The sequence below is a fragment of the Thermomonospora echinospora genome (assembly GCF_900108175.1).
GTDB classification, from domain to species: domain Bacteria; phylum Actinomycetota; class Actinomycetes; order Streptosporangiales; family Streptosporangiaceae; genus Thermomonospora; species Thermomonospora echinospora.
Genome location: NZ_FNVO01000007.1, coordinates 99,866 through 156,630 on the forward strand (window position 1 = coordinate 99,866; position 56,765 = coordinate 156,630).

Annotated in this window: 55 protein-coding genes (1 of these 55 cut by a window edge); 19 read left to right on the plus strand and 36 right to left on the minus strand. The window is 72.3% G+C overall.

Annotation, left to right across the window (positions count from 1 at the left end; genetic code table 11):
* A partial coding sequence (locus C4U03_RS17985) for an LVIVD repeat-containing protein (RefSeq protein ID WP_103938949.1) occupies positions 1-1,097 on the plus strand: 1,097 nt, incomplete at its 5' end.
* Positions 1,098-1,289: 192 nt separating this feature from the next.
* Here C4U03_RS17985 and C4U03_RS17990 read toward each other — a convergent pair.
* The 7 genes from C4U03_RS17990 to ppdK all read right to left on the minus strand — a co-directional run bounded on the left by C4U03_RS17990 (position 1,290) and on the right by ppdK (position 10,202).
* Positions 1,290-1,757: a GtrA family protein gene (locus C4U03_RS17990; protein ID WP_103938950.1), complete on the minus strand. Its 468-nt coding sequence runs from the start codon at positions 1,755-1,757 to the stop codon at positions 1,290-1,292.
* Positions 1,758-1,814: 57 nt separating this feature from the next.
* Entirely contained in the window at positions 1,815-2,993 is a 1,179-nt protein-coding gene (locus C4U03_RS17995; RefSeq protein ID WP_103938951.1) for an MFS transporter, read from the minus strand.
* Positions 2,994-3,080: 87 nt separating this feature from the next.
* A complete protein-coding gene (locus C4U03_RS18000; protein WP_160147029.1) occupies positions 3,081-4,130 on the minus strand; it encodes an outer membrane protein assembly factor BamB family protein in 1,050 nt (349 codons plus the stop codon).
* An 89-nt stretch (positions 4,131-4,219) separates the two neighbouring features.
* A complete protein-coding gene (locus tag C4U03_RS18005) occupies positions 4,220-5,227 on the minus strand; it encodes a TolB family protein (RefSeq protein ID WP_103938953.1) in 1,008 nt (335 codons plus the stop codon).
* Positions 5,228-5,257: 30 nt separating this feature from the next.
* Positions 5,258-6,502 carry a deoxyguanosinetriphosphate triphosphohydrolase gene (locus C4U03_RS18010; protein ID WP_103938954.1) on the minus strand — a complete coding sequence of 415 codons (1,245 nt, stop codon included), beginning with the start codon at positions 6,500-6,502 and terminating at the stop codon, positions 5,258-5,260.
* A 110-nt stretch (positions 6,503-6,612) separates the two neighbouring features.
* Positions 6,613-7,389: a YdcF family protein gene (locus C4U03_RS18015; RefSeq protein ID WP_103938955.1), complete on the minus strand. Its 777-nt coding sequence runs from the start codon at positions 7,387-7,389 to the stop codon at positions 6,613-6,615.
* A 116-nt stretch (positions 7,390-7,505) separates the two neighbouring features.
* Entirely contained in the window at positions 7,506-10,202 is a 2,697-nt protein-coding gene (ppdK, locus tag C4U03_RS18020; RefSeq protein ID WP_103939149.1) for a pyruvate, phosphate dikinase, read from the minus strand.
* A gap of 243 nt (positions 10,203-10,445) precedes the next feature.
* Between ppdK and C4U03_RS18025 the strand changes: the two genes are divergently transcribed.
* The 3 genes from C4U03_RS18025 to C4U03_RS18035 all read left to right on the plus strand — a co-directional run bounded on the left by C4U03_RS18025 (position 10,446) and on the right by C4U03_RS18035 (position 13,863).
* Positions 10,446-12,323, plus strand: coding sequence for a glycoside hydrolase family 15 protein (locus C4U03_RS18025; protein ID WP_103938956.1), 1,878 nt, complete (start codon positions 10,446-10,448; stop codon positions 12,321-12,323).
* A gap of 194 nt (positions 12,324-12,517) precedes the next feature.
* Positions 12,518-13,513, plus strand: coding sequence for an SPFH domain-containing protein (locus C4U03_RS18030; protein WP_103938957.1), 996 nt, complete (start codon positions 12,518-12,520; stop codon positions 13,511-13,513).
* A 29-nt stretch (positions 13,514-13,542) separates the two neighbouring features.
* Positions 13,543-13,863, plus strand: coding sequence for a hypothetical protein (locus C4U03_RS18035; protein ID WP_103938958.1), 321 nt, complete (start codon positions 13,543-13,545; stop codon positions 13,861-13,863).
* A gap of 130 nt (positions 13,864-13,993) precedes the next feature.
* On the opposite strand, the gene secD is transcribed toward C4U03_RS18035, so the two are convergent.
* The 4 genes from secD to C4U03_RS18055 all read right to left on the minus strand — a co-directional run bounded on the left by secD (position 13,994) and on the right by C4U03_RS18055 (position 18,876).
* On the minus strand, positions 13,994-16,276 hold the full coding sequence (gene secD, locus C4U03_RS18040) for a protein translocase subunit SecD (protein WP_103938959.1): 2,283 nt from the start codon (positions 16,274-16,276) through the stop codon (positions 13,994-13,996).
* Positions 16,277-16,372: 96 nt separating this feature from the next.
* Entirely contained in the window at positions 16,373-16,822 is a 450-nt protein-coding gene (locus tag C4U03_RS18045) for a hypothetical protein (protein ID WP_103938960.1), read from the minus strand.
* Positions 16,823-16,957: 135 nt separating this feature from the next.
* On the minus strand, positions 16,958-18,346 hold the full coding sequence (locus C4U03_RS18050; protein WP_200827302.1) for a glycine--tRNA ligase: 1,389 nt from the start codon (positions 18,344-18,346) through the stop codon (positions 16,958-16,960).
* Between the two features lie 245 nt (positions 18,347-18,591).
* On the minus strand, positions 18,592-18,876 hold the full coding sequence (locus C4U03_RS18055; RefSeq protein ID WP_103938961.1) for an antibiotic biosynthesis monooxygenase family protein: 285 nt from the start codon (positions 18,874-18,876) through the stop codon (positions 18,592-18,594).
* Between the two features lie 64 nt (positions 18,877-18,940).
* Here C4U03_RS18055 and C4U03_RS18060 point away from each other — a divergent pair, with 64 nt between their 5' ends.
* Genes C4U03_RS18060 through C4U03_RS18080 form a run of 5 tightly spaced genes read left to right on the plus strand, consistent with a single transcriptional unit; the run spans position 18,941 to position 22,311 of the window.
* Positions 18,941-19,252 carry a DUF6703 family protein gene (locus C4U03_RS18060; RefSeq protein WP_146087430.1) on the plus strand — a complete coding sequence of 104 codons (312 nt, stop codon included), beginning with the start codon at positions 18,941-18,943 and terminating at the stop codon, positions 19,250-19,252.
* 32 nt (positions 19,253-19,284) lie between these two features.
* Entirely contained in the window at positions 19,285-20,232 is a 948-nt protein-coding gene (locus C4U03_RS18065) for a metal ABC transporter substrate-binding protein (protein WP_103938963.1), read from the plus strand.
* A gap of 35 nt (positions 20,233-20,267) precedes the next feature.
* Positions 20,268-21,023, plus strand: coding sequence for a metal ABC transporter ATP-binding protein (locus C4U03_RS18070; RefSeq protein ID WP_103939151.1), 756 nt, complete (start codon positions 20,268-20,270; stop codon positions 21,021-21,023).
* Positions 21,020-21,901, plus strand: a complete 882-nt coding sequence (locus tag C4U03_RS18075) for a metal ABC transporter permease (protein WP_103938964.1) — start codon at positions 21,020-21,022, stop codon at positions 21,899-21,901. Before C4U03_RS18070 ends, C4U03_RS18075 begins: the two co-directional genes overlap by 4 nt.
* Positions 21,898-22,311 (plus strand): Fur family transcriptional regulator, encoded by a 414-nt coding sequence (locus tag C4U03_RS18080; RefSeq protein ID WP_103938965.1) that lies wholly within the window; start codon positions 21,898-21,900, stop codon positions 22,309-22,311. Before C4U03_RS18075 ends, C4U03_RS18080 begins: the two co-directional genes overlap by 4 nt.
* A 122-nt stretch (positions 22,312-22,433) precedes the next feature.
* On the opposite strand, the gene C4U03_RS18085 is transcribed toward C4U03_RS18080, so the two are convergent.
* Together C4U03_RS18085 and recO are read right to left on the minus strand one after the other, a co-directional pair.
* A complete protein-coding gene (locus tag C4U03_RS18085) occupies positions 22,434-23,261 on the minus strand; it encodes an isoprenyl transferase (protein ID WP_103938966.1) in 828 nt (275 codons plus the stop codon).
* Positions 23,258-24,025: a DNA repair protein RecO gene (recO, locus tag C4U03_RS18090; protein WP_200827303.1), complete on the minus strand. Its 768-nt coding sequence runs from the start codon at positions 24,023-24,025 to the stop codon at positions 23,258-23,260. Before recO ends, C4U03_RS18085 begins: the two co-directional genes overlap by 4 nt.
* A gap of 154 nt (positions 24,026-24,179) precedes the next feature.
* Between recO and C4U03_RS18095 the strand changes: the two genes are divergently transcribed.
* Together C4U03_RS18095 and C4U03_RS18100 are read left to right on the plus strand one after the other, a co-directional pair.
* The gene (locus tag C4U03_RS18095) at positions 24,180-25,205 is read left to right on the plus strand and encodes a M4 family metallopeptidase (RefSeq protein WP_103939152.1); all 1,026 of its coding nucleotides are present in this window, start codon (positions 24,180-24,182) and stop codon (positions 25,203-25,205) included.
* Positions 25,202-25,456 carry a protealysin inhibitor emfourin gene (locus C4U03_RS18100; protein WP_235017945.1) on the plus strand — a complete coding sequence of 85 codons (255 nt, stop codon included), beginning with the start codon at positions 25,202-25,204 and terminating at the stop codon, positions 25,454-25,456. The genes C4U03_RS18095 and C4U03_RS18100 overlap by 4 nt, the downstream gene beginning before the upstream one ends.
* Positions 25,457-25,501: 45 nt before the next feature.
* Here C4U03_RS18100 and C4U03_RS18105 read toward each other — a convergent pair whose 3' ends face one another.
* Complete coding sequence (locus C4U03_RS18105; RefSeq protein WP_103938969.1) at positions 25,502-25,981, minus strand: WD40 repeat domain-containing protein; 480 nt, start codon at positions 25,979-25,981, stop codon at positions 25,502-25,504.
* Positions 25,863-28,256, minus strand: coding sequence for a WD40 repeat domain-containing protein (locus C4U03_RS18110; protein WP_103938970.1), 2,394 nt, complete (start codon positions 28,254-28,256; stop codon positions 25,863-25,865). Before C4U03_RS18110 ends, C4U03_RS18105 begins: the two co-directional genes overlap by 119 nt.
* A gap of 80 nt (positions 28,257-28,336) precedes the next feature.
* Between C4U03_RS18110 and C4U03_RS18115 the strand changes: the two genes are divergently transcribed.
* Complete coding sequence (locus C4U03_RS18115; RefSeq protein WP_146087431.1) at positions 28,337-29,788, plus strand: hypothetical protein; 1,452 nt, start codon at positions 28,337-28,339, stop codon at positions 29,786-29,788.
* 140 nt (positions 29,789-29,928) lie between these two features.
* Here the strand turns inward: C4U03_RS18115 and leuA are convergent, their stop codons facing one another.
* The 7 genes from leuA to ddaH all read right to left on the minus strand — a co-directional run bounded on the left by leuA (position 29,929) and on the right by ddaH (position 37,693).
* The gene (leuA, locus tag C4U03_RS18120) at positions 29,929-31,635 is read right to left on the minus strand and encodes a 2-isopropylmalate synthase (RefSeq protein WP_103938972.1); all 1,707 of its coding nucleotides are present in this window, start codon (positions 31,633-31,635) and stop codon (positions 29,929-29,931) included.
* 251 nt (positions 31,636-31,886) lie between these two features.
* On the minus strand, positions 31,887-32,582 hold the full coding sequence (urtE, locus tag C4U03_RS18125) for an urea ABC transporter ATP-binding subunit UrtE (protein WP_103938973.1): 696 nt from the start codon (positions 32,580-32,582) through the stop codon (positions 31,887-31,889).
* On the minus strand, positions 32,582-33,367 hold the full coding sequence (gene urtD, locus C4U03_RS18130; RefSeq protein ID WP_103939153.1) for an urea ABC transporter ATP-binding protein UrtD: 786 nt from the start codon (positions 33,365-33,367) through the stop codon (positions 32,582-32,584). Before urtD ends, urtE begins: the two co-directional genes overlap by 1 nt.
* Positions 33,368-33,420: 53 nt before the next feature.
* Positions 33,421-34,515: an urea ABC transporter permease subunit UrtC gene (gene urtC / locus C4U03_RS18135; protein ID WP_103938974.1), complete on the minus strand. Its 1,095-nt coding sequence runs from the start codon at positions 34,513-34,515 to the stop codon at positions 33,421-33,423.
* The gene (gene urtB / locus C4U03_RS18140; RefSeq protein ID WP_103938975.1) at positions 34,512-35,390 is read right to left on the minus strand and encodes an urea ABC transporter permease subunit UrtB; all 879 of its coding nucleotides are present in this window, start codon (positions 35,388-35,390) and stop codon (positions 34,512-34,514) included. The genes urtC and urtB overlap by 4 nt, the downstream gene beginning before the upstream one ends.
* A 152-nt stretch (positions 35,391-35,542) precedes the next feature.
* Positions 35,543-36,760 (minus strand): urea ABC transporter substrate-binding protein, encoded by a 1,218-nt coding sequence (gene urtA, locus C4U03_RS18145; protein WP_103938976.1) that lies wholly within the window; start codon positions 36,758-36,760, stop codon positions 35,543-35,545.
* 171 nt (positions 36,761-36,931) lie between these two features.
* Entirely contained in the window at positions 36,932-37,693 is a 762-nt protein-coding gene (ddaH, locus tag C4U03_RS18150; RefSeq protein WP_103938977.1) for a dimethylargininase, read from the minus strand.
* 281 nt (positions 37,694-37,974) lie between these two features.
* Between ddaH and C4U03_RS18155 the strand changes: the two genes are divergently transcribed.
* A complete protein-coding gene (locus tag C4U03_RS18155; protein WP_160147031.1) occupies positions 37,975-38,469 on the plus strand; it encodes a hypothetical protein in 495 nt (164 codons plus the stop codon).
* Positions 38,470-38,656: 187 nt separating this feature from the next.
* Here the strand turns inward: C4U03_RS18155 and era are convergent, their stop codons facing one another.
* From era to C4U03_RS18185, 6 genes are all read right to left on the minus strand, one after another.
* Positions 38,657-39,589: a GTPase Era gene (gene era / locus C4U03_RS18160; protein WP_103938979.1), complete on the minus strand. Its 933-nt coding sequence runs from the start codon at positions 39,587-39,589 to the stop codon at positions 38,657-38,659.
* Positions 39,590-39,699: 110 nt separating this feature from the next.
* Positions 39,700-40,038 (minus strand): cytidine deaminase, encoded by a 339-nt coding sequence (locus tag C4U03_RS18165; RefSeq protein ID WP_103938980.1) that lies wholly within the window; start codon positions 40,036-40,038, stop codon positions 39,700-39,702.
* Between the two features lie 41 nt (positions 40,039-40,079).
* A complete protein-coding gene (locus C4U03_RS18170) occupies positions 40,080-41,393 on the minus strand; it encodes a hemolysin family protein (protein WP_103938981.1) in 1,314 nt (437 codons plus the stop codon).
* A gap of 106 nt (positions 41,394-41,499) precedes the next feature.
* Positions 41,500-41,976 carry an rRNA maturation RNase YbeY gene (gene ybeY, locus C4U03_RS18175; protein ID WP_103938982.1) on the minus strand — a complete coding sequence of 159 codons (477 nt, stop codon included), beginning with the start codon at positions 41,974-41,976 and terminating at the stop codon, positions 41,500-41,502.
* A 4-nt stretch (positions 41,977-41,980) separates the two neighbouring features.
* Positions 41,981-43,027 (minus strand): PhoH family protein, encoded by a 1,047-nt coding sequence (locus C4U03_RS18180; RefSeq protein ID WP_103938983.1) that lies wholly within the window; start codon positions 43,025-43,027, stop codon positions 41,981-41,983.
* 128 nt (positions 43,028-43,155) lie between these two features.
* Entirely contained in the window at positions 43,156-43,506 is a 351-nt protein-coding gene (locus C4U03_RS18185; RefSeq protein WP_103938984.1) for a histidine triad nucleotide-binding protein, read from the minus strand.
* A 431-nt stretch (positions 43,507-43,937) separates the two neighbouring features.
* On the opposite strand from C4U03_RS18185, the gene C4U03_RS18190 reads away from it, so the two are divergent.
* On the plus strand, positions 43,938-44,480 hold the full coding sequence (locus C4U03_RS18190; RefSeq protein ID WP_103938985.1) for a SigE family RNA polymerase sigma factor: 543 nt from the start codon (positions 43,938-43,940) through the stop codon (positions 44,478-44,480).
* The gene (locus C4U03_RS18195) at positions 44,477-45,154 is read left to right on the plus strand and encodes a hypothetical protein (protein WP_103938986.1); all 678 of its coding nucleotides are present in this window, start codon (positions 44,477-44,479) and stop codon (positions 45,152-45,154) included. Before C4U03_RS18190 ends, C4U03_RS18195 begins: the two co-directional genes overlap by 4 nt.
* Positions 45,155-45,217: 63 nt before the next feature.
* Here the strand turns inward: C4U03_RS18195 and C4U03_RS18200 are convergent, their stop codons facing one another.
* The 3 genes from C4U03_RS18200 to hrcA all read right to left on the minus strand — a co-directional run bounded on the left by C4U03_RS18200 (position 45,218) and on the right by hrcA (position 48,201).
* On the minus strand, positions 45,218-45,952 hold the full coding sequence (locus tag C4U03_RS18200) for a 16S rRNA (uracil(1498)-N(3))-methyltransferase (protein WP_103938987.1): 735 nt from the start codon (positions 45,950-45,952) through the stop codon (positions 45,218-45,220).
* Between the two features lie 101 nt (positions 45,953-46,053).
* Positions 46,054-47,187, minus strand: a complete 1,134-nt coding sequence (dnaJ, locus tag C4U03_RS18205; RefSeq protein ID WP_103938988.1) for a molecular chaperone DnaJ — start codon at positions 47,185-47,187, stop codon at positions 46,054-46,056.
* Positions 47,188-48,201, minus strand: coding sequence for a heat-inducible transcriptional repressor HrcA (hrcA, locus tag C4U03_RS18210; protein WP_103938989.1), 1,014 nt, complete (start codon positions 48,199-48,201; stop codon positions 47,188-47,190).
* Between the two features lie 178 nt (positions 48,202-48,379).
* Here hrcA and C4U03_RS18215 point away from each other — a divergent pair, with 178 nt between their 5' ends.
* Positions 48,380-49,219 carry a DUF3097 domain-containing protein gene (locus tag C4U03_RS18215; RefSeq protein WP_103938990.1) on the plus strand — a complete coding sequence of 280 codons (840 nt, stop codon included), beginning with the start codon at positions 48,380-48,382 and terminating at the stop codon, positions 49,217-49,219.
* Positions 49,220-49,244: 25 nt separating this feature from the next.
* The gene (locus C4U03_RS42850) at positions 49,245-49,820 is read left to right on the plus strand and encodes a DUF4870 domain-containing protein (protein WP_103938991.1); all 576 of its coding nucleotides are present in this window, start codon (positions 49,245-49,247) and stop codon (positions 49,818-49,820) included.
* A 39-nt stretch (positions 49,821-49,859) separates the two neighbouring features.
* Here C4U03_RS42850 and hemW read toward each other — a convergent pair whose 3' ends face one another.
* Positions 49,860-51,068: a radical SAM family heme chaperone HemW gene (hemW, locus tag C4U03_RS18225; RefSeq protein ID WP_103938992.1), complete on the minus strand. Its 1,209-nt coding sequence runs from the start codon at positions 51,066-51,068 to the stop codon at positions 49,860-49,862.
* Positions 51,069-51,138: 70 nt separating this feature from the next.
* On the minus strand, positions 51,139-51,597 hold the full coding sequence (locus C4U03_RS18230; RefSeq protein ID WP_103938993.1) for a hypothetical protein: 459 nt from the start codon (positions 51,595-51,597) through the stop codon (positions 51,139-51,141).
* Positions 51,598-51,795: 198 nt separating this feature from the next.
* Between C4U03_RS18230 and C4U03_RS18235 the strand changes: the two genes are divergently transcribed.
* Together C4U03_RS18235 and C4U03_RS42525 are read left to right on the plus strand one after the other, a co-directional pair.
* The gene (locus C4U03_RS18235; RefSeq protein ID WP_103938994.1) at positions 51,796-52,680 is read left to right on the plus strand and encodes a hypothetical protein; all 885 of its coding nucleotides are present in this window, start codon (positions 51,796-51,798) and stop codon (positions 52,678-52,680) included.
* A 110-nt stretch (positions 52,681-52,790) separates the two neighbouring features.
* Complete coding sequence (locus C4U03_RS42525; protein ID WP_160147032.1) at positions 52,791-53,360, plus strand: DUF4870 domain-containing protein; 570 nt, start codon at positions 52,791-52,793, stop codon at positions 53,358-53,360.
* 56 nt (positions 53,361-53,416) lie between these two features.
* Here the strand turns inward: C4U03_RS42525 and C4U03_RS41175 are convergent, their stop codons facing one another.
* The 3 genes from C4U03_RS41175 to lepA form a co-directional block, all read right to left on the minus strand.
* A complete protein-coding gene (locus C4U03_RS41175) occupies positions 53,417-54,163 on the minus strand; it encodes a Uma2 family endonuclease (RefSeq protein ID WP_200827304.1) in 747 nt (248 codons plus the stop codon).
* A 222-nt stretch (positions 54,164-54,385) separates the two neighbouring features.
* Positions 54,386-56,140, minus strand: coding sequence for a hypothetical protein (locus C4U03_RS18250; protein WP_200827305.1), 1,755 nt, complete (start codon positions 56,138-56,140; stop codon positions 54,386-54,388).
* 144 nt (positions 56,141-56,284) lie between these two features.
* Positions 56,285-56,765 carry the final stretch of a translation elongation factor 4 gene (gene lepA / locus C4U03_RS18255; protein ID WP_103938997.1) on the minus strand. It continues 1,409 nt past the right edge of the window, so only the last 481 of its 1,890 coding nucleotides appear in the window; its start codon lies off the right edge, out of view; the stop codon is at positions 56,285-56,287.

The window sequence follows — 56,765 nt, forward strand, 5'->3', positions numbered from 1 at the left end:
CCGGGAACCTGCTGTTCCTGTCCACCGACTCCTCGCGCAGCGACGACTCCTGCCAGAGCACCTCCAAGCCGGTCACCGACCCGACCGCCTGGGAGGGCATCAAGATCTTCGACATCAGCGACGTGCGCAACCCCCGCTACGTCAAGGCCGTCGAGACCGAGTGCGGCTCGCACACCCACACGCTGATGCCCGGCAAGCGCGGCGAGACGTACGTCTACGTCTCCTCCTACCTGCCGACCCCGGCCTCCTCGGGCGTCGGTCCGGACTGCCAGGAGCCGCACGACAAGATCTCCATCATCAAGGTGCCGCTGAAGAACCCGACGGCCGCCGCGGTGGTGGCCGAGCCGGTGCTCTTCCCGGACGGCGGCAACCCCGGTGACGGCCGGCCCTACCCCGAGGGCACCCGCGCGACCAGCGGCTGCCACGACCTGACCACCTACCCGGACGAGGACCTCATGGCCGGGGCCTGCATGGGCGACGGCGTGCTGTTCGACGTCTCCAAGCCGGAAGCGCCGAAGATCATCGATATCGTCCGCGACGACGAGAACTTCGCGTTCTGGCACTCGGCCACCTTCAACAGCAAGGCCAAGAAGGTCGTCTTCACCGACGAACTGGGCGGTGGCGGCCTGGCGACCTGCACCGCGGCCTTCCGGCCCGAGCAGGGCGCCAACGCCATCTACGACATCGTCGGCCAGGGCGACAAGCGCAAGCTGCGCTTCCGCAGCTACTACAAGATCCCCCGGATCAACGCCGACACCGAGAACTGCGTGGCCCACAACGGCTCGCTGATCCCGGTCAAGGGCCGCGACATCATGGTCCAGGCCTGGTACCAGGGCGGCATCTCGGTGTGGGACTTCACCAACTCCCGCAAGCCCAAGGAGCTCGGCTTCTTCGAGCGCGGCCCGCTGTCCACCACCCGCTCGATCACCGGTGGCGCCTGGTCGACGTACTACTACAACGGCTACATCTACTCCAACGACATCCAGAAGGGCTTCGACGTCCTGAAGATCAACGACAAGGACCTCGACAAGGCCAAGAAGGTCAGGCTGGACGAGCTGAACGTCCAGACGCAGCCGGACTACTTCGACTTCGACTGACCCGTCCGCTCCGGGGACGGTCCCCGGACCCCGCGGCCGACTGACGACGCGCCCCGGCCATCGCCCGCGATGGCCGGGGCGTGGCGCGTCAACGCACCGGAGACCGCCCGCCCGCCGGCATCCCCGGCCGGTCGGACGCGCCGGCCAGAGCCACCGGGAAGACGGCGCCGCTCCCGCTCCGCCGCCGGCCGGTCAGGCGGGCGCGGACCGGGTGAAGATCCACTTCTTGTACGACCAGTAGCGCCACGCGGACGCCAGCGCCAGGCCCACCAGCAGCGCCAGGTTGTACGACAGCGCGTCGTGCAGGCCGAGGGTGTAGAAGGTGAAGGCGGTGCAGCACGCCTGGATCAGCATCCCGATGCCGTTGAGACCGAAGAACAGCGCCATCTCACGGCCCGAGCCGTCGCTGTCGTGGTGCCGAAACGTCCAGTGCCGGTTGGCCAGGTACGAGAACAGGGTCGCCAGCATCGTGGGCACCAGCACGGTGGTGACCGGGCTCTCCCAGAACCTGCCGCGCATCAGGTTGGCGCCGCCGATCGTGATCACGGTGCCGACGGTGCCAACGGTGCCGAAACGCAGCAGCTCGCGCACGAAGTGCAGGCGCGAGCGCGCGACCGGGGCCAGGGCCGCGGCGGCCCGGGAGCGCTGCAAGGTGCTCATCCCGCCAGACCATACCGGAGCAGGTGATATGTCCGGTCCCGAACCCCGGTGATCGGCTCATCGGCGGGCCGGGCGGGTGACCCCGGCCAGCGCCACGATCATCAGGGCCAGCGCCACCGGGATGGCCAGGGCCCAGGTCAGGCCGACGCCCTGGGCCACGAAGCCGATGACGGGAGGTCCGGCCAGGAAACCGCTGTAGCCGATGGAGGTCGCCCAGGAGATCCCAGTGGCCGCCGGCACGCCCGGCAGGTTGCCCGCCGCACCGAACGTGACCGGCGCCACGACGGCGACGCCCAGCCCGTACAGGGTGAATCCCATCACAGCGGCCACCGGCGTGCCCGCCAGCAGTCCGGCCGCCAGCGCGGCGGCGGCGACCAGACCACCGACGCGCAGCACCAGGACCGGGCCGAATGCGGTGATCACCCGGTCCCCGGCCAGTCGCGCCGCCGCCATCGCCACCGCGCAGCCGGCGTAGCCCAGCCCGGCGGTTCCGGCGCCGGTGCCGAGCGTCTCCCTGAGGTAGACGGCGCTCCAGTCGGCCGTGGCGCCCTCGCCGAGGAACGAGCACAGGCCAATCACGCCCAACAGGACGAGCGTCCACCGGGCCGACCGGGCCGGCGCGCCGTGCGCGTTCCCGTCGCCATCGTTCTCGACCGGCAGTTCGGCGGACGCTCCCAGCAGGCCGCGCGTGCCCACCAGCATCAGCACCGCCAGCAGGGCCGCGGCCGAGGCCAGATGGGCGCGCACCGGCACCTCCAGGTGGGCGGCCGTCGTTCCGACGAGCGCGCCGATGAGCGCACCGATGCTCCAGGCGCCGTGCAGGCCCGACATCAGCGGGCGCGCCCGCTCCCGCTCCACCGCGACGCCCTGGGCATTCATCGCCACGTCCGTCAGGCCGGTGGCGGCCCCCAGTAGGGCCAGCGCCACCATCAAGCTGCCCAGGTTCCAGGCCAGCCCCAACGGCACCAGCGCCAGGGCCATCGCCACCCCGGCCACCCGGGTCGCCGCCCGGCTCCCCCACCGCGCCACGATCCGTCCGGCGAACCGGACCGCGGCCACCACCCCGATCGGGCCGCCCAGCAGCGCCAGGCCCAGGGAGCCCTCGGTCAGCCCGAGTTCCTGCTTGATCTGCGGGATGCGGGCCAGCCAGACCGCGCCGACCAGGCCGTGCGCCAGGAAGGCCGTCGTCACAGCGGCACGGGCACTGTGCCGCCACGCGGCCGTTGCGCTCACCATTCGGCCGAATTTACGTGATCAAGCACCGGGCGGGACAGTCGTTTGTGGGAGCCCTCCCACCGGGCCGCCGACCCGGGTGGACGGCGGTCAGGCCGGGAACGTGGCGCCGGTGCGGGGATCGACGTGGTAGACGCGCCGGTGCCCGCCGACCAGCAGTCGGCCGCGGCACACCGCGACCGGGGGCGGCCCGGAGTTCTCCGGCCGCAGCACGTCCTTGACCACCCACTCGCGGCGGCCGGTGGCGGCGTCGAACGCCTCGATGAGCTGCCCGGCGGTGCCCGCGCAGACCAGCCCGGCGATCATCACTGGGGGTGAGCAGCGGGTCGGCTCGGTGAAGCGGTACCCGCGCGGCCGCCCGTCGGCCGCCGCCAGGTGGGTCACCAGCCCCGGCTCGCCGACGCACACCCCGCCGGGCGCCTCGGCCGCGGGCGGGTCGCCCTCGTCGGGCCGCCCCGCGCCCGGGTCGTAGCCGGCGGCGGTCTGCCACAACTCCTGCCCGGTGCGCGCGTCCACGGCCGCCACGAACCCCAGCGGCGGCGGGTCGTAGGGCAGCCCGGCCAGGTACAGCACGCCGTCCGTCAGGCCCAGCACCTCGATCCCGCCGCCGCGTTCGGGCCAGTCGGGGTGCCAGTGGTGGGGCTCGATCCGCCAGCGCTCGCGACCGTTGCGGCCGCGCAGCGCCAGCAGCGCCCCGTCGGCACAGCCTACGAAGATCAAGTCGCCGTCCGTGGCGGGCGCCGCCAGCTTCGGGTCGGCCTCCATCCGCCACTTCTCCGCGCCGTTGCGGGCGTTCAGCACGTGCAGGGTGCGGCCCCAGCGGGGGCTGTCGCCGATCACGCAGACCCGGCCGCCCGCCACCGCCGGGCGCATCGGGATCGCCCCGCGAAAGCGCCAGCGTTCGCCGCCGGTACGGACGTCGACCGCCCGCACATGGCCGCCGCCGGTGGCGTAGAGGACGCCCTCGGCCACCCGGAACGGGCCGGGGGTACCGGTGTCGATCCGCCACAGCTCCGCACCGGTCACCGCGTCGAACGCGTACACCTGCGGCCCGCATCCGGCGAACACCGTGTCGTTGACCACCGCCAACCGGATGACGGTGCCGTCGACTTCGGCCCGCCACGCCACCGGATCCGCCACCTGAGCCCCTCGCCGTCCGCCAGCCGCTGTGTGTGCACGCCCCCAAGGTGCGCCACAGAGTAAGGCCACCACGACGCTTTGGGTAGGTGTCAGAAACCCTTCGCCCGGCCGAGGGCGCTGGGCGAGGCGGCGTCCGGCACCAGCAGCCGGGGCGGGCCCGAACCGTCGGCGGGCACCGCCCACACGTCCGAGCCCCCGGACTCGCGCGGCCGCGCGTACATCACGGTCCGCGCGTCCAGCCAGGCCGCCTGGTCGTCGACGCTGTGCGGCTCGGCCAGCGGCGTCTCCCGTAGGGTGCGCAGGTCCAGCGCGTACAGCCGCCAGGGGTCGGCCGGATCGCGGGAGACCCGCTTCTTGAACACCAGCCGGCGGCCGTCGGGCGACAGCGAGGGGCACTCGGCGTTCTCCCGTAGCGTCCGGGCCGTCCACCGCGTGAAGCTGCCCTCGACGAGATACGTCCTGCCTCCGGTGGAGACCGTCGCGTAGAACAGGTCATCGTCGGCGGCGAACGTCACGCCCCAGAAGTTCACGTCCGGGGAGCGGTGACGGCGGCCGTCCAACGTGAGCGCGATGCCCTCCAGGCTGGTGACCGTCCGGCCGGTGCGGGTGTCCAGGACGCCGGTCCGGGTGGAGAAACTGCCATCGCTGTAGGAGTCGCCCTGGACGAAGACCGTCCAGGAGATCATCCGGCCGCTCGCCGAGACCCTGGCCCGGCTGGGCACGCCCGGCAGCGCCACCCGGCGGACCTCGCGCAGGTTCCGGTCCAGGACGGCGGCGTAGGTGCGCGGTACGGGCCCGGGCGCGGTGTTCAGGCAGACCCCGGTCCCGGCAGCGGCGTAGAACCTCACGCACCGCAGGTCCGCGCTCGTGCGCCCGTCCCGTGTCCGGGCGAGCGGGACGGCCGCGACGGCGTCCCGGCCGCGTCCCGGCCGCATGTCGCGGAACACCAGCCGTCCCGCGGTCAGGTCGAACGCTGCCCCGGTCGCCTTCCCGGGCGTCGGACGCCGCTCGTCGGCCGCCCGCACCGTGTAGGCCACGGCGATCCCGGTCAGGACCAGGGAGGCGGCCACGGCCACGGGCACCCGCCAGTTCGTCACGCCCTCACCCGTTCTCCCGTGCGCCGCCGGTCAGGCGGCGGCGCGCAGGCGGTCGTAGCGGGCGACGGCGGACGTGTCGGTCAGCGAGGCGATCTGGTCGACCACGACCCGCAACCGGGCGGCGTCGTCGGCCGCCTCCGCCCAGGCTGCTTGGAACGGCGCCTCCAGCGTGGCCGGGGCGCCGGCGGCCACCAGGTCGGCCAGCTCCAGGATCAGCTCGCGCTGGCGGGCCCGGTTGGCCTCGTGGCTGATCCACACGTAGTGCGCGGTGACACCCTTCAGCAGCCCGCACTCCAGCCGCTGCCGCCTGGGGACGATCAGGTCGGCGGCGTAGCGGGTCAGCGGGCCCGGGCCGTACCGCTCGCGGGTGGCGTCCTCGGCCGCCATGCAGAAGCGGCCGATCAGCGTGCTGGTGAGGTTCTTCAGCGCGGCGAGCGAGCCCGGGGTGCCGTCGTAGCGGTCGGGCCAGTACGGCGCGGTGAGCAGCTCGGTGAAGACCTCCTCCAGCTCGGCCGGCTCGGCGTCGCAGTAGAGTCTGGCGGCCGTCCTGGCGACCAGCCGCCGCTCGGCCGGGTCGGCCAGCCGGGCGAAGTCCACATGCCCGGCGACCAGGGCGTCCTCCAGGTCGTGCACGGAGTAGGCCACGTCGTCGGCCCAGTCCATGACCTGGGCCTCCAGGCACAGCCGGCCCTCGGGCGCCCCCTGGCGGGCCCAGGCCGCCACGTCGACGTCGTCGTCGTAGATGCCGTACGGGCCGTCCGAGCCCCCGCGCGGCCGGCCGGCGGGCTGCGAGCCCTTGCGCCACGGGTACTTCATCACCGCGTCGAGCGAGGCCCGCGTCAGGTTGAGGCCGACGCTGCGGCCGTCCGGGGCGAACGACTTGGGCTCCAGGCGGGTGAGGATGCGCAGGCTCTGTGCGTTGCCCTCGAACCCGCCGCAGCGCTCGGCGACCACGTTCAGCGCGGCCTCGCCGTTGTGGCCGAACGGCGGGTGCCCGATGTCGTGCGCCAGGCAGGCCGTCTCGACCAGGTCGGGGTCGCAGCCCAGGGACTTGCCGAGCTCCCGCCCCACCTGGGCGCACTCCAGCGAGTGCGTCAGCCGGGTGCGCAGGAAGTCGTCGGAGCCGGGATCGGCCACCTGGGTCTTGGCCGCCAGCCGGCGCAGCGCCGCGCTGTGCAGCACCCGCGCCCGGTCCCGCTCGAACGCCGTGCGGTCACGGCGCTTGGGCGGCTCGGGCGCCCACCGCGCCCGGTCGGAGTCCGAGTAGTTCCTCATCTGTCCTTTCTGACCGGGGAACGCCCTCGCACGCGGGGTGCGGGCGTCCCCGTCCGTACCGTGTCCTTCAGCGTACGCCGCGTCCGTGACATCCTGGATGACACGAGGTGTCACCGGGGTGTCACCGAGGGGCGCAGCTCGGACGGCGACCGCACGCTGCGGCCGAACAGCACGTACGACAGGTAGCCGCCGGTCTCCCGGACGATGTAGTTGAACTGGGTGTCACGGGTCTGCACACTGGGGCCGCTGCGGGTCGGCGAGGCGGCCGCCCTGATGCCGTTGTCCTCGGCCATCTTCTTGGAGCGCAGGCCGTGCCAGGGGTCGGTGACGATCACCGCGGAGTCCCACTCCAGCTGCTTGAACCGCCGGCCGACGGCCTGCATGCTCTCCAGGGTGTCGTTGCCGACGGGGACCGACACCACCCGGTCGGCGGGCACCCCGCGCTCCTTGATCAGCCAGTTCCGCCCGGTGTCGGCCTCGGTGTAGTTGTCGCCGGGCATCTTGCCGCCGACGGTCACGATCGCCGGGGCCACGCCCTTGCGGTACAGCGTGACGGCGTGCTCCAGCCGCCAGCGCAGGGTCGGCGACGGCACGCCGTTGTACTGCGCGGCCCCCAGCACCACGATGGCGTCCGACCTGGGGGTCTCGTCCTGGCGGGCCTGGTACCACACCCGCCAGCCCACGGTCAGCGGGGTCAGCACGGCGACCGCCAGCACGGCCAGCAGGACCATCACGGACCAGAACAGCCAGCGCCGCCGCTTCCTGGGCTTGCCGGGCCTGTCATCGTTCTTCGGCTCTTCGCCCTCGGGGGCCGGGACGGACAGATCGCGCTCTGCCGGCTCGTGTTCTCCGGACCCAAAATCGGGCACTTCAACTTCCAACGTCATCGCGCCAACCACGCTAGTTAGATGGCCCGCCGAACGCCGCGAGTTCGAGCCGTTTACCGGTGATTCACCTTACTTCGCGGGAGGGCGGGCCGTCCGCAGCGCCGCCCTCCCCACCGTCAGCGGCTGTCGGACCCCTCCCCCGCGATCGCGGCGCGACCGGCCTCCAGCCGGGCCACCGGGATCCGGAACGGCGAGCACGACACGTAGTCGAGGCCGACCTCGTGACAGAAGTGCACCGAGTCCGGGTCGCCGCCGTGCTCGCCGCAGATGCCCAGCTTGAGGTCCGGCCGGGTGCGGCGGCCCTCCTCGGCGGCGATGCGGATCAGCCGGCCGACGCCGTCGCGGTCCAGGGTCTCGAACGGCGAGGCGCCAAAGATGCCCAGCTCCAGGTAGCGGCCGAAGAACGCGGCCTCCACGTCGTCGCGGGAGAAGCCCCAGGTGGTCTGGGTCAGGTCGTTGGTGCCGAAGGAGAAGAACTCCGCCGCCTCGGCGATCTGCCCGGCGGTCAGCGCAGCCCGGGGCAGCTCGATCATGGTGCCGATCATGGCGGGCACGTCCACCCCGGTCTCCCGGCCGACCTGCGCCAGAATCTGCCGCGCCTCCTCGCGGACGGCCTCCAGTTCCTGCACCGCCCCGACGAGCGGGATCATGATCTCCGGACGGGGGTCGCCGCCGGCCCGGCGGCGCTCGGCGGCGGCCTCGGCGATCGCCCGCACCTGCATGGCGAAAAGTCCCGGAATCACCAAACCCAGCCGCACGCCGCGCAGCCCGAGCATAGGGTTCTGCTCGTGCAGCCGCCGCACGGCTTCCAGAAGCCGGCGGTCTTGCGGCGTGGCGTCGTTCCCAGCGACCGCGACCTGCACCGACAGCTCGGTCAGATCAGGAAGGAACTCGTGCAACGGCGGGTCGATCAGCCGGATGGTGACGGGGAGCCCGTCCATCGCCTCGAAGATCCCGGCGAAGTCCTGCCGCTGCAGGGGCTCCAGCGCGTCCAGCGCCCGCTGCCGCTCCTCCTCGGTCTCGGCCAGGACCAGGGCCTCCACCAGCCGGCGGCGGTCGCCCAGGAACATGTGCTCGGTGCGGCACAGCCCGATGCCCTCGGCGCCGAACCGGCGGGCCCGGGCGGCGTCCTCGGGGTTGTCGGCGTTGGCGCGTACCCGCAGCGCTCGTTTCTCGTCGGCGCAGGCCATGATCCGGTCCACCGCCTTGACCAGTTCGTCGCCGTCGGCGGCGGCCAGGGAGCCCTCGAAGTACTCCACCACCGGGGAGTTCACCACCGGCACCTCACCGAGGTAGACCGCTCCGGTGGAGCCGTCGATGGAGATGACGTCCCCCTCCTCGACGACCACGCCGCCGGGGGCGGTGAAGCGGCCCGCCCGCACGTCGACGTCCAGTTCCTCGGCCCCGCACACGCAGGTCTTGCCCATACCGCGGGCGACCACGGCGGCGTGCGAGGTCTTGCCGCCCCGCGAGGTGAGCACGCCCTGGGCGGCGACCATGCCGGCCAGGTCGTCGGGGTTGGTCTCGCGGCGTACGAGGATGACCGCCTCGCCCCGGCCGGCGGCCTCGACGGCCCGCTCGCTGGAGAAGACGGCCCTGCCGACGGCGGCGCCGGGCGAGGCGTTCATGCCCCTGGCGATCTGCCGGCGGTCGGCGGACTCGTCGAAGCGCGGGAACATCAGCTGGGCCAGCTGCGCGCCGGTGACCCGGGTCACCGCCTCGTCCTGCCCGATCAGGCCCTGGTCCACCAGCTGGGTGGCGATGCAGAACGCCGCGCCGGCGGTGCGCTTGCCGACCCGGGTCTGCAGCATCCACAGCTTGCCGCGCTCGATCGTGAACTCGATGTCGCACAGGTCCCGGTAGTGGTTCTCAAGCGTGGCCATGATGGCCAGCAGTTCGTCGTAGGACTTCTTGTCGATCCGCTCCAGCTCGGTCAACGGGACGGTGTTGCGGATGCCGGCCACGACGTCCTCGCCCTGGGCGTTCTGCAGGTAGTCGCCGTAGATGCCCTGCTGGCCGGTGGCCGGGTCACGGGTGAAGGCCACTCCGGTGCCGGAGTCCATGCCCAGGTTGCCGAAGACCATGGAGCACACGTTCACGGCCGTGCCGAGATCCGCGGGGATGCGCTCCTGGCGGCGGTACAGGATGGCCCGGTCGGCGTTCCAGGACTCGAACACGGCCTTGACGGCCAGCTCCATCTGCTCGCGTGGATCGGTGGGGAACTCCCGACCGGCGTGCTCGCGCACGATCTCCTTGTAGGCGCCGACCAGGGCGCGGAAGTCGCCGGCCTCCAGGGCCAGGTCGCTGTCGGTGCCCTTGGCCCGCTTGAGGTCGTCCAGGGCGTCCTCGAACAGCTCGCCGTCGATGCCCAGCACGGTCTTGCCGAACATCTGCACGAGCCGGCGGTAGGAGTCCCAGGCGAACCGCTCGCCGTCGGCGCCGCCGCCGGCGACCGTGGCCAGCCCGTGCACCGAATCGTCGTTCAGGCCGATGTTCAGGACGGTCTCCATCATGCCGGGCATGCTGAACTTGGCCCCCGACCGCACGCTGACCAGCAGCGGGTCGTCGGCCTGGCCGAGCCGCTTGCCCATCTGCTTCTCCAGCGCGGCCAGGTGCTCGTCGACCTGCTCCTGCAGTCCGTCCGGGACGGTTCCGTGCTCCAGGTAGTGCCGGCAGGCCTGGGTGGTGATCGTGAACCCCGGCGGCACCGGAAGGCCGAGGTTCGTCATCTCGGCCAGATTCGCGCCTTTGCCCCCCAACAGGTCCTTGAGGTCCTTGTTGCCTTCGTTGAAGTCATATACGTACTTCGGCACGAGGAGCTCCTTCACGCTCCGATTCCACGCTTGTGCCGGGACTGTACCCAGGTTGTCGAACTTCGTTCGGCACTGCCGCAAGCACTGCTCGTTTCCGCAGGTCAGACCGGCTTTAATGGTCTATTCCAATCGGGTATTAACCGATGACTGTCAGACGGGTCACAGGCGGGCCGCCGGCCGGAACGTCCCGGGCACCGCACGCCAGGAGGAATGATGGAAACAGGAGGTGAGGCTGTGAGGCCGATGGTCGCCGGAGGCAGGGCGGGAGAACCGTTCGCCCCCATCGCCGACTATGGGTTCCTCTCGGACTGCGAGACGACCGCCTTGGTCGCGCCGAGCGGAAACGTGGAGTGGATGTGCCTGCCGCGGATGGACTCGCCCAGCGTCTTCGGGTCGATCCTGGACCGTGACGCCGGGTACTTCCGGGTCGGCCCCGCCGGGGTCGAGGTTCCCGCGGCCCAGCGCTACATCCCGGGCACCATGGTGATGGAGACCACCTGGTGGACCCACGGAGGGTGGCTGGTGGTCACCGACGCGCTGCTCATGGGGCCCTGGCACCACGAGACGGAGCGTTCCAGGACCCACCGCCGGGCGCCCACCGACTACGACGCCGACCACGTGCTGCTGCGCATGGTCCGCTGCGTGAACGGCCAGGTCCAGGTGCGCCTGGACTGCATGCCGGTGTTCGACTACGGACGGCAGCCGGCCCAGTGGATGCACACCGGCGCCGGCTACCACGAGTCGGTCTGCCACGGCAACGGGCTGAACCTGCGGCTGACCACCGACATGAACGTGGGCTTCGAGGGCTCGCTGGCCACCGGCCGCACGCTGCTCAAGCAGGGCGAGTCCCGGTTCGTGGCGCTGTCGTGGAGCGAGCACGAGCCTCCGCAGACCTACGCCGACGCGCACGAGCGGCTGATCTGGACGGTGCACCACTGGCAGCACTGGCTGGAGCGCGGCCGGTTCCCCGACCACCCCTGGCGCAGCCACCTGCAGCGCAGCGCGCTCACCCTCAAGGGCCTGACGTTCGCGCCGACCGGGGCGGTGGCGGCGGCCCCCACCACCTCGCTGCCGGAGACCCCGCAGGGCGAGCGCAACTGGGACTACCGCTACACGTGGATCCGCGACTCCACGATGGCGCTGTGGGCGTTCTACACGCTCGGCTTCGACTGGGAAGCCAACGACTTCTTCTACTTCATCACCGACGTGGCCGAGGCCGCCGACGGACGGCTGCAGATCATGTACGGGGTGGACGGCCGGGAGGAGTTGCCGGAGTCGACGCTGGACCATCTGGGCGGCTACGACGGCGCCCGGCCGGTACGGATCGGCAACGACGCCTACACCCAGGCCCAGCACGACGTGTGGGGCGCCATCATCGGCTCGATCTACCTGTTCGTACGGCGCCGCGACCGGCTGGACGACCGGCTCTGGAAGATCATCGTCAAGCAGGTCGAGGAGGCGCTGGCCAACTGGCGCAACCCCGATTGCGGTATGTGGGAGGTGCGCGGCGACCCGCAGCACTTCACCTCCTCCAAGGTCTTCTGCTGGGTGGCCGCCGACCGGGGCGCCCGGCTGGCCCGCATCCGCGGCAACCACGAGCTGGCCCAGCGCTGGCAGGAGGCGGCCGACGAGATCCACGCCGACGTGCTGACCAACGCACTGGACGAGCGGGGGGTCTTCACCGCCCACTACGGGGCCAAGGCACTGGACGCCTCGGTGCTGCTGATCCCGCTGCTGGGCTTCCTGCCGGCCGACGACAAGCGGGTGCGCGAGACGGTGCTGGCCATCGCCGACGAGCTCACCGAGGACGACCTGGTGCTGCGCTACCGGGCCCACGAGACCGACGATGGCTTCTCCTCCGAGGAGGGCACGTTCACGATCTGCTCGTTCTGGCTGGTCAGCTCGCTGGTGATGATCGGTGAGCTGGAACGCGCCAAGCGGTTGTGCGAGAAGCTGCTGTCGTACGCCAGCCCGCTGCAGCTGTACGCCGAGGAGATCGACCCGCACACCGGCCGGCATCTGGGCAACTTCCCGCAGGCGTTCACCCATCTGGCCCTGATCAACGCGGTGATGCAGGTCATCCAGGCCGAGCGCCCCGAGGAGCCCGGCGCCTTCGCCTGATCCGCCCGTCCGGGACGCCGAGCCCTGGACCTCGTGAGCGCGGTCGCCCGGCCCGCACCGACACCGAGGCGACCGCTTCCGCACACCCATGTCACGGGCGCGGGGAGCCGTGCGCGCCCGTGTCGCATCTGATATGCGGAGATCCGATCATCCCCCCGCGGGCGGGCCGGCCCGCCCGGATTGGAGCGTTCGCAATGAGAGTCCTGCCCCGGATGGGCCGCGGCGGCGCGGTCCTGACGGCCCTGCTGTTGCTGGTCCTCGGCCTGCCCGCCCTCATCGGCCTGCTCGGCGGCTTCGAGCGCACCGACGGCGGCCAGATCGCCGTGGTGCGCAACGGCGGCTTCTTCGACAACACCCGGATCCGGCAGGTCATCGACCCCGGGTCCGGGCGGGTCTGGGTCGGCTGGTGGTCGAAGGTGCACAAGTACCCCGCCCAGCAGCGCTTCTACACCATCACCTCCAACCTCGGCGAGAGCACCCGCGGCGGCGGCGGCGTCGACGTGGTCACCGTGCCCAGCAGCGACGGCGTCAACATGGGCATCGAGGGCACCCTCTACTTCACCCTCAACCTCGACCACGAGGTGCTCAAGAAGTTCGACGACAAGTTCGGCACCCGCAAGTTCCGCTCCTCGAGCGGCCACTCGTACTACGCCTGGCAGGACGAGGGCGGCTGGTCGGCGTTCCTCAACCAGATCGTCCGGCCGGTGATCGACAACAACCTGCGCAGCCAGATCAACAGCTTCCGCTGCGCGGAACTGGTGTCCTCCTGCGCGCTGGTGCAGAACACCGGCAGCAACGGCCGGCGGCAGACCACGAGCATCCAGGCACAGAGCAACAACGGCAACATCGCCAAGGTGCAGAACGCCATCAACGTGCAGCTCGCCAACGACCTGCGCGCCACACTGGGCGGCGACTTCCTGACCAACATCCACTTCAACCTGGTGCGGGTCACCCTGCCGGCCCAGGTGCAGCAGGCCGTGGACCGGGCGCAGGCGGCCTTCGCCCAGGTCACCGAGGCACAGGCACGGGTTGACCAGGCCAAGCTGGAGGCCGCCGCCAACAAGGCCCGCCAGGACGGCTACAACCGGTGCCCGACCTGTGCTGAGATCGAGAAGCTGAAGGCACTGCCGCAGGGCATCACGGTCTACGCACCGGGCAACCCCAGCGGCGCGCTGTTCCCCAGGGACTGACGTCCCCCGTCGGCAGGCAGGAGGCGCCGATGAGGCTGCTGGTTCTGGTCGCGGCCGTGCTCCTGGTGGCACTGGCCGTCATGCTCGTGGTGAGCGCGTTCACCCGCGAACGCGGCGGCGGCGAGGCGCTGGAGGCCACCGCGCGCTGGGAGGCCCACACCGTCTCGGCGGACGGTGTCACCACGGTGGTCGTCCGGAAGGTCGCCCAGACTCCGCAGGGTCCGGTGGAGTTCGGACGCCAGTCGATCGCGTCCATCCCCGATGGCGACCCGGAGTGGGAGAGCAGGTACCACGAGGCGATGGCCCAGGCGCGCTCCCGGGTCGCCGCCCTGCAGATCGAGGCACAGTAGGCACGTCCGGCCAGTGACCCCATGGGCGGCGGGGCACCGTACCGTGACCTGCCGCTTCGCGGCGGTCGCCGATGCCCCGCAGCTCTCTCACCGCCCCGCCGGGGCGGGGCGGTGAGAGAGCGGGGAACGGTCAGACCACCGCGCCGGAGTCGCCCGGCTGGCGCTGGGCCGGACGGCGGACCGCCTTGGGCTTGGGCGCCTTGGTCTTGCTGCGGCCCTGGAAGACGATCGCCAGCGGAGTCGCGGTGAACACGCTGGACCAGGTGCCCACCAGGATCCCCAGCAACAGCGCGATGGCGAAGTCGGTCAGCGAGTCGCCGCCGAGCAGCGCCAGCGCGGCCAGGATGAACACCGCACCCATACCGGTGTTGACGGTACGCGGCACGGTCTGCAGCGCCCCCCGGTTGGCGATCTTGCTGAACCGCTCCTCCGGGCTGGCCCGCCACAGCTCCCGGATCCGGTCGAAGACCACCACCGAGTCGTTCACCGAGTAACCGATGATCGTCAGCATCGCGGCCAGGAACACCCCGTCGATGGGCTTGCCCAGCCAGGCGAACACCCCGGCGACGATGATCACGTCGTGGAACATCGCCAGCACCGCCCCGGCGCCGAAGGTGAGGCGGAACCGGAACGCCAGATAGGCCAGCTGCGCCAGCAGGGCCACCCCCAGCGCGATCAGCGCCTTCTGGCGCAGCTCACTGCCCAGGCTGGGGCCGATCAGCTCGTCGCGCTCCTTGGCGACCGTGCCGCCGCCCTTCTCCGACAGCGCCTTCTGGATCTTGTCGACGTCGGTGTTGCCGAGCTTCTCGGTACGGACCGAGATGTCGTCGCCCTCCTTGCCGGCGGTCTGCACGACCGCGCGCGGGAACCCGACGCCGGCCACCGCCTCCCGGGCGTCGTTGATGTCCATCTTCTGGCTGGTGTTGTAGACGACCTGGCGGCCGCCGGTGAACTCCACGCCGAAGTTGAACCCCTTGACGATGATCCCGGCGAATGCGGCGGCCACCATCACCCCGGAGATCGTCAGCCACAGGGTCTTGCGCCGCATCACGTCCGGCTGCCTGCGGTCCAGCCAGTCGCGGACCCGGCCGGTGCTGCCCAGCCCGGTCAGACCGGGCCGCTTGGCGATGGCCCGCCGGCCGACCGCCCACTCGGCCAGCACCCGGGTGATCACCAGCGCCGAGATCATCGAGGCCAGCACACCGACGGTCAGCGTGACGCCGAAGCCGCGCACCGGCCCGGCGGCCAGGAAGAACAGCAGCCCGGCCGCCAGCAGGGTGGTGATGTTGGAGTCGGCGATGGCCGACCACGCCTTCTGGAACCCGATGACCAGCGCCGGCCGCGTCCCCCGGCGCGGCACCGCGGCGTACTCCTCCTTGGCCCGTTCGAACACCAGCACGTTGGCGTCCACCGCCATGCCGATGGCCAGCACGAAACCGGCCAGGCCGGGCAACGTCAGCGTCGCTCCCATGGCCACCAGCGCGGCGTAGGAGATCACCCCGTAGGTGGCCAGCGCGACCGTGGCCAGGAAGCCGACCAGGCGGTACATCCAGATGATGAATAGGCCGGTGAGGGCGATGCCGAAGACGGCGGCCTGCCAGCTGGCCTCGATGGCCTCCTCGCCCAGGGTCGGGCCGACCACCCGCTGCTCGATGATGGACACCGGGACCGGCAGCGATCCGCCCTGGATGAGCGCGGCCAGTTCCTTGGCCTCCTCGGCGCTGAACTGGCCGGTGATCTGGGTGGAGCCGCCGCCGATGCCGACGTTGCAGGGCACGCTGTCCTGCACCGACGGCGAGGAGATCACCTTGCCGTCCAGCACGAACGCGATCCGCCGGTCGTCGCCCTGCTGGCAGGCGGCCTTGGCGGTGATCTGCTCCCAGACCTTGCCGCCGTTGCCGCGGAAGTCGACGGTCAGGTACCAGCCCTGCAGGTTCTGCTGGTCGAAGGAGGCGCTGGCGGAGCCGATCTGGGCGCCGCTCAGCGCGGCCGCCCGCAGCATGATCGGCCGGCCGTCCTCATCGGGCAGCAGCTGCTCGCCCTTGGCGGGCTTGTTGTCGGTGTTGGTGCGCACCGGGTGCGCGGTCAGCTGGGCGGTGCGGCCGATGGCGTCGGCGGCCTGCTTGGGGTCCTGGACGTCGGGCAGCTCGACGATGATGCGCCGGTCACCAGAACGGGTGATCGACGACTCGGCGACGCCCAGCGCGTCCACGCGCTTGCGCAGCACCTCCAAGGCGCGGTCGGTGGACTCGCGGTTGGCCTTGACACCCTGGCCGTCGCGAGTCTCCAGCACGATCTGCGTACCGCCGCGCAGGTCCAGCCCGAGCTTGGCGGGCTGGGTCAGCGCGACGTATATCGATCCGGCGATGATGGCGAGCGCGAGCAACGCTCGCCACGCCAAGGGGCGGGACAACGGAACCTCCACGGGAAACGGCGGACCACCGGACGGCGGGCCACGGGACACCGGCGGCGGACGGCTCGGCACCGCACCGCCGGTCGGACGGCAACCTCAGGAACCCGTGGAGGCCGGCGGGGCGCGGCCCCGCGACGGGAGGCTCCGCGGCCCGGTGGGCACCGCCGTCCGGGTGTCGGGCGGGACGGTGTGCGACCGGCGCGGCAGGGCGATCTCGGCGCCGCCCGCCGGCGTGACCGGGTCCGCCTCCTGCAGCGCCGTGTACGGCGGGGCGGCGGAGGTACTGGAGGCGACGGACCGTGTCTCCGCCGTGGAGGTCTGGCCCGTGGCGCCGCCGGCCGTGCCGGCCCGGCCCCTGCCGGGGGCCTGGTGCGCGGGTGGCGGCTGGGCGGCGCCGGTGCGCGGGCCGATCCCGGATCCGACGGGCGACGGCCCGGCGCCGGGGAAGACCACGAAGCCCAGCAGTCCCAGGGTGAGGATCACGAACCGGGTGATCCTGCCCGTCTCCCCCTCGGTCAGGGCATGGCCGCGACGGCGGTCGCCCATGCGCGTCCCTCCGTCGACGTCCAGCAGGTCCTCGCCACGCTACCGGAACGGTCGGCGGCGGAGCGAGAACCGGCCGATCGCCGAGCGTGAAAAGCCGGTCATGTCCCGGCAGCGGCCGGGCCATGACCGGGCGCGCTAGCCGCCCAGCAGCTGCGCGGCCAGGAAGGACTCCACCTGGGAGATGGCGATGCGCTCCTGGTTCATGGAGTCGCGCTCGCGGATGGTGACCGCGTCGTCGGTCAGGGTGTCGAAGTCGACGGTGATGCAGAACGGCGTGCCGATCTCGTCCTGGCGGCGGTAGCGGCGGCCGATCGCGCCCGCGTCGTCGAACTCCACGTTCCAGTTCCGGCGCAGCTGGGCGGCCAGGTCGCGGGCCTTCGGGGACAGGTCGGCGTTGCGCGACAGCGGCAGCACCGCGGCCTTGACCGGGGCCAGCCGGTGGTCGAGCCGCATCACCACGCGCTTTTCCAGCTTGCCCTTGGCGTTGGGCGCCTCGTCCTCGGCGTAGGCGTCCATCATGAAGGTCAGCACGCAGCGGTCCACGCCCGCCGCCGGCTCGATGACGTAGGGGACGTACCGCTCGCCCTTGTCCTGGTCGAAGTACGACAGGTCCTGGCCGCTGGCCTTGGCGTGGGTGGCCAGGTCGTAGTCGGTGCGGTTGGCGATGCCCTCCAGCTCGCCCCACTCGGTGCCGACGAAGTCGAAGCGGTACTCGATGTCGACGGTGCGCTTGGAGTAGTGCGACAGCTTCTCGGCCGGGTGCTCGTACAGCCGCAGGTTCTCCTTGCGGATGCCGAGGTCGACGTACCACTGCATGCGCTGGTCGATCCAGTACTGGTGCCATTCCTCGTCGGTGCCGGGCTCGACGAAGAACTCCATCTCCATCTGCTCGAACTCGCGGGTCCGGAAGATGAAGTTGCCCGGGGTGATCTCGTTGCGGAACGACTTGCCGACCTGGCCGATGCCGAACGGGATCTTGCGGCGGGCCGACTGCTGGACGTTGAGGTAGTTGATGAAGATGCCCTGCGCGGTCTCCGGCCGCAGGTAGGCCAGGCCGGAGGCGTCCTCGACCGGGCCGAGGTAGGTCTTGAGCAGGCCGTTGAACATCTTCGGCTCGGTGAAGGCGCCCCGGGTGCCGCAGTTGGGGCAGGTCAGGTCGGCCAGGCCGTTGGTCGGCGGGTGGCCGTGCTTGGCCTCGTAGGCCTCTTCGAGGTGGTCGGCGCGCCAGCGCTTGTGGCAGGACTGGCACTCGGTCAGCGGGTCCACGAAGGCCTGCACGTGGCCGCTGGCCTCCCAGACCTCGCGGGCCAGGATCACGCAGGAGTCCAGGCCGACGACGTCGTCGCGGCCCTGGACCATGGACTTCCACCACTGGCGCTTGACGTTGTTCTTCAGCTCGACGCCCAGCGGGCCGTAGTCCCAGGAGGCGCGCAGCCCGCCGTAGATCTCGCTCGACGGGTAGACCAGGCCGCGCCGCTTGGCGAGGCTGACGATGGTGTCCATCACGTCGGATCTGCGGGCCATGGGTTCGTCTCCATCCGGCTGGCGGTCGGCGGGATTGTCTCGTACGCCTGGCGATCGGGCCAAGGCGATTTCATCCCCGGTCCGGGCCCCGGGCCTTCCGCTCGCGCGGTCCCCGGCCCCGAGGTCCCTTCAAGGTCCCCAGCTTAGGGCACGGTCACCGGTCTCCCGACCGTGCCCCGCGGCGGTGGCCCGGCGAGCCCGCCACCGGCCCCGCGGCCCCAGGGGACGGGCGCGGTGGGGTCCGTTCAGCGGGCGGTGACGATCTCGTAGGCGCCCGGCTCGTCGATGGCCAGGGCCGACAGCGGGATGAGCCGCATGCGCACGTCGTAGGCGCCGATGCCGCGCCGGTAGTGGCCGGCGCCGTCCCACTCGGTGACCATCGCCCACAGCGTGGGGTCGTCGACCGTGCGGGCGATCCGGCCGCTGAGATATCCGGGCGCGGCGGCCAGCGACTCCAGGATCGAGCCGAGTTCGGCGGCGAACGCCGCGGCCTGCTCGCCGGGCACGCGGTACCGGGTTATCGCGATCACCCGGCCATCCTCTCAGTAGCCGCCGCGGCCCGGTCCGCAGGGGCGCCGGGGTTACCTTGGGCCGGTGAGCACACAACGTGATCCCCATTCCCCCGGACTGCGCGGGGCGATCGAGCGCCGCAGCGCGGTCCCGGTGGTGTTCCTGCACCGGCTGCCTCTGTGGGTGCCGCTACTGACGGTGTTCGCCCTGCTGGCAGTGGGCATGATGGCCACCGGGTGGCTCGCGGCGGCCGGGCTGGGGGTGCTGGCCCTGCTGCTGGCCTGGTTCGCCTATCTGAACTGGCCTGCCCTCGACACCGGCGGGCGGGTGCTGCGGATCGCCGCGCTGGCAGTGCTGGTGCTGCTGGCGGCGGGCCATGCGATTGGCCGGTTTTGACAACCATTTTCATCTTCGTCCACAATTGAGGCGTGTTGACCTGCCGTAGCCTGCGCCGTGCCCTTTCGCTGACCGCTTTGACCGCCACCGCCCTACTCACCGCCACCGCGTGCGGCGGCGGCGACGGGCCCGGCTCGGACGGCACCCGAGTGGCCGCCGCCTTCTACCCGATGGCCTGGCTGAGCGAACGGGTCGGCGGCTCGGAGGTGTCAGTCGACACCCTCACCAAACCCGGCGCCGAGCCGCACGACCTGGAGCTGACCCCTCGCCAGATCGCCGACCTCGGCGAGTCCGACCTCGTGGTCTACGTCAAGGGCCTGCAGCCCGCGGTGGACAAGGCCGTGCGGGAGCACGCCGGGGACCACGCCCTGGACGCCGCCGCCACCGTGCGGACCCTGCCGCCGCCCGCCGAGGGCGAGCACGCCCACGAAGAGGGCGACGGCCACGGGCACGAGGAGACCTCCTACGACCCGCACGTCTGGCTCGACCCCAGCCGGATGGCCACCATCGCCACCGCCCTGGGCGAGCGGCTCGCCAAGACCGACCCTGCGCACGCCGGCACCTACCGCGCCAACGCCAAGACGCTGGCCGGGCAGCTCACCGCCCTGGACGAGGAGTTCCGGACCGGGCTCGACGGCTGCAAGCGGCGGGCGATGGTCACCGCCCACGCCGCGTTCGGCTACCTGGCCGACCGGTACGGGCTCGAGCAGGTCTCCGTCGCCGGCATCGACCCGGCCGCCGAGCCGTCGCCGGGGCGGCTGGCCGAGCTGACCCACGAGATCAGGGAGAACGGGGCCACCACCGTGTTCACCGAGACCTTGGTGAGCCCCAAGGTCGCCCAGGCGCTGGCCCGCGAGGCCGGGGTCCGGACGGCGACGCTCGACCCGGTGGAGGGTTTGGCCGACGGCTCCCGCGGTGACTACCTTTCGATCATGCGCCAGAACCTGCGGACCCTGCGCACCGCCCTGGAGTGCTCGTGACCTCCACCGGAGCGAACGGCGCGCCGCCCTTCGAGATGACCGCCGGCCGGGTGCGGCTGGACGGGCGGGAAGTGCTGCACGGCATCGATCTGCGGGTCGAGCCCGGCGAGGTGCTCGCCGTGCTGGGCGCCAACGGCTCGGGCAAGTCCACGCTGATCCGGGCGCTGCTGGGCCTGGTGCCGCTGTCGGGGGGCCGCACGCATATCTACGGCAGTCCGCCCGCCCGGTTCCGCGACTGGAAGCGCGTCGGCTACGTGCCGCAGCGGCTCACCGTGGGCGGCGGGGTCCCCGCGACCGTGCGGGAGGTGGTGGCCTCCGGCCGGATCGCCCGCCAGTCGAGGCTGCGGCCGTTCTCCTCGGCCGCCGACCGGGCGGCGGTGCGGCGGGCGCTGGAGACGGTGGGCCTCGCCGACCGGGCCGGCCATCCGGCGCAGCGGCTGTCGGGCGGCCAGCAGCAGCGGGTGCTGATCGCCCGCGCGCTGGCCGGCGAGCCGGACGTCTTCGTCATGGACGAGCCCACCGCCGGGGTGGACGCCGCCAGCCAGGCCGCCCTCGCCCGGACCCTGCGCGAACTGGTCCGCCAGGGCCGCACGATCGTGCTGGTGGCCCACGAACTGGGCCCGCTGGAGCCGCTGATCACCCGGGCCGTGGTGGTGGAGGCCGGCCGCATCGCGCACACCGGCGCGCCGCCCGCGCCCGAGGGCGAGTGCGCCAGGCCGGGTCACCAGCACCTGCACCCGCACGCCCCCGGCACCGAGCCGGCGCCGCTGACCACCTGGAACCCTGCGTGATCGACCTACTGCGTTACGACTTCATGCGCATCGCCCTGGTGCTGGCGGTGCTCATCGGCCTGACCGCTCCGGCGGTCGGCACGTTCATCGTGCAGCGCCGGCTGGCGCTGCTCGGCGACGGGATCGGGCACATCGCGCTGACCGGCATCGGCCTCGGCCTGCTCACCAGCACCTCCCCGGTGCTGGGCGCGCTGGTGGTGTCGGTGCTGGGCGCGGTGGCCATCGAGGTCCTGCGCGCCCGCAGCCGCACCGGCGGGGACGTGGCGCTGGCCCTGCTGTTCTACGGCGGGCTGGCCGGCGGCGTGCTGCTGACCAACCTGCGGGGCGGCGGCTCGGGCCTGCAGTCCTACCTGTTCGGCTCCATCACCAGCGTCACCGTCGAGGACCTGTACGTGGTCGCCGCCCTGGCCGCCGCCGTGCTGGCGATCGTGGCGCTGTTCGGCCGGGAGCTGTTCCTGCTGTGCCAGGACGAGGAGGTGGCCCGGGCCAGCGGGCTGCCGGCCCGGGCGCTGAGCCTGCTGATCGCGGTCACCGCCGCGGTCACCGTGGTGATCGCCATGCGCGCCATCGGGCTGCTGCTGGTCAGCGCACTGATGGTGGTGCCGGTGGCGGCCGCCCAGCAGCTCACCCGGGGGTTCCGCGACACCATGCTGACGGCCATGGGGATCGGCGTGCTGTCGGCGGTGTCCGGCCTGGTCGGCTCGTTCGAGTACGACCTGCCGCCCGGCCCTTCCATCGTGCTGCTGGCGCTGGCGGTGTACCTACTGCTGGTGCTGTGGCGGACGATCGGGGATTCGGTGATCCGCCGCGATCGCCGGAGCCGTACACTGCCTTCCAGCCCGAAGGAGGCGACCGCCGACGCGGAGGTGCGACGATGATGGCCCGCCGGGACGGCACGGGCGCCAGGACGACGGCCCGCCGGGACGCGGTACGGGAGGTGCTGGCCCGCAGCGAGGGTTTCCGCAGCGCGCAGGACATCTACGCCGACCTGCGGGCGGACGGCTCCAAGATCGGCCTGACCACGGTCTACCGCGCGCTGCAGGCGATGAGCGAGGCCGGCCAGGTCGACGTGCTGCGCACCGACGAGGGCGAGGCGGTCTACCGGGCCTGCCACACCGACGAGCACCACCATCACCTGGTGTGCCGCCGGTGCGGCCGGACGGTGGAGGTCGCCGGCCCCGCCGTGGAGCGCTGGGCCGAGACCATCGGCGCCGAGCACGGCTTCACCGACGTCACCCACACCGTCGAGGTCTTCGGCACCTGTGCCGGCTGCGCCGCCGCCGGCTAGCCGCCGCCCCGCGCCCGCCCGGGCGAGGCGACGGCCCTCAGGTCCCGTCCGGCGCCGCGTCGTTCCCGGCGGTCAGGCCGCGGAACGGCCCGCCGGCGTCCCGGCCCATGCCTTGCCGAACGTCACGACGCCCCGTTCACGGCGTGGCCCGTCACGTCGTGCACGGCCGCCGGCACCGGGTTGGGCTCGGCGCCGCCGTAGCGGCGGTCGCGGGTGGCGTAGACCTCGCAGGCGTGCCACAGGTGGCGGCGGTCGAAGTCCGGCCACAGCACGTCCTGGAAGACGTACTCGGCATAGGCCGACTGCCAGATCAGGAAGTTGGACGAGCGCTGCTCCCCCGAGGGTCGCAGGAACAGGTCCACGTCCGGCACCTCGGGCCGGTACAGGTAGCGGGCGAACACCTTCTCGTTGACCTTGTCGGGGTCGAGCCGGCCGGCGGCGACGTCCCGGGCGAGCGCGGCGGCGGCGTCGGCGATCTCGGCCCGCCCGCCGTAGTTGACGCAGAACTGCAGCGTCAGCACGTCGTTGTCACGGGTCATCCGCTCGGCGTCCTCCAGCTCGGAGATCACGCTGCGCCACAGCCGGGGCCGCCGGCCCGCCCAGCGCACCCGCACCCCCATGGAGTGCAGCTGGTCGCGACGGCGCCGGATCACGTCCCGGTTGAAGCCCATCAGGAAGCGCACCTCCTCCGGGGAGCGCTTCCAGTTCTCGGTGGAGAACGCGTACGCCGACAAGTAGGGGATGCCGAGCTCGATCGCGCCCATGATCACGTCGAAGAGGGAGTGCTCCCCCATCTTGTGCCCCTCGGTGCGCGGCAGCCCGCGCTCCTTGGCCCAGCGCCCGTTGCCGTCCATCACGATGGCCACGTGCCTGGGCACGAACTGCTTGGGGATGGCCGGCGGGCGGACCCCGCTCGCATGCGGATAAGGCGGCTGGACGGCCCTGTTCAACCTGGCTCCTCGTCGATGGTCGTGATGGGTGCGGCCTCGCGCTCGACGTGCCGCAGCGAGCGGATCCCGTGCTCTAGATGCCACTGCAGGTAGGCGGCCACCAGGCCGCTGCACTCGGCCCGGTGCCGCGGCTGGCTGCCGTCGGCGTGCTCCCAGTCGCCCCGCAGCAGCGCCAGCATCAGCTCCAGCGTCGGCGGCGCCGGGGTGGCGGCGCCTGGCCGGCGGCAGTTGCCGCACATGGCCCCGCCAGCGGCGATGGCGAACGCCCGCAGCCGGTTGCGCGAGCCGCAAGCGACGCACTCGTCCAGGGCGGGCGCCCAGCCGGCCACCGACAGCGACCGCAACAGGTAGGCGTCCAGCACCAGCCTGGGGTCATGCGCACCGTCGGCCAGCGTGCGCAGCCCGCCCAGCAGCAGCAGGAACTGCCGCAGCGCCGGTTCCTTCTCCTCCGCGGTCAGCTTCTCGGCCGTCTCCAGCATCGCCGTCCCGGCCGTGTAGCGGGGGTAGTCGGTCACCAGCGGTTCCCCGTACGGCCGCAGCGTCTCGGCCTGGGTGATCAGGTCCAGCGAGCGCCGCTCGTAGAACTGCAGGTCCACATGGGTGAACGGCTCCAGCCGGGCGCCGAAGCGCGACTTGGTCTTGCGTACTCCCTTGGCGGCGGCGCGGATCCGGCCAGTGCGCCGGGTGAGCACCGTGACGATGCGGTCCGCCTCACCCAGCTTCTGGGTGCGTAGCACGATTCCCTCGTCGCGGTACAGGCTCACCCCGGCATTGTCCCGCATCCAGCGGCGCGGGCGGAAAACGACCACGGGTCAACGGACGGCCAGTAAGGGAACATTACGGTCAGTGACCGGATCCGGCCTGCCCAACCCGGTCAAGCGTGTGGCATGGATCACCGTCTCCTGTCAGCGTGACCTCATGAGATGCACCATCGTCCCTCCGCACATGCTGGAGCGCGTCGCCCGTACCGACGACCCCGCGCTGCGCGACATGGCCCGGCGCACCCTCGTGCTGTCCGCCACCCAGCGCGTGGAGCGGCGGACCCTCCCGGTCGCCACCGCCGACCCCAGCGAGGACTTCGCCCCCCGCCGCACCGTCCACGACGCGGCCACCCGCCAGGAACTGCCGGGCAAGGCCGTGCGCTCCGAGGGCGACGGCCCCACCGGCGACGGGGTCGTCGACCAGTCCTACGACTGGCTGGGGGTGACCTTCGACTACTTCGAGGCCGTCCACCGGCGCAACTCCATCGACGGCGCCGGGCTCTCCCTGGTCAGCACTGTCCACTACGGCGTCGACTACGCCAACGCCTTCTGGAACGGCGAGCAGATGGTGTACGGGGACGGCGACGGCACCCTGTTCACCGGGTTCACCGGACCGCTGGACGTCACCGGCCACGAACTGGTCCACGGCGTCACCCAGTACACCGCGAACCTGGAGTACTTCGGCCAGTCCGGAGCGCTCAACGAGTCGATGTCGGACGTGTTCGGGTCGCTGATCAAGCAGTGGCACCGCGGGCAGACCGCCGACGAGGCCGACTGGATCATCGGCGAGGGCCTGCTGGCGGAGGGGGTCTCGGGGGTCGGGCTGCGCTCACTGAAGGCGCCCGGCACCGCCTACGACGACCCGCGGCTGGGCAAGGACCCGCAGCCCGGGCACATGCGCGACTACGTGGAGACCTACCGCGACAACGGCGGCGTCCACATCAACTCCGGCATCCCCAACCGCGCCTTCCACCTGGTGGCGACGGCGCTGGGCGGCCACGCCTGGGAGAAGGCCGGCCGGATCTGGTACGAGACGCTGACCGGCCGGGCAATGAGCCCGAACACCGGATTCGCCGCGTTCGCCGCGGCTACGATCGAGGCCGCCGGGCGCCTGTACGGCGCCGCCAGCATCGAGACCGCAGCCGTGAAAGAGGCGTGGGACGGGGTAGGCGTGCAGAGGTGAGGGTGACCGTGGTCCGCAGTGGAGGCTTCGCCGGCATCGACCGGCGCGGCGAGTCCGACACCGCCTCCGATCCGGTGCTGCGCGGCCTGGTCGACCGGGTCGACCTGGGCCGGGTGCCGCCCCCAGGCCGCATCCCCGACCAGTTCGTCTACGAGATCGACATCGATGGCCGGGTGGCCACCGTCGGCGAGGCCCAGCTCACCGGCCCGCTGCGTGAGCTGGTCCACCACGTCCTCGACGGATCCGTCTGAGCCCGTACCGCAGCCGGCCGTGCGCGGGGCCGCGGGAGCGCCCGCTCACGGCCGGCACACCCGCAGGTCCCTGGCCTTCTCCGGCAGGTGGCGCACGCGTTCGGCCCGGGTGAGGTCCCGGCCGACCAGGGCGCACACGGCAGCGGCCGGATCGGCGGGACGCGCCACGTCCCACTCCTGGACCAGCCCCATGAAGTCGCCGGCCACCAGCCTCCCGCCCTTGCCGTACCTGACCCAGCGCAGAGCGCTGGCGATGCGGAACGGGCTCTCGTTCATGTTGGCGCCCACCGGCCCGCCGATCTGGCGGTGGGTGGCCAGGTCCCACAGCCGCACGGTCCCGTCGCCTCCGCCGGTGGCCAGGACGGCACCGCCCGGCTCGAAGGCGAGGGCGCCGACCCCGCCGCAGTCACCGGTGTCGAACCGGTCCCGCAGCCTGCGGGTGGCCAGGTCCCACAGCCCCACGGTTCCCTCCGTGTCGCCGGTGGCCAGCGTTCTGCCGTCCGCGCTGACCGCGACGGCGTACATCTTGCCGCCGGAGCCGGTCCAGGCGGGTCCGGCCGTCGGGGGTGAAGGTCAGGAACCACCGCCGTCTGGGCTCGGTCACCAGCGCGCCGCCCCGTGCCCGTCCCGTGCGCACGTCCCAGAGCCTGATGGATCCGCTGGCGTGGTCGGTCGTGGCCAGCAGACTGTCGTCGGGGCTGAAGAGCATGCCGTTGACCGTGCCGGGGTGGCCCGTCAGCCGTCCGCCGAGCGGCCGGCGGGTCTGGGCGTCCCACAGCCGGATCCGGCCCGCCAGGTCCGCGGTCGCCAGCAGGGTGCCGCGCGAGGCGAACTCCACGTCCCAGATCGACAGCCCTTCGGAGGGCAGCAGGCCCAGCAGCCGGTCGGTGGCGCGGTCCCAGATCCGGACCCGGTGGTCGGGACCGCCGGTGGCCAGCAGCCGGCCGTCCGCGCTGACCGCCGTGCTCGGCGCGGCGGCCAGACCGCCGAGCCAGTTGCGGCCGGGGTCAGGGACCATGTGCGACGGCCCGAGCTGGCGGTAGACGGTGGTGTCCCACAACCGCACCGTGCCGACACCGTCCACGCCGGCCAGCGACCGGCCGTCCGGCGCGAACACCAGGTCCCGGGCGTTGCCGGTGGAGACGACGAATGCCTCGCCGGTGCGCCGGGCCCAGGGCAGCCCGGGGATGCCGCTGGCCACCTCCCACAGGACCACCGAACCCATTTCGGCGTCGGTCGCCAGCGTCCTGCCGTCCGGGCTGAAGGCCAGGGCGTTGACGTCGACGCGGCTCATCAGCGGACCGCCGATCGGACGGCCCGTCGCCAGATCCCACAGCTGCACCGCGGCGTCCTCGGAGAGCAGCTCGCCGTCGCTGGAGTTCAGCGTGTCCTCCGCGCTCATCCGCCCGGTGACCGCCAGCCGGCCGTCACGGCTGACCGCCAGCTCATGGATGGGAACGGGACGGCCCCTCAGCGGGGGACCTGCCGGACGCCGGGTCACGGTGTCCCAGCGGCGCAGCGTGCCGTCGGTGTTGGCGGTCAGCAGCGTCCGGCCGTCCGGCAGATAGGCCAGTTCGTTGGCGTTTTCCTTGAGGACCGCCCGGCCGGGGCGGGCCAGCGCCGACAGCATGGCGTGGCGGGCATCGGGAGTGGGCGCCATCCGCCAGGACGCGACGCTCAGCAGCTGGGACAGCACCGGGTCGTTGTCGCCGACCGCCAGGCTCTGCCCGGCCAGCCTGCGGGAGGCGGACAGGTCCCGCTCGTGCCGGGTGGCGTCCACCTGGCCGAGGTACAGGCCGAGGGCGGCCACCGCCGACAGCGCCGTGAGACCCGCGACGACGGCCGCCAGCCTGGGCCTGCTGTAGCGGTAGAGCCTGCGGCGCGCCTGGCGGACGGTCGACACCCATACAAGGGTGTCGTCCTCGGCGGTCCGCGGGTCGGCGTGCCGGTTGGCGGCGGGCGCGATGACCAGCAGCCGCCTGCGGTGCGCAGCCTCCAGCTTGGCGGGCATGCCGGAGACCTCGCCGATGCAGCCGCCGGGGGTGAGCGTCCCAGTGACGGCGTGCCGTTCCCGGGGCAGACGCAGCCACCGGCTCAGCGATCGGCCCGCGCCGGCCACCGGGCCAAGCGGGCGGAGACGGCCCCGGGCGGGCGGGCCGAGCAGCTCGTCGAGCAGGACAGCGAACGCCGCGCCGAGTGAGCCGCCGACGACCCGCCGGTCCCACGGCTCATCCGTGCTTAGCCGCCACACCAGGCAGGGCATCGCACGGCGGGCACCGGCGTGGCGCTGCCAGGCCGCGGTCAGCGCGTCCTGGAAGGCGGGATCGGCGCCGAAGGCCACCATCACGCGCGGGTCGGGGAACAGCCCCGGCGGGCCGCCGCCGAGCACGCTCATCTCCAACCGCCCGGCCAGCCCGGCCCGCCGGCCGGGGGTGTCGAACAGCACGCCGACACCGCGGGTACGGCGGACACGGACCCGGTGACCGGTCAGCAGCCACGCCTGCAACGCCACCAGGGAACGGGCCGGTCCGCCGGGCAGCGGGTCGAGCAGCTGGGCGATCCGGCGCACCCGGGGCGGGCCCTCCACCCGGCCCAGGTCGCCGTTGAACGAACCGGTGGGCAGGACGTGTGCGTCCAGCCAGGCGTCCACCGTCGATCGCAGCACCTCGGCGGCCTGTTCGTCGGAGCCCGGTCCCGCGTCGGCGAGGAGTTCCGCCAGCCGCGCGACGCCCAGCACACGGCGGGCCTGGGCGCCCAGCCCCGTGTCGGTGTCGCCGGTGTCGGGCGCGAGGTCGTCCACGAGATCCGCGGCCCAGCAGGAGCCGTTCTCCGGGTCGGCCGTCGCCGTCCCGGACGGTGGCGGAGGCCGGCACGGACGAGGTGGAACCGCTCGCCACGGCCATGGAGGGGCCGGACGGCCGTTTCTCGGTCGAGTTGCAGGCGGCCTCACCCACCATCGCGGCCGAGGACTTCGCGGGCGTGGTGGTCGTGCTGTCGGCCGGTCCCGACGGCGTCCGCTATCTGGCCGTGTTCGACGAGACCGGCGGCGCGGGCTTCGCGGCCGTCCCGGCGGGCGCGTGGACCCTGGACGTCGTGGCCGGTGGCGCGGCCGGTGGCGGATCGGCCGCCGGCGCCGTGCCGCTGCCGGCCGTCCGTCCCGATCCCGGGGCCGTGGCCGCCTCGACGGACCGCTACCGCGTGATGAGCCCGGCCGGCGTGCTCTACGCCGTCGAGCAGCCCGGCCCGGAGTCCCCCTTCGTCCTGGAGGTGGTCGCGCCGCCCGAGCGCGCCGGGCTGCTGGCCGTCAGGTACACCGCGCACGACGGCACTCGGCGGCATCTGCTGGTGCCCGTCCTGCCGTCCCGCACCGGGGGCGCCCGGGCGCGCGTGCGCCTGGACGGCTTCGCCCCGCATCTGCCGTGGGAGGCGGCCGGCCGGATGGATCCGGCCGCGCTGACGGAGAACGACCAGGCCGCCGTCGCCGCCTCAAGGAGGCCGCCATGGACGCCGCCACCGCCCGCGCGTGACGGCGGCTGTTCCCCGCCGAGGACTGAACCGCAGGTCAGCGCGAGAATGTCGCGGATCGGCGCCATTTCGCCTCATAGGGGTGAAGGCTCGCCCGCACATCCCGGAGGCCACGGTGCTCGACGCTCTTCTCGGCTCACTGCCCGATCCGCTCACCGGCGCGCTCGCCCTGACGGCCTGGCTGTCCTGGTGGCGCTGCCCGGCGCCCGGGCCCGCCGGTCCCCCGGCGAGCCCGCCGCCCCGGTGGTCGGGCCCTGCTCCATCCTGCTCACCGACGTCGTGGGCTTCGGCGGGCCCGGCCGCACCGACGAGGACCGCCGGGTCATCCGCGCCGCGTTGTACCGGCTGCTGCGGGAGGCGTTCGAGGCGGCCGGGCTGACCTGGGAGGACTGTCACCACGAGGACCGGGGGGACGGGGTGCTCGTGGTCATTCCGCCCACCTTCCCCGCCGCCGCCTCCGTCGACCCACTGGTCCCGCTGCTGGCGGCGGGGCTGCGGCGGCACAACGCGCAGGCGGCGCCGGGCACCCGGTTCCGGCTGCGGGCCGCCCTGCACGTGGGGCCGGTGACGGCCGACGCGGAGGGGGTGTGCGGTGAGGCGATCATCCGGACGGCGCGGATGCTGGACGCGCCGGTGCTACGGCGGCGGCTGGCCGGCACCGGCGCCTGCCTGGGGTTCATCACCTCGGCGTTCGTGTACGACTCGGTGGTCAGGCACGCGTCCGGACTGGTGGATCCGGGCGGCTACCGGCGGGTGGAACTGCGGGTGAAGGAGTCGGCCCTCACCGCGTGGATGCACCTGCGGTGAGGTGCCGGAAGAGGACGAGGACCCCGGCCGGGAGATCGTCCCGGCCGGGGCCCGCGCGACGACCACGCGCGCTGTCGGCACCTCGTGATCGGGTCCTATCACCCGCGGCGCGTCCGGCCGCGGGGCGTCTCAAGGAAGGGTCACCTGGTGCGGGCGGCCCGGTTGACCGCCGACAGCACGCCCTTCAGGGAGGCGGTCACCGTGTTGGAGTCGACGCCGACCCCCCACAGGACCCGGCCGTCCACCTCGCACTCGACGTAGGCGGCGGCCCTGGCGTCGGTGCCCTCGCTCAGCGCGTGCTGGGTGTAGTCCAGCACCTTGGCGTGCACGCCGACCGTGGCCAGCGCGTCCACGAACGCCGAGATCGGGCCGTTGCCAATGCCCTCGATCTCGCGGATCTCCCCGTCTACCCGCACGTCGCAAGTGAGCCGGTCCTTCTCGTCCACCCGCGAGGAGTTGCGGTGCGCCAGCAGCCCCACCCGCGGCCCACCGGACAGATACTCGGCCTCGAAGATCTCCCACATCCGCTCGGGGGTAACCTCGCCGCCCTCGCTGTCGGTGTGCTCCTGCACCACCCGGGAGAACTCGATCTGCAGCCGGCGCGGCAGGTCCAGCGAATGCTCGGTCTTCATGATGTAGGCCACGCCGCCCTTGCCGGACTGGCTGTTGACCCGGATCACGGCCTCGTAGCTGCGGCCGACGTCCTTGGGGTCGATCGGCAGGTACGGCACCTCCCACGGGAACTCGGGCACCGGCACGCCGGCCGCGGCGGCGTCGCGCTCCAGGTGGTCGAAGCCCTTCTTGATGGCGTCCTGGTGGGAGCCGGAGAAGGCGGTGTAGACCAGGTCGCCGCCGTAAGGGTGCCGCTCGTGCACCGGGATCTGGTTGCAGTACTCCACGGTGCGGCGGATCTCGTCGATGTCGGAGAAGTCGATCATCGGGTCGACGCCCTGGGTGAACAGGTTCAGCCCCAGGGTGACCAGGCAGACGTTGCCGGTGCGCTCGCCGTTGCCGAACAGGCAGCCCTCGATCCGGTCGGCGCCGGCCAGGTAGCCCAGCTCGGCGGCGGCCACCGCGGTGCCCCGGTCGTTGTGCGGGTGCAGCGACAGCACGATCGAATCCCGGAAGGCCAGGTTGCGGTGCATCCACTCGATCTGGTCGGCGTAGACGTTGGGGGTGGCCATCTCGACGGTGGCCGGCAGGTTGACGATGACCTTGCGGTCGGGGGTGGGCTGCCACACCTCGTTGACGGCGTTGCAGACCTCGACGGCGTACTCCAGCTCGGTGCCGGTGAACGACTCGGGCGAGTACTGAAAGAAGATCTCGGTGTCGCCCATGTCCTCGGCCAGCTTGGCGCACAGCTCGGCGCCCTGCACCGCGATCTGGGTGATGCCGTCGCGGTCCTGCTCGAACACCACCCGCCGCTGCAGCGTGCTGGTGGAGTTGTACAGGTGGACGATCGCCTGCCTGGCGCCGCGCACCGACTCGAAGGTCCGCTCGATCAGCTCGGGGCGGGCCTGGGTCAGCACCTGGATCACCACGTCGTCGGGGATCCGGCCCTCTTCGATGATCGTGCGTACGAAGTCGTAGTCGGTCTGGCTGGCCGCCGGGAACCCGACCTCGATCTCCTTGTAGCCCATCCGTACCAGCAGCTCGAACATCTTCAGCTTGCGGTGGGAGTCCATCGGGTCGATCAGCGCCTGGTTGCCGTCGCGCAGGTCCACCGCGCACCACTGGGGGGCCCGGGTGATGACCTTGCCAGGCCAGGTGCGGTCGTCCAGCCAAACGGGGGTGAACGGACGATAGCGGTCGAAGGGCATGCCGCTGGGTTGCTGCTGCGGATACATGAAGTGCGCTTCCCTCTGCTCGGAATCCTCGCGGCCGACGTCACGTCAAAATCCCGCAGCGAGGGAGCCGACCTTTACAGGCCCCCGCTGCGGCCGCTAAGGAGGAGCAGGCCACGCCACACGCAGCACACGCTACCTGATGGCACTCGTGTTACGCGCGTTCGGGTCCGCGATGTGAGACATGCCATGGGTCCGGCCGGATCGTGGCCGGTCAGGGCCGGTCAGGGCCGGTCAGGGCCGGTCAGGGCCGGTCAGACCGCCAGCAGCCGTCTGACCTCCTCGTCGCGCAGGTCCGCGGCGGTGCCCGAGTGCCGCACCATGCCGCCGTCCAGGATCACGAAGCCGTCGGCCAACCGCAGCGCCAGCTCCAGGTACTGCTCGACCAGCAGCACCGCCAGGCCCCGCTCCTTGTGCAGCCGCTCGATGGCCTGCTCGATCTCCAGGACGATCGAGGGCTGGATGCCCTCGGTGGGTTCGTCGAGGATCAGCATCCGCGGCCGAGTGACCAGCGCCCGGGCGATGGCCAGTTGCTGCTGCTGGCCGCCGGACAGGAAACCCGCCCGCCGCTTGAGCATCTCCTTCAGGCGCGGGAAGACCTCCAGCGCCTCCGCCACGGCCGCCCGGTCGCGGTGCCGGGTCGCCTCCAGCGTGACCTGGAGGTTCTCGGCCACGGTGAGCTGCGGGAACGTCTCGTGCCCCTGCGGCACGTAGCCCATCCCCAGCCGCACCCGCTCATAGGTGGGCAGTCTGGTGACGTCCCGGCCGTCGAAGACGACCTTGCCGGCGGTCGGGGTCAGCACACCCATGACGGAGTTCAACAGCGTGGTCTTGCCGACCCCGTTGCGCCCCATCACGCACATCAACTGCCCCGCCTCGACCGACAGGTCCACGCCGAACAGCACCCGCGCCCGCCCGTAGGCCGCCTCCAGCCCGGTGACCTCCAGCATCAGGCGGCCTCCTCGGCGGTCCGGCCCAGGTAGACCTCCTGGACCCGGGGGTCGGCGCGCACCTGCGCCACGTCTCCCTCGACCAGCACCCTGCCTTCGTGCAGGACGGTGACCTGCGAGGCGTACCGGCGCAGGAACTCCATGTCGTGCTCCACCACGACCACCGTGTGGTCCTCGGCGATCGTGGTGAGCAGCTCTCCGGTGCGTTCGCGCTCCTGCCGGCTCATCCCGGCGACCGGCTCGTCCAGCAGCAGCAGCCTCGGCCGTTGGGCGATCAGCATGCCGATCTCCAACCACTGCCGCTGGCCGTGCGAGAGCACCCCGGCGGGCCGCTCGGCCAAGTCGGTGAGCCCGACGGTCTCCAGCGCCTCGGCGACCGTGTCGGACACCCCGCGCCGCCGCCGCAGCAGCGCCCACAGCGGGCGCCGGAACGTGGCGGCCAGGTCGAGGTTCTCCACCACCGTCAGCTCCTCGAACACCACCGACGTCTGGAAGGTGCGGCCGATGCCCAGCCGGACGATCCGGTGCTCCTTGCGTCCCACCAGCTCGGTGCCGGCGAACCGCACCGATCCGGCCGACGGCCGGGTCAGCCCGGTGATCACGTCGATCAGGGTGGTCTTGCCCGCCCCGTTGGGCCCGATCAGGAAGCGCAGCTCGCCCTGCCGCACGGTCAGGTCCACCCCGTCGATGGCCCGGAAGCCGTCGAACACGACCTGCAACCCCCGGATCTCCAGCAGCTCCCGCGCGCCGGCCTCCGCGCGTCCTGCGGTCTCGGCCTCGCTCATCGCCGCCTCCGCTCGTTCCTCGGCCCGGCCGGCGCCGCGCACTGGTGGCTCGCTCATGCGGGCACCTCCTCCTTGACCGCGACGCCGGGTTTCTCGACGGCCGCGGCGGAGGCGCCGCGGCGGCGGGCGAGGGCGTCCCTGGCCTGCTGGTAAAGGCCGACCGCGCCCTTGGGCGCCAGCGTCATCACCAGGATGAACAGCGCGCCCTGCAGGTAGAGCCAGCCGCCCGCCCACTCCTCGCTGAAGGAGGTCTTGGCGTAGTTCATGACGACGGCGCCCAGGATCGCCCCGGCCAGCGCGTACCGGCCGCCGACCGCGACCGCCACCACCAGTTCCAGGGACGGGACGACGCCCAGCAGCGACGGCGAGATGATCCCGACCACCGGCACGAACAGTGCCCCGGCCAGCCCCGCCATGCCCGCCGAGATCGCGAACGTGACGGTCTTGACCAGGGCCGGGTCGTAGCCGAGGAACCGCACCCGGTCCTCGCCGTCCCGGACGGCGACCAGCAGCCGGCCGAAGCGGCTGCCGACCAGTTGCCGGGCCAGCAGGTACAGCACGCCCAGCACCCCGGCGACCACGAAGTACATGGTGCGCTGGGTGCTCTCGGCCTCGGGGTCGCGGCCGAAGAAGTCGTAGAAGTTGGTCAGCCCGTTGGTGCCGCCGGTCAGCCCCTGCTGGCCGACCAGCAGGATCACGAACGCGGCGGCCAGCGCCTGGCTGAGGATGGCGAAGTAGGCGCCACGCACCCGCCGGCGGAACACCAGCGCGCCCAGCAGCACCGCCACCGCCACCGGGACGAGCACCACCGCGGCCAGCGCGACCACCGGGTTGCCGAACGGCTGCCACAGCGCGGGCAGTCGCTCCACGCCGCTCCACACCATGAAGTCCGGCAGGTCTCCCCCGGCGTCGTGCAGCTTGAGGTACATGCCCATGGCGTAGCCGCCGAGGCCGAAGAACACCCCCTGGCCCAGCGTCAACATGCCGCCCTGGCCCCAGGCCAGGCCGATGCCCAGCGCCGCGATGGCCAGGCACAGGTACTTGGCCAGCTCGTCCAGCCGGAACGCCGGCAGCGCCAGCGGCGCCACCACCAGCAACAGCAGCGCGACCGTCGCGAACAGCGCGTATCCGCGCACCCGCTCGCTCATGTCAGCGCCCGGGAGCGCAGCACGAACATGCCCTGCGGACGGAACTGCAGGAAGACGATGATCGCGGCGAACACGATCACCTTGGCCAGGCTGGCGTTGGTCCAGAACTCGGCGAAGGAGTTGAGCATGCCCAGCGCCAGGGCGGCGATCACCGCGCCGCGCAGCTGTCCCAGCCCGCCGGCCACCACGACCAGGAAGGCGTCCACGATGTAGTACGTCCCGATCGACGGGCCGACCGGCCCGATCAGGGTGAGCGCCACCCCGGCGACCCCGGCCAGTCCGGAGCCGATGAAGAAGGTGAGCTGGTCGACCCGGGCGGTGGCGACCCCGCTGCAGGCGGCCAGTTCCCGGTTCTGCATGACCGCGCGCATCCGGCGGCCCTGCGCCGACCGGTTCTGGTACGCCCAGATGCCGGCCACGCAGGCGATCGCCAGCGCCATGATGAACAGCCGGTTGTAGGGCAGGGTGCCGCCGCCGATCGTCACCCCGCCGTTCAGCCAGGACGGTGCGACGACCTGCACGTTCGGCGCCCCGAACAGGTCGCGTGCGGCCTGCTGGAGGACCAGGCTGACCCCCCAGGTCAGCAGCAGGGTGTCCAGCGGACGGCCGTAGAAGTGCCGGATCGCGGTGCGTTCCAGCACCCAGCCCATCGTCCCGGCCAGCGCGAACGCCACCGGCAGCGCGACGGCCGCGGCCTGGGCGCCGGCCCAGTCCTGCAGCATGTAGGCGGTGTAGGCGCCGGCCATGATGAACTCGCCGTGGGCCATGTTGATCACGCCCATCTGGCCGAACGTGAACGTCAGTCCGAGCGCGATCAGCAGGAGCACCGCTCCGATGCTCAGCCCGATCGGCAACTGGTTGAGCAAGCTTTCCAAGTGCCGCCTCCTCGTGCGCCCGTCCTGGCCGGACGGGCGGCGCCGCGCCGTCGTGCACGCCGCCGCCCGACGCTCCCGGCCGCCACGGGCCCGATGCCCGGGATGGCCCCGGTCTCAGGGATGGCTACGACAACCCCGAAGCCCAGGGGTACCTACGACAACCCTGAAGCCCAGGGGTACGTCTTCAGGTACGGGTCCGGCTTGATCGGCTCGTCGGAGCTCCAGACCTCCTTGATCAGTCCGTCGGGCTGGATGACGCCGATCCGCGCGGTCTTGTACACGTGCTGGTTGCCGCCGTCGACGGTGACCTTGCCCTCCGGCAGGTCCAGCGAGATCCCGGCGGCGGCCTTCTTGACCGCCTCGACGTCGGTGGTGCCGGCCTTCTTTACCGCCGCGGCCCACAGGTGGACGGCGTTGTAACCGGCCTCCATCGGGTCGGAGGTCACCGCGCCCCGGTGCCGGGCCTGGAACGCCCTGACGAACTCGTCGTTGGCCGCGCTCTCGGTCGTCTGGTAGTAGTTCCAGGCCACCGGGTGGCCGACGATGTTGGCGACGCCGATGCCCTTGACCTCCTCCTCGGCGATGCTCACCGACATGACGGGCATCTCGTCGGCGGTGACCCCGGCGCTCTTGAGCTGCTTGAAGAACGACACGTTGCTGTCGCCGTTGAGGGTGTTGAACACCGCGTCCGGCTTGGCGGCCACCACCTTGTTCACCAGCGTGCTGTATTCGGTGTGCCCGAGCGGCGTGTACTCCTCACCCAGGATCTGCATTCCGTTGGCGGCGGCGTACGCCTTGATGATTTTGTTGGCGGTACGCGGGAAGACATAGTCGCTGCCGACCAGGAAGATGCGCTTGGCGCCTTTTTCCTTGAGATAGTCCAGACCCGGGACGATCTGCTGGTTGGTGGTGGCTCCGGTGTAGAAGATGTAGGGGGAACTCTCCAATCCCTCGTACTGCACCGGATACCACAGCAGCGCCCTGTTACGCTCGAACACCGGGAGCATCGCCTTGCGGCTGGCCGAGGTCCAGCCGCCGAACACGGCCGCGACCTTGTCCTTCTTGATGAGCTTCTGGGCCTTCTGGGCGAAGGTGGGCCAGTCGGAGGCGCCGTCCTCCTGCACGATCTCCACCTTCTTGCCGAGCACTCCGCCGGCCGCGTTGACCTCCTCGACGGCCATCTTCTCGGCATTGGCCACGGTGACCTCGCTGATGGCCATGGTGCCGCTCAGCGAGTGCAGAATTCCGACCTTGATGGTATTGCCGTCGCCGGCCGCGGCCCCAGAGTCGCCGGAGTCGCCGCAGCCGGTGAGCAGCACGGCCGGCAGAACGGCCAGCGACGCCCAATATCGCAGGGATCTTTTACGCAACTGTCCGCTCCCTTGGCCGAAGTCCGGCTTTCCCTCTGCCAAGTCTGGAGCGCGATATTTCCGTGGACCGTCCCGCGGGTTAAGAGTGCTTTACCAACTCCTCACCGCGGCGACCGCCGCCGGTGAGGCCCCGCGGCGCCACGCGGCGCCACGGGGCGCCGCCCGGACGGGTCAGGCGATGAGCACCGACAGACAGGTCACGCAGCCTTCCAGCGCCTCGAACTCGCTGATGTCCACCGCCGTGACGCGCAGCCCGTCGGCGCGCAGCCGCTCGGCGGTCCGCGGGGCGGACGCGGAGATCAGCACGTGGTCCGCACCGAGCACCACCACATGGGCGCCCGCCGGCTCGGGCGCGACCCACAGGCAGGGCAGCACGGAGGTGTCCACCTGGTCGGGCACCCCGATCAGGGTGCCGTCCGGCAACACGGTCATCGCCGTCTTCAGGTGCAGGCAGCCGCTCACCCTGACCGGGACGACCCGCCGCCCCCGCGCGCACAGCAGCGGGGACAACTGGCAGACGGCCTCCTCGTTGGTGCGGCCGGACAGGCCCACGTAGACCGTGTCGCCCACCTGCAGGACGTCGCCGCCGTCCAGCGTCCCGGGCTCCTCGATCCGCGCCACGTCCAGCCCGAGGCCGCGCACCGCCTTCTCGGTGCCGGTCACCTCGGGACGGCGGCCGGGCGCCCCGGACCGGGCAAGCACCGCCAGCCCGTCGCAGACCACCACGGTGTCCTCCACGAACACCGCGTCGGGCTGGTCGTCGGCCGGGGGCACCGCCCGTACCCGCCAGCCGGCCGCCCGCAGCGCCGCGACGTACGCCTCGTGCTGGCGCGCCGCCAGCACGAGGTCCACCGGCCGCCGGTCGACATGGGTGACGATCCCCTCGGCCAGCCGTGGCCCCGGAGCCCGCACCAGCGCCGTCCCGGGCGTCATCGCACCGTCCCCTCGGCCGGGGCGGTCCCCGGCGCGCGGTGATCGGCGGTGCTGCCGGCGGGTGCGCGGCCGTCACGCGACGGCCTGGAAACGAACGGCACAAGCCCTCCCGAGGTACGCGGTTGCGCCCAAAGTACCCATCCTGACCGGCCCGCGGGGTCCGCTCCCGCGGTGACGGCCCGCCTCTTACGCTGGGGCACATGACTGGTACCCAAGGTCAGGAAGGGTGGCCGTCGCCCGGGGAGGAGCCGCCGGGCCCCCGGCCGGGATTCCTGCCGCCCATGGCGCCACATGAACCGGGCTCCGACGTCGCCGGGCGGCCTGGCCCGATGCGGCCGCCGTCCCCGGGATGGGGGCTGGCCCGTCTCGCCACCGCCGCGGTCCTGCTGGTGTCGGCCTTCCTGCCGTGGGCCCGGGCCAGCGTGCGGTTGGAGGGCTTCGGGCAGGTGCTCGCCCGCGAACTGGCCGCCGAGGCGGGGGTGAACGTGGACGGCACCGGGCAGGTGATCCCGGTGTTCGCCGTGGTGGCGATCGTCATGATCGTCTGGGGGCTGCTGGCCCGCGACTCCCGGATCGGCGCGCTGGCCGCCGTGCCGGGGCTGCTCGCCCTGTTCAGCTGCCTGATCTTCCTGCTACGGCTGGACCGCTTCCGGGAGGAGGCCGGGGCGGGCCGGCTGATGCTGGGCGGCCTGGAGGTGACGGCCGGGTACGGCTGGTACCTGTCCGTGGCGTCCTCGCTCCTGCTGATCGGGCTGAGCCTGGCTCGGCGGGCCTGACCGCCTCCTCCGGCCGCCTCGCGCCACCCAGCTGTGGGCCGGGCCCACCACCTGCGGGGACGGCCGGGCCCAGCCCTCGGTGACGCCGTGGCGCCGGGGCGGTCCGCACCCGGGACGGCCCGGAGCGATCGGTACGCCGGCCGCGTCGGAAATGACGGCCCGCATCGGCGGGGACGCGCGTCCGGGATCAGCCGTCGAAACCCAGGCGGCGCAGTTGCTTGGGGTCGCGCTGCCAGTCCTTGGCCACGCTGATCCGCAGGTCCAGATAGACCTTGACGCCCAGCAGGGCCTCGATCTGCCTGCGGGCGGCGGTGCCGACCTCGCGCAGCCGGGCGCCCTTGGCGCCGATCACGATCGCCTTCTGGCTGGGCCGCTCGACGAACAGGTGCGCGTACACCTCGACCAGGTCGTCGCGGTCCTCGCGGGGCTGCATCTCGTCCACCACGACGGCGATGGAGTGCGGCAGCTCGTCGCGGACGCCCTCCAGCGCAGCCTCCCGGATCAGTTCGGCGACCAGCACGTGCTCGGGCTCGTCGGTCAGGTCGCCCTCCGGGTACAGCGGCATGCCCGGCGGCAGGTGGGAGATCAGCAGGTCGCCGACCAGGTCGACCTGGAAGCCGCCGGCCGCCGAGACCGGCACGATGTCGGCGAAGTCCCCCAGCCGCTGGACCCGCATCAGCTGCTCGGCGACCTGCTGGCGGTCGGCCAGGTCGGTCTTGGTGACGATCGCCACCACCGGGGTCTTGGACAGGTTTGCCAGTTCCCGGGCGATGAACCGGTCGCCGGGCCCCACCTTCTCGTCGGCGGGCACGCAGAAGCCGATGACGTCCACCTCGGTGAGGGTGGAGCGGACCAGGCTGTCCAGCCGCTCCCCCAGCAGGGTCCGCGGCTTGTGCAGCCCGGGGGTGTCGACGACGATCAGCTGGGCGTCCGGCCGGTGCACGATGCCGCGGATCGCCCGGCGGGTGGTCTGCGGCCGGCTGCTGGTGATCGCCACCTTGGTGCCGACCAGGGCGTTCATCAGGGTCGACTTGCCCACGTTGGGGCGTCCGATGAAGCAGGCGAAGCCGGACTTGAAGCCTCCGGCGGTTCCCTCGGTCGTGGTCTGCGGCGATGTCACCCCTCGATTGTCGCCTACCCGGCGGACCCGCCGGTCCGTCCACGGCCCGGCCTGCCCGTACCAGGTCCTTTCCCGTACGCCGGAACAGCAAGGCCGCGGGGAACGGCGGCTCAGGGGGCGAGTGTGGCGCGCAGCGAACCGTCGGGGGCGGCCAGCAGGATCGGCGCCTTGCGGCCCAGGTCGCGTACCGCGGCGACATCGGTGTCGCGGACCTGCTCGTCGGCGGTGACCAGCGCGGCGGCCTCCAGGTCCTCGGCGCCGCTGGAAACCGCCATCGCCACCGCCACCTGCAGCGCCGACAGCTTCAGCGAGGGCAGGTCCACGCTGGTGGCCGTGTAGGTCCGTCCGGTCTCGTCGCGGACCGCCGCGCCCTCGGCGGCCCCGCCGCGGGCCCGCGACGACCGGGCCAGCGTGATGATCTTCGCGTCCTCGGCACTGATCTCGCTCACGCCCCCAGCCTAGAGGGCCGCGCGGGCGGGCCGGACGCAGGTCAGCCGTGCAGCCGCTCGGGGTCGCCGGGGCGGTCGCCGGACGGTTCGGCCGGCTGGCGGCGCACCAGCACGGTGCCGATCCGGTTGCGCCGGCCGGCGATGCTCTCGGCCTTCAGCTCCAGGCCTCGCACCGCGGCGGTGGAGCCCTCGATCGGCACCCGGCCCAGCGCGTACGCCAGCAATCCGCCGACCGTGTCGACCTCCTCGACGTCGATGTCCACGTCGAACAGCTCGCCTAGCTCGGTGGCCGACAGCCGGGCGGTCACCCGGGCCGACCCGTCGGCCAGCCACTCCACGCGGGGCGCCTCCACGTCGTACTCGTCGGCGATCTCCCCGACGATCTCCTCCAGGATGTCCTCGATGGTGACCAGCCCGGCCGTGCCGCCGTACTCGTCGATCACGATGGCGACGTGGATCTGCCGGGCCTGCATCTCGCGCAGCAGCGCGTCGATGGGCTTGCTGTCGGGCACGTAGGTGGCCGGGCGCATCACCGACTCCACCAGCTCCACCGACTCGCCGTCGCGGTACTCGTGGCTGCGCCGGATGATGTCCTTGAGGTAGGCGATGCCGACCACGTCGTCCTCGTTCTCGCCGACCACCGGGATCCGCGAGAAGCCGCTGCGCAGCGCCAGCGACAGCGCCTGCCGCAGGGTCTTGTCCCGCTCGATGAACACGATGTCGGTGCGCGGCACCATGACCTCGCGGACCAGGGTGTCGCCCAACTCGAACACCGAGTGGATCATCTCGCGCTCGTCCGGCTCGATCAGGCTGCGCTGCTCAGCCAGGTCGACCAGATCGCGTAGCTCGGCCTCGGAGGCGAACGGGCCCTCCCGGAAGCCCTTGCCCGGGGTCAGCGCGTTGCCCAGCAGGATCAGCAGCCGCGGCAGCGGCCCCAGTACCCGGGTCACCGGATGGATCACCGCCGCGCCGGCCAGCGCGACCCGGTCGGCGTGCTGGCGGCCCAGCGTGCGCGGCCCCACCCCGACCACCACGTAGATCACCACGATCATGATCACCGCAGCGACCACGTACGCCGGCCAGCTCTCGGCCAGCCAGGAGATGCACAGGTCGGCGACGATCACCGTGGCGGCCAGCTCGCAACTGATCCGCAGCAGCAGCACCAGGTTGAGGTAGCTGGCCGGGTCGGCGACCATCTCGGCCAGCAGCCGCGCCCCGCGCCGGCCCTCCCGGGTCAGCTCCTCCACCCGGACCCGCGATACGGTCGTCAGCGCCGTCTCCACGCTGGCCAGCAGCCCGGCCACGACGACCAGCCCGGCCGCCATGCCCAACAGCCATCCATGCGCCGTGCTCATCGAATCTCCTCGCGCGTGGAGACCCCGGGCCCCGGCCCTGGGGCGGAGGCCGGTGGCTCGTCCCGCCCGCCCGGGACGGGTGCGCCCCCCGCGCGACCGCCGGGTCTCATGCCCGGCGCTGGTCCCGCCAGGACTCCAGCAGCCGCGCCTGCAGGCCGAACATTTCCTTGTGCTCCTCGGGCTCGGCGTGGTCGTAGCCGAGCAGGTGCAGGATGCCGTGGGTGCACAGCAGCTCAAGCTCGGCGTGCGTCCCGTGGCCCGCCTCGGCGCCCTGCCGCTCGGCCACCGCCGGGCACAGCACCACATCGCCCAGCAGGGCGGGGTCGAGCTCCTCCTCGTCGCCGGCGGCGCCCGGCTGGTGGCCGGGCCGCAGCTCGTCCATGGGGAAGGCCAGCACGTCCGTCGGGCCGGGCTCGCCCATCCACTTCTCGTGCAGCTCGCTCATCGCCGGCTCGTCCACCAGCAGCAGCGACAGCTCCGCCAGGGGATGGACGCGCATGCCGTCCAGCACGTGCCGGGCCAGCCGGGCCAGCCCCCGCTCGTCGACCTCGACGCCGGACTCGTTGGCAACCTCGATGCTCATCGCGCTACCGCCGCTTGCGGGGACCGCTGCGGGCCTGGTTCACCTCGACCGGGGCCTGCCGGTCGAACCGGTCGTAGGCGTCCACGATCTGCGTGACCAGCTTGTGCCGTACCACGTCGTGGCTGGTCAGCCTGCAAAAGTGGATGTCGTCGATGCCCTCGAGGATCTCCTGCACCACGCGCAGGCCGCTCTGCTGGCCGCCGGGCAGGTCCACCTGGGTGACGTCGCCGGTGACCACGACCTTGGAGCCGAAGCCCAGCCGGGTCAGGAACATCTTCATCTGCTCGGGCGAGGTGTTCTGCGCCTCGTCCAGGATGATGAACGAGTCGTTGAGGGTGCGGCCGCGCATGTAAGCCAGCGGCGCCACCTCGATGGTGCCCGCGCTCATCAGCCGGGGTATCGAGTCGGGGTCGACCATGTCGTGCAGCGCGTCGTACAGCGGCCGCAGATACGGGTCGATCTTCTCGTACAGCGTGCCGGGCAGGAAGCCCAGCCGCTCCCCGGCCTCCACCGCCGGGCGGGTGAGGATGATCCGATTGACCTTTTTGTCCTGCAGCGCCTTGACCGCCTTGGCCATCGCCAGGTACGTCTTGCCGGTGCCGGCCGGGCCGATCCCGAACACGACGGTGTGCTTGTCGATGGCGTCGACATAGCGCTTCTGGTTCAGCGTCTTGGGCCGGATTGTGCGGCCCCGGCCCGACAGGATGTCCAGGTTGAGGACCTCCGCCGGGCTCTCGGCGGTCTCCGCCCGGAGCATGGCGAGGCTGCGCTCCACCGCGTCCGGGGTGAGCTGGGTGCCCCCCTTGAGCAGCGTGATCAGCTCGGCGAACAGCCGGGAGACCAGCTCGCTCTCGTCCTCGGGGCCGGTCACGGTGATCTCGTTGCCCCGCACGTGGATGTCGCTGTGGAAGGCGTGCTCGATGACGTGCAGCAACTCGTCCCGGGAGCCCAGCAGGCTCACCATCGAGTGGTCGTCCGGCACCACGATCTTGACCTGGGAGCGCGAACCGCCGGTGCGGCGCCGGGCCCCCGCGTGAGTGATTTCCACCATCAGCCGGCCTTACGGCCTTTCCGACCTGCTCTCTTGTGTCCGTGATCCGATGGTCTGCCTGTGCCTCCATGGTACTGGCGGGCAGGGACATCGCGCCCGGTCATTTGTCGGGGGCTGGCCCGGACGGCTCAGCCGGGCGGCCAGTTCAGGCCACGTCCGCCCAGGACGTGCGCGTGCACGTGGAAGACGGTCTGGCCGGCCTGGGGGCCGGTGTTGAACACCAGCCGGTATCCGGTGTCGGCGATGCCCTCGTCGGCGGCGACCCCGTGGGCCTCCTTCAGCACCTCGGCCAGCAGGTCCGGGTCGGCCGCGGCCAGCGCGGCCGCGTCGGCGTGGTGCTCGCGCGGGATGACCAGGACGTGGGTGGGGGCCTGGGGATTGATGTCACGGAACGCCACCGTGCGCTCCGTCTCCCGGACGATCTTGGCCGGGACGTCCCCTGACACGATCTTGCAGAACAGGCAGTCCGACGTGGACACTGGCAGGCTCCCTACTGGCTCGCCGCGCGGCACGGTCCCGCGGGACCGTTCGGCCGCTGCGCATATTACCGATCCCGTCCCCCCTGGTCAGCCCGAGGCCATCGGCAAAATCCCCGATATACCGCCTCGTAACCTGGGGAATTGCGCCGGGCTCGCGCGCCGTGCGCGCCGCCCCCGCGTGATCATCAACGTGTCCGTTGGGGGGACGGGATCGACCGCGGCTGGTTAAGGTTGCAGGGCGACGAACCCCCCGGAGCGCAGGCGTTCCCCGCACCGCGTCAGCGACGGACCGGGTTCGCAGATCCATGCCGTACCGAAACGACCATCCGATTGGACGGCTGGGGACGGCAAAGGCGGCGGACTAGGTGACCGAGGCACGACAGAACATGCCCTTTCGTAAACCGGACGACGAGGGTGCGCGTCCCACTGACGTGACCGAGACCCTCGTGGCCAGGGGCGCGGCGGGCGCGGTGACCGTCGCCTGGGACGCCGATCAGGCGGTGACCGCGCTGTACGCCTCCAACTACCGACCGCTGGTGCGGCTCGCCGCCATGCTGGTACGCGACGTCGCCACCGCCGAGGAGGTCGTCCAGGAGGCGTTCATCGCCATGCACGGCGGCTGGCGGCGGCTGCGTGACCCCGACAAGGCCCTGTCGTACCTGCGCCAGTCGGTGGTGAACCGGTCGCGTTCGGTGCTGCGGCACCGGGCCGTGGTGGAGAAGTACGCGCCCAAGGGCCTGCCGGACGCACCGAGCGCGGAACTGGGCGCCATCGTCGAGCTGGAACGCAGCGCGGTGGTGGACGCCCTGGCTGGGCTGCCTACCCGGCAGCGCGAGGCCCTCGTGTTGCGCTACTACGCCGATCTGTCCGAGGCGGAGATCGCCCGCGCGATGGGCATCAGCCGCGGAGCCGTCAAGAGCCACACGGCACGCGGCATGGCCGCCCTCCGTAACGTCCTGGAGCAACTGTCATGACCACCCACCCCCACGACGAGCACGGCGAGATCCTGCGCCGTGCGCTGCACGCGGAGGCGGACAGGGTCGAGCCCGCTCCGGACGGGCTGGAACGCATCCGCGCCGGCATCGAGCGGCGTTCCCGCCGGCGGTTCGCCGGCCTGGCCGGCTGGGCGCCGGTCCGGTTCTGGCCACCGGGGGGCTGGAGCCGCCCGGTGCTGGCGGTCGGGGCCGCCGTCGCGATCGTGGCGGTCGGGGTGTCGGCGCCGCAGACCATCGACCGCATCACCTCGGCCGGCCGGCACGGTCCCGCCGACGGGGACGAGCGTCCGTCCGGCGCCGTCTCCGGGACGGGCTCGGCGGGCCAGGTCGGTCAGCTGCCACCCGCGGCCGGCCCCGGGCAGCAGACGGCCCCCCTCCCGGGGCAGCCGCCCACCTCCCCGGTGCCCGGCGCCCCCGGCGCACCCCCCTGCACACCCGTCGAGCAGCCGTCGCCGGGGCAGCCCTCCGCGACCGCCGGCCCGGAGGGCCCGCAGCTCACGGCGACGCCCTGCCCGGAGCCGAGCGGCCCGTCCGCCTCCCCCGAGCCCAGCGACGAGCCCTCCTCGCCGGAGCCCACCGAGCCGCAGGAGCCGCCCACCGACCCGAACACCCCCTCGCCGACGCCCGAGCCCCAGCAGACCGAGAGCCCCTGACCGGGCCGCCGGGCGCCGGGGCCGCCGGTGGACTTCCGCCGCCGACAGACCGCCCGCCGGGCTCTACCAGCGGCCGGTGGCGCTGAGCAGCACCGCGGCCGCGGCGACGCCGGCGGTCGAGGTGCGCAGTACGGTCGGGCCCAGCCGTACGGCGACGGCGCCGGCCGCGGTGAAGCGCTCCAGCTCCTCGTCGGTGATGCCGCCCTCCGGGCCGACCACGACGACGATCTCGTCATCGGCGGGCAAGTCCACGGTGCGTAGCGGCACGGTGGCCGCCTCATGCAGCACGACGGCGCGGGCGGCGGCCGCCAACCGCGCGGCCACCTGCTCGGTGGTGGCCAGATCCGGGACCTCGGGCAGCCGGCTACGGCGGGACTGCTTGGCGGCCTCGCGGGCGGCCGAACGCCACCGACCCAGCGCCTTGTCCCTCCGGTCCGGCCGCCAGCGGGTGACGCATCGCGCCGCCTGCCAGGGCACGATCTCGTCCACGCCCGCCTCGGTCATGGTCTCCACCGCCAGTTCGCCCCGTTCGCCCTTGGGCAGGGCCTGGACGACCACCAGGCGGGGGCTTGGCGGCTCCTGCCGCTGCCGGGACAGCACGTCCAGGACCAGCCGCTCCTTGCCGGCGACCTCGGCGACCACGCATTCGGCCAGCAGCCCGGCGCCGTCGGTCAGGTCCACCCGCTCACCGGGGCGCAGCCGCCGGACGGTGACCGCGTGCCGTCCCTCGGGGCCGTCCAGGACCACCCGGTCGGCGCCGAGGGAGCCGGGCGCGGCGAGGAAGACGGGCGCGCTCACGCCGGCCTCCGGCCGCCCGTGCGGCGGGCGGCCCGTCCGGCCGGGTGCACAGAGCCGTCCGCCCGGCCGGTGTCGTGGCCCCGCGGTCCGTTCATAGTCCGCTAGTGGCTGTTGAAGACGTCGCGCAGCCGGGAGAAGAAGCCCTGCTGGCCCGGGGCGAACTTGCCCGGGGGCCGCTCCTCGCCGCGCAGCTTGGACAGCCGCCGCAGCAGCTCCTCCTGCTCCTCGTCCAGCTTGGTAGGCGTCTCCACGTTGACGTGGATCATCAGGTCGCCGCGGCCGCTCTCGTTGAGGTGCCGCACGCCCCGCCCGTACAGCGGGATGACCTGGCCGGACTGAGTGCCGGGCCGAATGTCGACCTCCTCGGGCCCGTCCAAGGTCTCGATGACGACCTGGGTGCCCAGCGCCGCCGCCGTCATCGGGATCTGCACGGTGCAGTGCAGGTCGTCGCCCTCCCGTTCGAAGATCGGGTGCGGGCGCTCCACGATCTCCAGGAACAGGTCGCCGGCGGGCCCGCCGCCGGGGCCGACCTCGCCCTCCCCGGCGAGCTGGATGTGGGTGCCGCTCTCCACCCCGGCCGGGATCCGCACCTTGATGGTGCGGCGGGTGCGCACCCGGCCATCGCCGGAGCACTCCGGGCAGGGGTGGCGGATGACGCTGCCGTAGCCGCCGCACTGCGGGCACGGCCGGGCGGTCATCACCTGGCCCAGGAACGAGCGGGTGACCTGCTGCACCTCGCCCCGGCCGTGGCAGGTGTCACACGTCTCCGGGTGGGTGCCGGGCGCGGTGCCGGCCCCGGAGCAGGCGGTGCACACCACGGCGGTGTCGATGGCCAGCTCGCGGGTGGTGCCGAAGGCGGTCTCGGCCAGGTCCAGCTCGACCCGCAGCGTGGCGTTGCGGCCCCGCCGGGCGCGGCTGCGCGGGCCCCGCGAGGCCGCGGTGCCGAAGAAGGCGTCCATGATGTCGCTGAACGGGAAGCCCGCGGCGCCGAACCCGGCGCCGGCCCCCGCGCCGCTGGGCGCGAACGGATCGGCCCCCAGGTCGAACATCTCCCGCTTCTTGGGGTCGGAGAGCACCTCGTAGGCCTGGGTGATCTCCTTGAACCGCTCCTGGGTCTCCGGATCGGGATTGACGTCCGGGTGGAGTTCCCGCGCGAGCCGCCGGTAGGCCTTCTTGATCTCGTCCGGGCTCGCGTCGCGGCGCACCCCGAGGATCGCGTAGTAGTCGCGTGCCACTTACGACCCCGCGAGGATCTGTCCGACGTAACGTGCCACTGCCCGTACCGCTCCCATCGTGCTGGGGTAGTCCATTCGGGTCGGTCCGAGCACGCCCAGCCGGGCCAGTGCCTGATCGCCGACGCCGTAGCCGGCGGCGACCACGGAGGTCGACCGCAGGCCCTCGTGCGGATTCTCGGTGCCGATCCGCACCGTCAGGGTAGACGAATCACCGGCCTCGCCGAGCAGGCGCATCAGCACCACCTGTTCCTCCAGCGCCTCCAGCACGTCACGCAGGCTCTGCGAGAAGTCCACGTGCGCCAGATTGGCCGCCCCGGCGAAGACGATCTTCTCCTCGTGCTTTTCGACCAGGGTCTCCAGCAGCACCGACAGCACCGTGGCCGCCACCGGCCGGTCGTCCGGGGGGACCTGCTCGGGCAAGTCGGACACCGCGCCCGGCGCCTCGGTCAGCCGGCAGCCGTCCAGGCAGGTGTTGAGCAGCGCGCGCAGGTGCGCCACGGAGTCCTCCGCGACTGGGGCGTGGGTCTCGATGACCCGCTGCTCTACCCGCCCGGTGTTGGTGATCAGCACCAGCAGCAGCCGCTGGTCGGCCACCGGCACCAGTTCCACATGGCGCACCGACGAGCGCGACAGCGAGGGGTACTGCACCACCGCGACCTGCCGGGTCAGCTGGGCCAGCAGCCGGACGGTACGGCCGACCACGTCGTCGAGGTCGTAGGCGCCGTTCAGGAACGTCTCGATGGCGCGGCGCTCCGCCGACGACAGGGGCTTGATCGTGGACAGCCGGTCCACGAACAGCCGGTAGCCCTTATCGGTGGGCACCCGGCCCGCGCTGGTGTGCGGCTGGGTGATGTAGCCCTGCTCCTCCAGCACCGCCATGTCGTTGCGGATGGTCGCCGGCGAAACGCCGAGGCTGTGTCGTTCCACCAGCGCCTTGGAGCCCACCGGCTCATTGGTGGAGACGTAGTCCTCGACGATGGCGCGCAGCACCGCGAGTTTGCGGTCGTCGAGCACGTGGTCACCTCCTTGCGGCCCGCATACTGGCACTCCTTCTACCCGAGTGCCAAGTCTACGGCGGTTCGGCCGGTGCCGGAGGACCCGGCACGGTACCCTCCGCCCCGCCACGCCGATCGACCGGGAGGAACATCCCGCGCGGGCGGCCCCGGCGGACCGCGTCGTTAGAGTCCGGTCTGTGCGGAGCAAGGACTATGGCGATGACGTGCTAGCGGGCGACTGGCGACGGCCCCGCAAAGGGCAGATCCCCCAAATCCCGGCCGAACGGGATCTGGTCGTCGAGGACCCCGGCAGCGGCTTCTGCGGCGCCGTGGTGGCCTGTGACAAGTACGGCGTGACGCTGGAGGACCGGTTCGGGGAACGCCGGGTCTTCCCGCTCGCCAAGGCGGGCTTCCTGCTGGAGGGCAGGCCGGTGACGCTGGTGCGGCCGCAACGGGCGGCGGAGGGCGCCCGGCGGGACCCGGCGCGGTCGGCCTCCGGGTCGGTCGTGGTGCAAGGCCTGCGCGCCCGGGTGGCCAAGGAGAGCCGCATCTACGTCGAGGGTCTGCACGACGCGGAACTGGTGGAGAAGATCTGGGGCCACGATCTGCGTGTCGAAGGAGTGGTGGTCGAGTATCTGGAAGGTATTGACGACCTTCCCGCGGTGGTAGAGGAGTTCGGGCCCGAACCGGGCCGGCGACTGGGCGTCCTGGTGGACCACCTGGTCGACGGCTCCAAGGAAAGCCGGATCGCCGCCCAGGTCAGCTCGCCTTACGTGCTGATCACCGGGCATCCCTTCATCGACATCTGGGAGGCCGTCAAACCCTCGGCCGTGCGCATCGGGGCCTGGCCGAAAATTCCGCGCGGCGTACCGTGGAAAGAGGGGGTCCTGGAGGCGCTCGGCTGGCCCGGCGACGTCCGGGCGGGCTGGCAGCGGATTCTCGGTTCGGTGAATTCCTACACCGACCTGGAACCGGAACTGCTGGGGCGCGTCGAAGAGCTAATAGACTTCGTCACCGCTCCCGAGCCCCCCGCCTGAACGATGCTCGGAAGGAGCTCAAGGCATGACGTACGGGACCCCCGAACAGCCCGGCTACGGACAGCAACCCGGATACGGACAGCCCGGTTACGGACAGCAGCCCGGCTACGGGGCGGATCCCGGGGGCTATGGCCAGCCCTCCCCCGGCTACGGACAGCCGGGATACGGCGCTCCGGAGGGGTACGGGGCACAGCCCGGCTACGGTCAGCCCGGGTACGGTCAGCCAGGCTACGGGCAGGTCCAGCCCTACGGCCCGCACGGTTACGGCGCCCCCGCCACGCCGGACGAGCGCAACTGGGCGATGCTCACGCACCTGGGGCAGTTCGTCTTCGGCCTGTTCGCCCCGCTGGTGGTCTACCTCATCAAGAAGGACGAGTCGGCCTTCGTCCGCTTCCACGCGGCGCAGGGCCTCAACCTGGCCATCACCCAGAGCATCTACACGGTGATCAGCCTGGTGCTGATGCTCCTGCTGATCGGCTTCGTCACGATCATCGCGGTGGCCATCGCCTGGCTGGTGCTGCTCGTCGTCGCGGCGGTGGCGGCCAACCGCGGCGAGTGGTATCGCTTCCCGTCCTTCATGGCCTGGCCGATGGTCAGCTGACGGTGAGCTGATCCGGGGCCCGGGGGCCCGGGGCCCGGATCAGGTGAGGTCGCGGACGACGGCGTCGGCGAGCAGCCGGCCGCGCAGTGTCAGCACCGCGCGGCCCCGCTCGTACGGCGCCGGCTCGATCAGGCCCTCGGCGACGGCCCGCCGTACCGCCGCGTCGTCCAGCAGTTCGGCGGGGCACCCCTGGGCCAGCCGCAGTTCCAGCATGATCCGCTCGATACGGCGGTCCTCGGCGTCCAGGACCTCACGGGCGTGTGCCGGGCTGCGGCCTTCGGCCAGCCGCGCGGCGTACGCGGCGGGATGCTTGACGTTCCACCAGCGGGTCCCGCCGACGTGACTGTGCGCGCCGGGGCCGACGCCCCACCAGTCCGCGCCCGTCCAGTAGAGCAGGTTGTGCCGGCAGGCGGCCTGCGGGCCGCTCGCCCAGTTGGAGATCTCGTACCAGCGCAGCCCGTGGGCGCTCAGCATCTCCTCGGTCATCAGGTACCGGTCGGCCATCGCGTCGTCGTCGGGGGCGGCCAGCTCACCGCGCCGCACCCGACCGGCCAGCCGGGTGCCCTCCTCGACAATGAGCGCGTAGGCCGACACATGGTCGGGCTCTGCCTTCAGCGCGGCTCGCAGGGAGGCCCGCCAGTCGTCGTCACTCTCCCCCGGCGTCCCGTAGATCAGGTCGAGGTTGACGTGCTCGAAACCGGCCTCCCGCGCCCATCTGGCGACCTGCGGGACGCGTCCGGGCGTGTGGGTGCGGTCCAGGACCGCCAGCACGTGCTCGCGGGTGCTCTGCATCCCGTAGGAGATCCGGTTGAACCCGGCGGCGCGCAGCTTGCCCAGATAGCCCTCGTCCACCGACTCGGGGTTGGCCTCCGTGGTGACCTCGGCACCTGCGGCCAGGCCGAATTCCGCGTCGATCGCGGCGAGGATCCTGCCCAGGTCGTCGGGTGCAAGCAGGGTCGGCGTACCACCCCCGAAGAACACCGTCTCCACCGGCAGATCGGCGTCCCCCAGCACCCGCCGGGCCAGGCGGACCTCCGCGATCGCGGTGTCGGCGTAGGACTCGCGGCTCGCCCCCGGCCCCAGCTCGGTCGCCGTGTAGGTGTTGAAGTCGCAGTAACCGCAGCGCGTCACGCAGAACGGCACGTGGACGTAGAACGCCAGCGGCCGCGTGCCGAGCCCGTCCAGGGCGCTGCCGGGCAGCGCGCCGTCGGCGGGAACGGGGTCACCATCGGGCAGGATCGCGGGCACCCCCCCAGTCTGCCCGCTGTGACCGCGTGCCCGGACCCTCCCGTCCCGCCGCCAGGACACCGCCTCGCCGCTAGGACGCCGCCTCGCCGGTGGCCTCGCGGAGCTTGTCCTTCAGCCAGCCGGGGATGTGCTCGCTGGAACGGGGGAAGCGGTCGAGGTCCAGGGCGTAGGCCGAGGCGGTGAGCGGAGGCGTGAAGTCGGGCTCGCCCTCGTAGTCGAACTCCACGCTGTACCGGCCGGACCTCTCCACGACCAGGCGGGCGGTGAACCACGCGCCCTTGTCCGCGCGGTAGGTGGCGGCACGCAGTTCGTCCATGTGCTTGATGGCCCGGCCCGGCGGGACGAGGCTGCGCGTACTGCCGTCCATGCAGACGGTCTCCAGCGAGGCGCTGTCGATCCCCACCGTCGCGTAGAACGCGAAACTCAGCCGCCGCCACCCCGGCGGCGCGACGGCCGACAGCGCCCGCACCGCGCTCTCCACGACCTTCCGCTCCCTGGGCGAGCGCAAGACCTGGTCGGGGTGGGTCACATGAACCTCCTCAGCCGTATGAATGCGTTCCCGACGCTATCGTTTCGGACCGCCGCACCGGGGGAACCGGTCACCCCCTGCCAGGGCATCCGCGACATCTCCGCGGCCCGCCGGTGACCGGAATGTGAGTGAACGGCCCTAACGTGATCACAGGTCCGGATACGTTCGGCCGGGGGCCGTTGGGGAGGGGGCGGGGCCATGTGGAGTGAGGACGCGCGGGCGCACGGGCGGGTGCCGGTCCGGGTGGTGCTGCGGGGCGAGCCGGACGGCTGGCATTGCGTGGTCGCCGACCAGGCCGGGAGCGAACAGCGGATCCCGCTGGGCGAAAGCGGGGTGCGCTGGCAGACCGGGGGACGCCGCGACGAGGAGCCCCCGTGGTGGCGGCGGCGACTGGCCGAGATCGCCGAGTCGCTGCGCGAGCGGGTCGCGACGATGCTCACCGACCGCTGTTTCGAGCTGTTCGGCTGCGAGGCCGACATCGCCTGGTTCGGAGTGGACGAGCCGATCCTCTGGGAGGGACTGGTGACCCTGCGCGAGCCCGATCCCGCCCGTTTCCCGGGCGGGGCGAGCCCGTTCGTGGTCACGCTGGCGCCGGGGCGCGGGGTGCTGCTGCCCGGTGCGGATGTGCTGTTCGAAACCCTGGCCGCGGACGCCTGGACGGCGCTGGAGGCGGTGTCCCGGTCGTGCCGTACCCCGCTGCCCAGGCGGAGCTTCCTGTGCGGCTCGGCCGACCACCGCAGCGTACGGGTGGGACGGGGCTCGCTGGCGGTGTCCACCGACCGGCGGCCGGACGGGACGGAGCGGGTCGGCATGGTCTTCGGCGAGCGCCCGCTGGGCTGGGGCGGCAATCCCGGCCTGCGGCTGCGGCTGGACGGCATCGACCTGCTGGACGAGCCGGCCGAGGACGTGGTGCGGCTGCTCGGCGAACTCGGCCACGAGGTGGTGGGACACGGCCGGCTCCGGCGGCTGCCCGCGCTCGGGCTCACCCTCTACGGGCGCGAGGGGCGTTCCCCGGACGACGACGGCCGGTTCGCCGGGGCGTCGCTGGCCCCGCCGGACGCTCGCGGCCTCCACCGGGCGTGACGGTGGGACGTTCCGCACGCGATACCGAGATTCCGGGAACCTTACGGGCGTTTGGACACTCATACACTTCATCAGTGGTTTCCCAGTGGGCCCTTTGAGAGGAGTCCGCCATGGCCTACGGTTCTCCCCCGCCGGCACCGGGCCCGGGCCGGCAGCCCGGATACGGCGGGCAGGCGCCGTGGCAGCAGCAGCCCTCTCCCGGCCCGTACGGTCCGGGCCCCCAGGCACCGCCGCCCGGTCCGCCCGGCCCGTACGGACCCGGCCCCGGACCCGGACCCGGTCAGTACGGGCCCCCGCCCCAGCCGCCCGCCCACGGCCTCGGCGGGCCGACCAGGCAGGCCCCGACGGGTCCGCCCTCCCCTCAGGAGCAGAACTGGGCGCTGATGGCCTACTTGGGCCAGTTCCTGACCTCGGCGATCGCCCCGGCGGTGGTCCTGGTGACCAAGGGGGGCTCCCCGTTCGTCCGCCGGCACGCCGTGCAGGGCCTCAACATCGCCATCGGCGCCATCGTCGTGTGGGTGGTGGGCATCCTGCTCACCCAGCTGATGGACGCCCTGGCCCTGATTCCGCTGGCCTACACGGCCGCCGTCATGTACTTCCTGGTGCGCGCCGCCATCACGGTCAATCGGGGGGAGTTCCTGCGGGTGCCCGCCTTCATCGCCTGGCCGCTGCTGAAGTGACCCGGCGCCCCGGCTCCGGATGAACGGCCGTTCCGCCCGCGTCACGAGGCCCGGGATCATCCCCCGGCGGGACGGGCTGCGGGCTCGGGGCCCGGCAGGATGGTGATCGTGCCGGGCTCGCCCGGGGGCTGGTCCAGGCGGACGACCCGTCCCGGATAGGTGCGCTCGGCGATCGCCACGTCGCGCTCGTCCCACTCGCCGTAGAAGATCGGGCAGCCGTCCTCCAGCTCCACCTTCTCGGCCCCGGTCGGCCAGCGGTGCCCGAAGGCGTCGACGAGGATCGGCTCCTCGCACGACGGCAGGTCCGGTCCGATGTACTCCATGTTCCTCCCCCTCCGGCGGCCCGCCCAGCGGGACGTCCGATCGAAGATCGACGCGGGTGCCAGCTCCAGCCGGAACGGCTCGGTCAGCTGCCGGCGGTCGCCGGGGACGACCACGGCCCGTTCCGCGTAGCCGCCGTCGGCCAGCTCGTACACGTGCACCCGCAGCTCGGCCCCGGTGGGATCCACCACCCAGTAGTGCGGCACCCCGAAGCGCTGGTAGGCGTCCTTCTTGGCCCCCAGGTCACGGCCCCGCGACGCCGGAGAGACCACCTCCACCGCCAGCAGCGGCGCCCCCTCCACGTACCGGCGCCCGCCGGCGGCCTGCTCGTCCCGGCAGACCAGCAGGTCCGCCCGCAGCCAGGTGCCGCCGTTCAGCCGGATGCCGTGGCCGGTCAGCGACTGCGTGCCGGTGGATTCGGCCAGGGCGAGGGGAAGGACGAGATCCGAGACCAGGACCTGATGCAGCAGTGAATGACCCACGACTCCCAGTGTCGCGGCCACAACACCGCGTAGCCGGAGATTTACCGATCCTTGGTGGGAAGGTCTGCGGGAAGGCCGTCGCCCCGCCCGCCCGGACGGTGTGCCACAGCGGCGGCGGCCGGTCAGGGGCTCACCGGAACGCCGTCGCCCCGCCCTGCTCGGGGGAGAGTGCCAGGGCGCGTCGCGATCCGCCGGGCCGGCCGACGGCCCGGCCGTGGGCCGTCATCCCCCCGTTGTCGACCGGCGCCGCAGTTCGTCGGCGAGTTCGCCGAGGCACTCGGTGAGCTGCCGGTCGGTCATCTCCCGGACGGACCGCCCGCAGCCCTCACGCCGGTCCTTCTCCTCACCGGAGGGGGCGGTGACCTTCGGATCCTCGCCCTCCTGCCCGTCCTGTCCGGGCGCGACGGTCTTCGGCCGGACCCGGCCGGTCGCCGACAGGTCGATGTAGAAGGCGGTCTGGCCGTTCTGCACCCCGTACACACGCCAGGTGTCCCCACCCAGCGGCACGAACTCCTGCAGCGCGCCCCCGGAGTTGAGGAAGTTCGGGTACGGGCTGGACGGGCCGGAGATGTGCGCCACGGCCTGGGCCTTGAGCGTGCCGAGACTGGCCACCTGAGGATCGCCGTCCGCCAGGACGTACACGTCGTAGCGGTTGAGCCGGCCGCTGTCGCTCTGGTCGGCCGGGGCCACGCCGTAGGCGATCAGCGCCTGGGACTCGCTGCCGCGCGGGGTCAGCGGCGTGACGTAGTACAGGCGCTTATCCGAGCCGCGCAGCAGGTACTCGCCGGGGTTCTCGCTCTGGGTCTCGAAGTCGCTGGGCTCGAAGCCGAACGAGGAGCGGTTGCGGTGCTCACGGCCCGCCGACCACTGCGTCGCGTCGCGCTGGGCGCGTACCAGCGAGATCGAGTACACCGGGCCGGGCAACTCGCCGGGCCGGGCTCGCGGACGGTACTGGACGACCGGGCGCCCGCCCGCCGAGCCGCGCAGCACCAGCACTCCTCCGGAGGTCTGGACCGTGCGCTGGGCGTACCCGATCTGCCGCTGGACCGGGATGACGACGACGGGGCGGTCGTTCTCGCAGTAGCCCCAGATGTCGGTGTCGTCGTAGACGAGCCGGGGATACCGCTCGGCCAGCAGGTTGCGCAGGCTGTTCTTACGGCTCCCGCCGAACGCCCGGTCGATGCGGTAGTCGCCGGCGAAGCGGCACACGCGGGCGGTGTTGGTGACGCCGTCCCACTCGGCCACCCCGTACATCGGCTGGCGGATGCCCGACCCGTCGAGGACCGCCGACCACCGGCCGGTGTTGTCGGCCTCTCCCCACAGGTACGTCAGGGTCATGTCCATGACGTCGACCCGCTGGACGGGCGAGGCCGCGTTGTTCATCGCCGTCCGTGCGGCGGCCAACGACGAGGTCCGCGCCTCCCAGCGCAGCGAGGAGTAGGCGGTGTCCTTCTTGACGCAGGAGCGCACGTCGTGGCCGCCCAGCCGGTCACAGGCCCGGCCGTCGCCCGGCCGGGCGCCCCGCAGCAGGTCGGTCAACGAGCCGGGCGGCCTGTCCAGGTCGGGTACGTGGAAGACGGTGGCGCCACTGTAGTAGCGCCCGGCGTCCTTGTCGTTGTCCCACAGCACCGCCGTGAACGGCCAGGCCAGCACGACGACCGCCAGGACCGCCGATCCCCAGGCTAGGGCCGCCGCGCCCGCGTCGAAGTCGAACGCCTCGGACTCGATCCAGCCGACCGCCAACGCCGTGACGACCAGTCCCGCCGCGACCCACAGCCAGCCCAGGGCCGTCACGGCGGTCAGGTCCCCGTCCGGGAAGAACCAGCGCCGCAGCAGGTGGGCGTACGACTGGTTGATCCTGAAGCCCGGCATCAGGAGGGCCAGGACCCACCACAGCAGCCATGCCAGGGCGGGCATCCACCCCCAGACCACCACCAGCGTGACAATCCGCCGCTTCCACGGCCCGCGTTCGCCCATCGCCGCCACCCAGCCCGTTCCTCACCGAGGATTCCGTGCCGTTACGACGTTCGGGAAGGTATGGGAGATCCAGGAAGGGAGGGACTTGTCACCATCGGGTGGCCTCGATGCCGGTCGCCCTCCCCGGGCGACCGGGCCGGCGGGCTACTTCCTGCCCTTGTCGGCGGAGCCTCCGGTGGACAGCGCGGCGACGAAGGCCTCCTGCGGGACGTCCACCCGCCCGATGGTCTTCATCCGCTTCTTGCCCTCCTTCTGCTTCTCCAGCAGCTTGCGCTTACGGGAGATGTCGCCGCCGTAGCACTTGGCGAGCACGTCCTTGCGGATGGCGCGGATGTTCTCGCGGGCGATGATCCGCGCGCCGATCGCCGCCTGGATCGGCACCTCGAACTGCTGCCGCGGGATCAGCTCCTTGAGCTTGGCCGTCATCATCAGGCCGTACTCGCGGGACTTGTCCTTGTGCACGATCTGGCTGAAGGCGTCCACCGACTCGCCCTGCAGCAGGATGTCCACCTTGACCAGGTCGGCCTGCTGCTCGCCGCTGGGCTCGTAGTCCAGCGAGGCGTAGCCGCGGGTGCGGGACTTCAACTGGTCGAAGAAGTCGAAGATGATCTCGCCCAGCGGCATG

What these genes read in the sequence shown, in the direction of transcription:
- C4U03_RS17990 (WP_103938950.1), bottom strand. Translation starts at nt 1,757, where the DNA reads ATGAGCACCTTGCAGCGCTCCCGGGCCGCCGCGGCCCTGGCCCCGGTC.
- C4U03_RS17995 (WP_103938951.1), bottom strand. Translation starts at nt 2,993, where the DNA reads ATGGTGAGCGCAACGGCCGCGTGGCGGCACAGTGCCCGTGCCGCTGTG.
- C4U03_RS18010 (WP_103938954.1), bottom strand. Translation starts at nt 6,502, where the DNA reads ATGAGGAACTACTCGGACTCCGACCGGGCGCGGTGGGCGCCCGAGCCG.
- C4U03_RS18015 (WP_103938955.1), bottom strand. Translation starts at nt 7,389, where the DNA reads ATGACGTTGGAAGTTGAAGTGCCCGATTTTGGGTCCGGAGAACACGAG.
- C4U03_RS18025 (WP_103938956.1), top strand. Translation starts at nt 10,446, where the DNA reads ATGGTCGCCGGAGGCAGGGCGGGAGAACCGTTCGCCCCCATCGCCGAC.
- C4U03_RS18030 (WP_103938957.1), top strand. Translation starts at nt 12,518, where the DNA reads ATGAGAGTCCTGCCCCGGATGGGCCGCGGCGGCGCGGTCCTGACGGCC.
- C4U03_RS18035 (WP_103938958.1), top strand. Translation starts at nt 13,543, where the DNA reads ATGAGGCTGCTGGTTCTGGTCGCGGCCGTGCTCCTGGTGGCACTGGCC.
- C4U03_RS18045 (WP_103938960.1), bottom strand. Translation starts at nt 16,822, where the DNA reads ATGGGCGACCGCCGTCGCGGCCATGCCCTGACCGAGGGGGAGACGGGC.
- C4U03_RS18050 (WP_200827302.1), bottom strand. Translation starts at nt 18,346, where the DNA reads ATGGCCCGCAGATCCGACGTGATGGACACCATCGTCAGCCTCGCCAAG.
- C4U03_RS18070 (WP_103939151.1), top strand. Translation starts at nt 20,268, where the DNA reads ATGACCGCCGGCCGGGTGCGGCTGGACGGGCGGGAAGTGCTGCACGGC.
- C4U03_RS18080 (WP_103938965.1), top strand. Translation starts at nt 21,898, where the DNA reads ATGATGGCCCGCCGGGACGGCACGGGCGCCAGGACGACGGCCCGCCGG.
- C4U03_RS18095 (WP_103939152.1), top strand. Translation starts at nt 24,180, where the DNA reads ATGAGATGCACCATCGTCCCTCCGCACATGCTGGAGCGCGTCGCCCGT.
- C4U03_RS18105 (WP_103938969.1), bottom strand. Translation starts at nt 25,981, where the DNA reads ATGTACGCCGTCGCGGTCAGCGCGGACGGCAGAACGCTGGCCACCGGC.
- leuA (WP_103938972.1), bottom strand. Translation starts at nt 31,635, where the DNA reads ATGTATCCGCAGCAGCAACCCAGCGGCATGCCCTTCGACCGCTATCGT.
- urtE (WP_103938973.1), bottom strand. Translation starts at nt 32,582, where the DNA reads ATGCTGGAGGTCACCGGGCTGGAGGCGGCCTACGGGCGGGCGCGGGTG.
- urtD (WP_103939153.1), bottom strand. Translation starts at nt 33,367, where the DNA reads ATGAGCGAGGCCGAGACCGCAGGACGCGCGGAGGCCGGCGCGCGGGAG.
- urtC (WP_103938974.1), bottom strand. Translation starts at nt 34,515, where the DNA reads ATGAGCGAGCGGGTGCGCGGATACGCGCTGTTCGCGACGGTCGCGCTG.
- ddaH (WP_103938977.1), bottom strand. Translation starts at nt 37,693, where the DNA reads ATGACGCCCGGGACGGCGCTGGTGCGGGCTCCGGGGCCACGGCTGGCC.
- C4U03_RS18155 (WP_160147031.1), top strand. Translation starts at nt 37,975, where the DNA reads ATGGCGCCACATGAACCGGGCTCCGACGTCGCCGGGCGGCCTGGCCCG.
- C4U03_RS18170 (WP_103938981.1), bottom strand. Translation starts at nt 41,393, where the DNA reads ATGAGCACGGCGCATGGATGGCTGTTGGGCATGGCGGCCGGGCTGGTC.
- ybeY (WP_103938982.1), bottom strand. Translation starts at nt 41,976, where the DNA reads ATGAGCATCGAGGTTGCCAACGAGTCCGGCGTCGAGGTCGACGAGCGG.
- C4U03_RS18180 (WP_103938983.1), bottom strand. Translation starts at nt 43,027, where the DNA reads ATGGTGGAAATCACTCACGCGGGGGCCCGGCGCCGCACCGGCGGTTCG.
- C4U03_RS18195 (WP_103938986.1), top strand. Translation starts at nt 44,477, where the DNA reads ATGACCACCCACCCCCACGACGAGCACGGCGAGATCCTGCGCCGTGCG.
- C4U03_RS42850 (WP_103938991.1), top strand. Translation starts at nt 49,245, where the DNA reads ATGACGTACGGGACCCCCGAACAGCCCGGCTACGGACAGCAACCCGGA.
- C4U03_RS18235 (WP_103938994.1), top strand. Translation starts at nt 51,796, where the DNA reads ATGTGGAGTGAGGACGCGCGGGCGCACGGGCGGGTGCCGGTCCGGGTG.
- C4U03_RS42525 (WP_160147032.1), top strand. Translation starts at nt 52,791, where the DNA reads ATGGCCTACGGTTCTCCCCCGCCGGCACCGGGCCCGGGCCGGCAGCCC.
- C4U03_RS18250 (WP_200827305.1), bottom strand. Translation starts at nt 56,140, where the DNA reads ATGGGCGAACGCGGGCCGTGGAAGCGGCGGATTGTCACGCTGGTGGTG.